42 protein-coding genes, 3 pseudogenes and 2 CRISPR repeat arrays (1 of these 47 only partly in view) are annotated in these 57,671 nt (G+C 40.2%); of the genes and pseudogenes, 17 read left to right on the top strand and 28 right to left on the bottom strand.

The window, feature by feature from the left end:
* On the bottom strand, positions 1 to 790 hold the 5' portion of the coding sequence (locus tag N1I87_RS14590) for an RNA-guided endonuclease InsQ/TnpB family protein (RefSeq protein WP_003353586.1). The gene continues 323 nt to the left of window position 1, outside the view; the window shows 790 of its 1,113 coding nt (coding positions 1-790); it begins with the start codon at positions 788 to 790; its stop codon lies beyond the left edge, outside the window.
* A gap of 11 nt (positions 791 to 801) precedes the next feature.
* Positions 802 to 1,200 carry an IS200/IS605 family transposase gene (gene tnpA / locus N1I87_RS14595; RefSeq protein ID WP_003352529.1) on the bottom strand — a complete coding sequence of 133 codons (399 nt, stop codon included), beginning with the start codon at positions 1,198 to 1,200 and terminating at the stop codon, positions 802 to 804.
* A 174-nt stretch (positions 1,201 to 1,374) separates the two neighbouring features.
* Between tnpA (N1I87_RS14595) and N1I87_RS14600 the strand changes: the two genes are divergently transcribed.
* The 3 genes and pseudogenes from N1I87_RS14600 to N1I87_RS14610 form a co-directional block, all read left to right on the top strand.
* Positions 1,375 to 3,327 carry a BglG family transcription antiterminator gene (locus N1I87_RS14600; RefSeq protein WP_341102513.1) on the top strand — a complete coding sequence of 651 codons (1,953 nt, stop codon included), beginning with the start codon at positions 1,375 to 1,377 and terminating at the stop codon, positions 3,325 to 3,327.
* 13 nt (positions 3,328 to 3,340) lie between these two features.
* The gene (locus N1I87_RS14605) at positions 3,341 to 3,607 is read left to right on the top strand and encodes a PTS sugar transporter subunit IIB (protein ID WP_003352540.1); all 267 of its coding nucleotides are present in this window, start codon (positions 3,341 to 3,343) and stop codon (positions 3,605 to 3,607) included.
* Positions 3,608 to 3,619: 12 nt separating this feature from the next.
* Positions 3,620 to 4,135: pseudogene (locus N1I87_RS14610) on the top strand (PTS transporter subunit IIC); the annotation flags it as partial.
* Between the two features lie 143 nt (positions 4,136 to 4,278).
* On the opposite strand, the gene N1I87_RS14615 reads toward N1I87_RS14610, so the two are convergent.
* Positions 4,279 to 5,448: an IS256 family transposase gene (locus tag N1I87_RS14615; protein ID WP_341100451.1), complete on the bottom strand. Its 1,170-nt coding sequence runs from the start codon at positions 5,446 to 5,448 to the stop codon at positions 4,279 to 4,281.
* A 102-nt stretch (positions 5,449 to 5,550) separates the two neighbouring features.
* On the opposite strand from N1I87_RS14615, the pseudogene N1I87_RS14620 reads away from it, so the two are divergent.
* The 3 genes and pseudogenes from N1I87_RS14620 to N1I87_RS14630 form a co-directional block, all read left to right on the top strand.
* Positions 5,551 to 6,324 (top strand): annotated as a pseudogene (locus tag N1I87_RS14620) (PTS ascorbate transporter subunit IIC); the annotation flags it as partial.
* 270 nt (positions 6,325 to 6,594) lie between these two features.
* Positions 6,595 to 6,921 (top strand): YnfA family protein, encoded by a 327-nt coding sequence (locus N1I87_RS14625; RefSeq protein WP_003352538.1) that lies wholly within the window; start codon positions 6,595 to 6,597, stop codon positions 6,919 to 6,921.
* A gap of 107 nt (positions 6,922 to 7,028) precedes the next feature.
* The gene (locus tag N1I87_RS14630) at positions 7,029 to 7,361 is read left to right on the top strand and encodes an LD-carboxypeptidase (RefSeq protein ID WP_341102517.1); all 333 of its coding nucleotides are present in this window, start codon (positions 7,029 to 7,031) and stop codon (positions 7,359 to 7,361) included.
* A 59-nt stretch (positions 7,362 to 7,420) separates the two neighbouring features.
* Here N1I87_RS14630 and N1I87_RS14635 read toward each other — a convergent pair.
* A pseudogene (locus N1I87_RS14635) lies at positions 7,421 to 7,564 on the bottom strand (zinc ribbon domain-containing protein); the annotation flags it as partial.
* Positions 7,565 to 7,671: 107 nt separating this feature from the next.
* On the opposite strand from N1I87_RS14635, the gene N1I87_RS14640 reads away from it, so the two are divergent.
* The 3 genes from N1I87_RS14640 to N1I87_RS14650 all read left to right on the top strand — a co-directional run bounded on the left by N1I87_RS14640 (position 7,672) and on the right by N1I87_RS14650 (position 11,180).
* Positions 7,672 to 8,382 (top strand): LD-carboxypeptidase, encoded by a 711-nt coding sequence (locus N1I87_RS14640; RefSeq protein ID WP_341102519.1) that lies wholly within the window; start codon positions 7,672 to 7,674, stop codon positions 8,380 to 8,382.
* A 202-nt stretch (positions 8,383 to 8,584) separates the two neighbouring features.
* Positions 8,585 to 9,760 carry a M20 family metallopeptidase gene (locus N1I87_RS14645; protein WP_445285698.1) on the top strand — a complete coding sequence of 392 codons (1,176 nt, stop codon included), beginning with the start codon at positions 8,585 to 8,587 and terminating at the stop codon, positions 9,758 to 9,760.
* A 271-nt stretch (positions 9,761 to 10,031) separates the two neighbouring features.
* Positions 10,032 to 11,180, top strand: a complete 1,149-nt coding sequence (locus N1I87_RS14650; RefSeq protein WP_327797071.1) for a saccharopine dehydrogenase family protein — start codon at positions 10,032 to 10,034, stop codon at positions 11,178 to 11,180.
* A 161-nt stretch (positions 11,181 to 11,341) separates the two neighbouring features.
* On the opposite strand, the gene N1I87_RS14655 is transcribed toward N1I87_RS14650, so the two are convergent.
* Positions 11,342 to 12,757 (bottom strand): LysM peptidoglycan-binding domain-containing protein, encoded by a 1,416-nt coding sequence (locus N1I87_RS14655; RefSeq protein WP_327805503.1) that lies wholly within the window; start codon positions 12,755 to 12,757, stop codon positions 11,342 to 11,344.
* A gap of 353 nt (positions 12,758 to 13,110) precedes the next feature.
* Between N1I87_RS14655 and N1I87_RS14660 the strand changes: the two genes are divergently transcribed.
* A complete protein-coding gene (locus tag N1I87_RS14660) occupies positions 13,111 to 13,419 on the top strand; it encodes a S1 RNA-binding domain-containing protein (protein WP_341102525.1) in 309 nt (102 codons plus the stop codon).
* A 3-nt stretch (positions 13,420 to 13,422) separates the two neighbouring features.
* Here the strand turns inward: N1I87_RS14660 and N1I87_RS14665 are convergent, their stop codons facing one another.
* Positions 13,423 to 14,301, bottom strand: a complete 879-nt coding sequence (locus tag N1I87_RS14665) for an IS982-like element ISGsp1 family transposase (protein ID WP_011231214.1) — start codon at positions 14,299 to 14,301, stop codon at positions 13,423 to 13,425.
* A 19-nt stretch (positions 14,302 to 14,320) separates the two neighbouring features.
* Here N1I87_RS14665 and N1I87_RS14670 point away from each other — a divergent pair, with 19 nt between their 5' ends.
* Genes N1I87_RS14670 through N1I87_RS14680 form a run of 3 tightly spaced genes read left to right on the top strand, consistent with a single transcriptional unit; the run spans position 14,321 to position 16,639 of the window.
* Positions 14,321 to 15,064: a CvfB family protein gene (locus N1I87_RS14670; protein ID WP_341102528.1), complete on the top strand. Its 744-nt coding sequence runs from the start codon at positions 14,321 to 14,323 to the stop codon at positions 15,062 to 15,064.
* 52 nt (positions 15,065 to 15,116) lie between these two features.
* Positions 15,117 to 15,515 (top strand): IS200/IS605 family transposase, encoded by a 399-nt coding sequence (gene tnpA / locus N1I87_RS14675; RefSeq protein ID WP_003352529.1) that lies wholly within the window; start codon positions 15,117 to 15,119, stop codon positions 15,513 to 15,515.
* 11 nt (positions 15,516 to 15,526) lie between these two features.
* The gene (locus N1I87_RS14680) at positions 15,527 to 16,639 is read left to right on the top strand and encodes an RNA-guided endonuclease InsQ/TnpB family protein (protein ID WP_003353586.1); all 1,113 of its coding nucleotides are present in this window, start codon (positions 15,527 to 15,529) and stop codon (positions 16,637 to 16,639) included.
* A gap of 60 nt (positions 16,640 to 16,699) precedes the next feature.
* Here the strand turns inward: N1I87_RS14680 and N1I87_RS14685 are convergent, their stop codons facing one another.
* The 5 genes from N1I87_RS14685 to N1I87_RS14705 form a co-directional block, all read right to left on the bottom strand.
* Positions 16,700 to 16,846, bottom strand: a complete 147-nt coding sequence (locus N1I87_RS14685; protein ID WP_341102532.1) for a hypothetical protein — start codon at positions 16,844 to 16,846, stop codon at positions 16,700 to 16,702.
* A gap of 211 nt (positions 16,847 to 17,057) precedes the next feature.
* Entirely contained in the window at positions 17,058 to 17,876 is an 819-nt protein-coding gene (locus N1I87_RS14690; RefSeq protein ID WP_341102534.1) for an ABC transporter substrate-binding protein, read from the bottom strand.
* 153 nt (positions 17,877 to 18,029) lie between these two features.
* A complete protein-coding gene (locus tag N1I87_RS14695) occupies positions 18,030 to 19,052 on the bottom strand; it encodes an AI-2E family transporter (protein ID WP_003352547.1) in 1,023 nt (340 codons plus the stop codon).
* 501 nt (positions 19,053 to 19,553) lie between these two features.
* Entirely contained in the window at positions 19,554 to 20,372 is an 819-nt protein-coding gene (locus tag N1I87_RS14700; RefSeq protein WP_341102537.1) for an alpha/beta hydrolase family protein, read from the bottom strand.
* A 512-nt stretch (positions 20,373 to 20,884) separates the two neighbouring features.
* Complete coding sequence (locus N1I87_RS14705) at positions 20,885 to 23,581, bottom strand: efflux RND transporter permease subunit (RefSeq protein WP_341102540.1); 2,697 nt, start codon at positions 23,579 to 23,581, stop codon at positions 20,885 to 20,887.
* 80 nt (positions 23,582 to 23,661) lie between these two features.
* On the opposite strand from N1I87_RS14705, the gene N1I87_RS14710 reads away from it, so the two are divergent.
* On the top strand, positions 23,662 to 25,035 hold the full coding sequence (locus tag N1I87_RS14710; protein ID WP_044899598.1) for an IS1380-like element ISGsp2 family transposase: 1,374 nt from the start codon (positions 23,662 to 23,664) through the stop codon (positions 25,033 to 25,035).
* A gap of 186 nt (positions 25,036 to 25,221) precedes the next feature.
* Here the strand turns inward: N1I87_RS14710 and N1I87_RS14715 are convergent, their stop codons facing one another.
* The 7 genes from N1I87_RS14715 to N1I87_RS14745 form a co-directional block, all read right to left on the bottom strand.
* The gene (locus N1I87_RS14715; RefSeq protein ID WP_341102543.1) at positions 25,222 to 25,674 is read right to left on the bottom strand and encodes an efflux RND transporter permease subunit; all 453 of its coding nucleotides are present in this window, start codon (positions 25,672 to 25,674) and stop codon (positions 25,222 to 25,224) included.
* A 56-nt stretch (positions 25,675 to 25,730) separates the two neighbouring features.
* Positions 25,731 to 28,106: a glutaminyl-peptide cyclotransferase gene (locus tag N1I87_RS14720; protein WP_341102546.1), complete on the bottom strand. Its 2,376-nt coding sequence runs from the start codon at positions 28,104 to 28,106 to the stop codon at positions 25,731 to 25,733.
* A gap of 679 nt (positions 28,107 to 28,785) precedes the next feature.
* Positions 28,786 to 29,331: a signal peptidase I gene (lepB, locus tag N1I87_RS14725; protein ID WP_341102549.1), complete on the bottom strand. Its 546-nt coding sequence runs from the start codon at positions 29,329 to 29,331 to the stop codon at positions 28,786 to 28,788.
* 166 nt (positions 29,332 to 29,497) lie between these two features.
* On the bottom strand, positions 29,498 to 30,220 hold the full coding sequence (locus tag N1I87_RS14730; RefSeq protein ID WP_341102554.1) for an amino acid ABC transporter ATP-binding protein: 723 nt from the start codon (positions 30,218 to 30,220) through the stop codon (positions 29,498 to 29,500).
* Positions 30,217 to 30,873, bottom strand: a complete 657-nt coding sequence (locus N1I87_RS14735; RefSeq protein ID WP_003352551.1) for an amino acid ABC transporter permease — start codon at positions 30,871 to 30,873, stop codon at positions 30,217 to 30,219. The genes N1I87_RS14730 and N1I87_RS14735 overlap by 4 nt, the downstream gene beginning before the upstream one ends.
* Positions 30,874 to 30,974: 101 nt before the next feature.
* A complete protein-coding gene (locus tag N1I87_RS14740; RefSeq protein WP_341102557.1) occupies positions 30,975 to 31,790 on the bottom strand; it encodes a basic amino acid ABC transporter substrate-binding protein in 816 nt (271 codons plus the stop codon).
* 236 nt (positions 31,791 to 32,026) lie between these two features.
* Positions 32,027 to 33,331 carry an acetamidase/formamidase family protein gene (locus tag N1I87_RS14745; RefSeq protein ID WP_341102560.1) on the bottom strand — a complete coding sequence of 435 codons (1,305 nt, stop codon included), beginning with the start codon at positions 33,329 to 33,331 and terminating at the stop codon, positions 32,027 to 32,029.
* Between the two features lie 301 nt (positions 33,332 to 33,632).
* Here N1I87_RS14745 and N1I87_RS14750 point away from each other — a divergent pair, with 301 nt between their 5' ends.
* Entirely contained in the window at positions 33,633 to 34,202 is a 570-nt protein-coding gene (locus N1I87_RS14750; protein WP_341102563.1) for a sigma-70 family RNA polymerase sigma factor, read from the top strand.
* A 163-nt stretch (positions 34,203 to 34,365) separates the two neighbouring features.
* Here N1I87_RS14750 and N1I87_RS14755 read toward each other — a convergent pair whose 3' ends face one another.
* The 10 genes from N1I87_RS14755 to N1I87_RS14800 form a co-directional block, all read right to left on the bottom strand.
* Positions 34,366 to 34,779, bottom strand: a complete 414-nt coding sequence (locus N1I87_RS14755; RefSeq protein ID WP_341102564.1) for a FixH family protein — start codon at positions 34,777 to 34,779, stop codon at positions 34,366 to 34,368.
* 223 nt (positions 34,780 to 35,002) lie between these two features.
* Positions 35,003 to 41,732: direct repeats of the CRISPR family, unit length 30 nt; unit sequence GTTTCAATTCCTCATAGGTAAGATCTAAAC.
* 229 nt (positions 41,733 to 41,961) lie between these two features.
* Positions 41,962 to 42,225: a CRISPR-associated endonuclease Cas2 gene (gene cas2 / locus N1I87_RS14760; protein ID WP_341102566.1), complete on the bottom strand. Its 264-nt coding sequence runs from the start codon at positions 42,223 to 42,225 to the stop codon at positions 41,962 to 41,964.
* An 8-nt stretch (positions 42,226 to 42,233) separates the two neighbouring features.
* A complete protein-coding gene (cas1b, locus tag N1I87_RS14765) occupies positions 42,234 to 43,241 on the bottom strand; it encodes a type I-B CRISPR-associated endonuclease Cas1b (protein WP_341102569.1) in 1,008 nt (335 codons plus the stop codon).
* 5 nt (positions 43,242 to 43,246) lie between these two features.
* Positions 43,247 to 43,744 (bottom strand): CRISPR-associated protein Cas4, encoded by a 498-nt coding sequence (cas4, locus tag N1I87_RS14770; RefSeq protein ID WP_341103432.1) that lies wholly within the window; start codon positions 43,742 to 43,744, stop codon positions 43,247 to 43,249.
* Between the two features lie 24 nt (positions 43,745 to 43,768).
* Positions 43,769 to 46,096: a CRISPR-associated helicase Cas3' gene (cas3, locus tag N1I87_RS14775; protein ID WP_341102571.1), complete on the bottom strand. Its 2,328-nt coding sequence runs from the start codon at positions 46,094 to 46,096 to the stop codon at positions 43,769 to 43,771.
* Complete coding sequence (gene cas5 / locus N1I87_RS14780) at positions 46,084 to 46,764, bottom strand: CRISPR-associated protein Cas5 (protein ID WP_341102573.1); 681 nt, start codon at positions 46,762 to 46,764, stop codon at positions 46,084 to 46,086. The genes cas3 and cas5 overlap by 13 nt, the downstream gene beginning before the upstream one ends.
* Positions 46,765 to 46,775: 11 nt before the next feature.
* Positions 46,776 to 47,735: a type I CRISPR-associated protein Cas7 gene (locus N1I87_RS14785; protein WP_341102575.1), complete on the bottom strand. Its 960-nt coding sequence runs from the start codon at positions 47,733 to 47,735 to the stop codon at positions 46,776 to 46,778.
* Positions 47,736 to 47,738: 3 nt separating this feature from the next.
* Positions 47,739 to 49,721, bottom strand: a complete 1,983-nt coding sequence (locus tag N1I87_RS14790) for a hypothetical protein (RefSeq protein ID WP_341102577.1) — start codon at positions 49,719 to 49,721, stop codon at positions 47,739 to 47,741.
* 577 nt (positions 49,722 to 50,298) lie between these two features.
* Entirely contained in the window at positions 50,299 to 51,054 is a 756-nt protein-coding gene (gene cas6 / locus N1I87_RS14795; RefSeq protein WP_341102579.1) for a CRISPR-associated endoribonuclease Cas6, read from the bottom strand.
* A 304-nt stretch (positions 51,055 to 51,358) separates the two neighbouring features.
* Positions 51,359 to 53,769: a CRISPR direct-repeat array (repeat unit 30 nt; unit sequence GTTTCAATTCCTCATAGGTAAGATCTAAAC).
* Positions 53,770 to 54,101: 332 nt separating this feature from the next.
* Positions 54,102 to 56,477: a glycoside hydrolase family 31 protein gene (locus N1I87_RS14800; RefSeq protein ID WP_341102582.1), complete on the bottom strand. Its 2,376-nt coding sequence runs from the start codon at positions 56,475 to 56,477 to the stop codon at positions 54,102 to 54,104.
* 224 nt (positions 56,478 to 56,701) lie between these two features.
* Here N1I87_RS14800 and N1I87_RS14805 point away from each other — a divergent pair, with 224 nt between their 5' ends.
* Complete coding sequence (locus tag N1I87_RS14805; protein WP_341102585.1) at positions 56,702 to 57,148, top strand: C40 family peptidase; 447 nt, start codon at positions 56,702 to 56,704, stop codon at positions 57,146 to 57,148.
* Between the two features lie 262 nt (positions 57,149 to 57,410).
* Positions 57,411 to 57,578, top strand: a complete 168-nt coding sequence (locus N1I87_RS14810) for a hypothetical protein (protein ID WP_327797099.1) — start codon at positions 57,411 to 57,413, stop codon at positions 57,576 to 57,578.
* The last annotated feature ends 93 nt before the right edge of the window (positions 57,579 to 57,671 follow it).

Genomic DNA, 57,671 nt, shown 5'->3' on the forward strand with positions numbered 1-57,671 from the left:
ATTCTTTTGATTTATGGTGAAGAAAATTCTTGCGTTGATTGGCAATTTTCTCTTGTAACTTTGCTACTTTCAAACGTTGTTTTTCCCAACGTGCAGAACCTTTTTTTCTGCGAGAAAGAATTCGTTGTGCTTTTGCCAGTTTGTCTAATGCTTGTCGATAGTACCGTGGGTAATTGGCTTTCTCACCCTGTTCACTCTCGACATATAGACCGTCCATAGCAAAATCTAAGCCAACTACTTTTTGAATCTTTACTGACTGAATATCTTTCTCGTATTCTGTCAAAATCGAAATATAATATTTACCTGTCTTTGTTTTAGAAATAGTACAAGATTTGATTTTATAATCAGCAGGTATTTCTCTATGTCGGTTCATTTTCATTGGCTTTTTGATTTTTGGTAGTTTGATATGACCATTTTCTAGCTTAATATTGCCGTTGACCATATTGGTTGTGTAAGATTGTTTATTTTTCTTGCTTTTGAATTTAGGAAACTCCGCACGACCTTCAAAAAAGTTCTTATAAGCATTTTGCAAATTGATCTGTGCGTTTGCTAAAGCTAAAGAATCCACTTCTTTTAGGAATGGAAATTCATCTTTGTATTTCGCTGGTGTCGGGAATGCTTGTTGTTTAAGCGTTTCTTTATCGTTTTTGAATTTCTCATACGTTTCCTTACGTTCTTCCAGCATCTTATTGTAGACAAAGCGAACACAACCAAATGTTTTGGCTAATTGGATTTTCTGTTCTTTATTCGGATACAAACGAAATTTGAAGGCTTTGTTTTGTTTGGCCATATCAAATCACCTCACTTCTGACCTTGATTTTCAATGTATTTTTTTATGACTTCTATTGGTGCACCGCCTGTTGTAAGCAGGCAAAAGCTTCTTGACCAAAACATCTCTTTCCATAGTCTTTTTCGGATATGAGGAAAGTTTTTCTTTATCAGTCGAGAACTTGCACTCTTATAAGTATTGATGAACTTCGATAATTCAGAATTAGGATGTGCTTTGAATAGGATGTGGATATGATCCTTATCATGATTCCACTCTGTCAAAGTAATGTTGTATTTTTTTCCGATCTCAATGAACATATCTTTTGCAAAATCAGATATTTTATCGGTGAACACTTCTCTGCGATACTTTACAACTAATACAAGATGATAATGTAATAGGAACACTGAATGATTATTACTATCCAATTTCATTGATATATCAATCCTTTTTTATATATAAGACTGATTATATCAAAACCTTTGGCTAAAGCCAACCGAAATTCATCTCCCACCTACTCATTGGGCTACGCCCTGCACATTCCTTGAGGATGGGAGACTTCTTTCGGAAATCCGTTAAATGTTTCAAAGCGAACAGTTTACTATGATATGAAAAAGATCAACTATTGGTTGGAAAAACAAAAACTTCCTTCCGTTCAGTACGTTCGCTCTCAAGGTTTCTACTTGGAAGAAAAATCAAAACGAGAGATTCCGAAGAAAATACCCTTTGTCTATCGGCATTATGAATATTCGCCGAAAGAACGAAAAGCCAAAATGATGGTTTCGCTTCTGATGAAGGAGCGCCCCGTCTTTCTAGCAGATTTATTGAAGATGGTGGATGTCAGTCGGAATACGGTGATAGAAGATATCAAAGGGTTGAAAGAAGAATGCAAAAAGTTTCATGTACAAATCGTTTCCACTAAAAAGAAAGGGTATATCCTCTTTGGGAAAGAACTGGATTTAAGGAATGCCCTTGTTTACTTCTTGTCCCAGCATAGTGGCAATAAAGAATGGATGAATGGATTCTTTCCCGTTTTACATGAAATTACAACTGAACATTTAAACTTGATTTACAAGATGATTTCCGAAAGCGAAAGTATGTTAAATCTTCACTTTACGGATGAAGATGTTCAAACGTTAAGTTTGCGTGTTTATCTTTTTTCGAAAAGAATCAAGCAAGGGTATTTTGTGGAAATGGATCCGGTTGAAAAAGACATTCTCCGTTCTACAAAAGAATATTTGGCCGCTCAACATATCGGCAAGCAGTTGGAGCGTTGTTTCAAGCTGGAGATACCGGAAGACGAGATCTATTTTTTGACAACTCACTTACTCAGTTCTAAAGTTATCCATTCTCAAAATCTGGATGCGAGGAATTCTGACGTTGCTGCTCTGCAAGAAGTATGTCAAAAAATGGTGGGCGATTTTCAAAAATACTCTTGTGTGTTCTTTCGAGATCGAAAAGCGGTGGAGAATCATCTGCTATTACATTTGAAACCCGCTTTTTATCGGCTGAAATACGGGATCAAAGTGAACAATCCTCTCTTTGACTCCATTAAAACCAATTATGCGGACGTATTTGCCTTAACCAAAAAGGTGATTAATCATTTTCAAAAGCTGGTGGGAAAGCCTATTCCTGACGACGAAACAGCTTTGCTGGCCGTCCACTTCGGGGGATGGCTCAATCGTGAAGAGGCAGAAGGGCATCAACGTAAAAAAGCGGTGATCGTATGTGCGAATGGAGTAGGAACGTCTTTGATTATGCATAGACAGCTTAAAGAGCTGTTGCCAAACGTCGAGATTGTAGATAGCTTGACGAAAAGACAATATGATTCTGCAAACCTTGATGTCGATTTTGTGGTATCTACTGTACCGCTTCAAGATCGCGGCATTCCTGTATTTTTGACAAATCCGATTATGAATGAAGCAGAAAAAAACAAGTTGCTGAAATGGACGAACCACTTTACAAATGACAGAGAAAATCTTTCCGTCCAAGCATTCATGAATATGATTGAAAAGTATGCAGATATCCACGACTATGAAGGTCTTGCACGAAAGGTAAAGGAATTTTTGTCCGTTCCTTCCCCGACGATGAAGGAGGTATACAAACCGATGCTAAATGAATTGATTGATGAAGACCACATTGTGTTAAAAGAGGAGGAGAATAGCTGGGAAGATGCCATAAAAACGGCGGCGGAGCCACTGCTGAAAACGGGTGCGGTCACGGAAGGATATGTCGATGCCATGATTGAAAGCGTCCATGAGTTGGGACCGTATATCGTCATTGCACCAAAAGTAGCGATTCCTCATGCAAGGCCTGAAAAAGGAGTCAATCGGCTGGGAATGACATTGCTGCGCTTAAAAAAAGGAGTACCCTTTGCAGAGGATGGTTCACGCAATGTTCATTTGGTTATTGTCTTGGCAGCCGTGGACAATGAAACGCACTTAAAAGCGTTGTCTCAATTATCTAATTTGCTGTCAGATTCTCAAAATATCGAGCAATTAATTAAGGCGGACACAAAAAAAGAGATTCTCGATTTAATCAATCAATATTCAAAAGAATAAGGAGAGATGGAATATGAAAAAGATTTTAGTCGTTTGCGGAAACGGATTAGGAAGCAGTTTAATTGTGGAAATGAATGTAAAAAAAATCTTGAAAGAAATGGGCGTAGAAGCGGAGGTCAGTCATACGGATCTGGCAACAAGCAAATCGGAACAAGCGGATATTTATCTTGGCTCTAAAGAGATTGTAGAAAACTTGGAGGATGGAAAAAGAACGGTTGTCGCATTGAAAAACATTCTCGATCAAAATGAAATCAGAAGAGAGCTTGAAAAATACTTTTAGGAGGAAAAAGCCATGCTGGACTTTTTAATGAAGGACATCTTAGGGACTCCCGCCATTTTAGTCGGCATATTTGCGCTTGTCGGTTTGCTGCTGCAAAAGAAAAATGCGGCAGAAACGGTGTCTGGAACGTTAAAGACGATTATGGGATTTGTGATTTTAAGCGGCGGAGCGAATATTCTCGTAGGCGCCCTTGATATTTTTAGTAAAATGTTTCAACATGCCTTTCGCATTCAAGGCGTTATTCCCAACAATGAAGCGATAGTGGCCATCGCCCAAAAAACATTTGGTAGTGAAACGGCATTAATAATGGTATTTGGTATGATCGTGAATATTATTTTGGCTAGGATTACCCCTTTTAAATACATTTTTTTAACCGGACATCATACTTTATTCATGGCATGTTTAATTTCTGCCGTTCTGGCAACGGGCGGAATAACCGGAGTACCCCTTGTTATTATTGGATCGATCATTCTCGGATTATTAATGATAATTTCTCCTGCGATTCTGCAGCCGGTACCGTCAAGAATTTTGTGTAATGTAAATGGGGTAGGGTTTCTCTGAAATGGATTTGAATTGATAGGGGACTGATTTTCTCCACACAAGAGACTGAATATTCAGTCTCTTGCGTGGAAAGGGAGAATCCCCTTATTTTGTTTATTTACAATATTTGGTTAACAATAACGTTCTTCAAACATTCGTTGAAGAGCTTCATGCGCTTCGGCAAATCCTCGTAACTTTCTTCCTGCCCATTTCTCGTTAAAATCTTGAATCGTCAAATACACGATTTTTTCAGCGGCTTCTAAACTACTCAAACTGTTCATCGGCTTTAGACGTTTCCGAATCTCTTTGATCGTTCGTTCAATGGCATTGGTCGTGTAAATCACACTTCGAATACTGCTTGGATAATCCATAAATGTAAGGAGGACATCCAACTCATTGGCCCAAGATTGAACTTCTCTCGGATACTTGTTCGACCATTTCGACTCAAACTGTTGAAACATCTGTAACGCCATCTCCTTATTCGGTGCGCGATAAATCAGTTTGAGATCCTCTGCCACTTCAAATTGATCTTTTTTCCGAACACGATTTAGGGTGTTGCGGACTTTGTGCACGACACAGCGCTGCACATCGGCTTTCGGATACACCGCCTTAAAGGCTTCCTCCAGCCCCGGAAGGCCATCGAAGACGCCAAGAAGCACTTCCTTGACGCCTCTTTGGTAGAGGTGTTGAAGAATTTCCTGCCATACATAGGCGCTTTCTTGTCCTCCCACAAAGAAATCAAGAATTTCGCGATATCCTTCTTCGTTCACCCCTAACACCACATAAACCACTTCTTTCTCCACGGTATCGCGACGAAGTTTTACATACAAGCCGTCTAAATATAAGACAGAATAACGTTTGTGCAGGGGACGTTTGTGCCATTTCTCAATGTCTTCTTTCACGATATCGGTCATACGACTGATCGTTGAAGGAGAATAGGCCTTGCCTAAAATTCGTTCAATAAACTTGCCAATTTCACGCGTACTCATACCACTTTGATACATCTTGATGATGGCTTCCTCGAGCCAGCCCGTATGGCGTTGGTAAGGAGCGAACAATTGGGTTTGAAATTCTCCGTTTCGGTCTCTAGGGACCAAAAGACCTTCAATCCGGCCATATTGCGTATCTAGATTTCGTTGATAGTAGCCGTTTCTCATATTCGATGTTCCGGCCTGCTCTATTTCGAGGAAATTCTTGATTTCTTCCCGCATGATCAGTTCTAATTTTTCCTTTACAAACTGACGAATGACACTTTCCAGTTGATTTGCCCAGTCGACATTCGGTATACTTCTTTTAGACATAGGTAGGGTACTCCTTTCTCTAAGATTTTTGGTCCAATCAGAGAATACCCTACCTTTTTTCTTTTGATCTAGTAAAATGCTTTACACAAAATTTTATACATCATCCTGCAGCCGTTCGTACGCCAAATTACGGGTTCGGATGATATCGCCGTAGGACACTTTGGTTCCTTTGGCTACTTTGTGGCCGGATTTTTGGGCAAAGTATTCGGAAACAAGGAACGTACAACGGAAGAAATAAAAGTCCCGAAATCACTGGGATTTTTGCGGGATACTTCAGTAGCCGTATCGTTGACAATGTGCATCTTGTTCTTCATCGTTGCCGGTTTCGCCGGTCCTGCATTTATCGAAAAGGAGCTAAGCGGCGGAACGAATTTCTTAGTCTTTTCTTTTATGCAATCGATTACCTTTGCCGCCGGAGTGTATATCATTTTATCGGGCGTTCGTTTGATCATCGCAGAAATTGTTCCTGCGTTTAAAGGGATAGCCGATAAGTTTGTAAAAGATGCGAAACCTGCGCTGGATTGCCCAACTGTTTTTCCTTTTGCGCCAAATGCCGTTATTATCGGATTTTTAACTAGTTTTGTGGCCGGGCTGGTTTCGATGTTTTTGCTTCCTTTGTTCCACTTAAAAGTCATTGTGCCCGGTCTTGTTCCTCACTTTTTCACAGGAGCAGCGGCGGGTGTATTCGGAAATGCAACCGGTGGCCGAAGAGGCGCCGTGATCGGCTCATTCGCAAACGGACTGCTGATTTCGTTCTTGCCGGCTATTCTCCTTCCGGTCCTCGGATCGCTTGGTTTCGAAGGAACAACGTTCGGTGACGCTGACTTTGGCATTGTCGGTATTCTTCTTGGCTATTTGATGAAATTGTTTTCTTAATGAAAAGCCAATCTCTTCTAAAGTGAATCCCTTTTGTACAGACAGTTTTGAAAAAGCTCATCCTGTCTCACAGGAGGGATTTTTCATGGTTTTCGACTGTCTGGTGATAGGGTGTCCGCTCTGGGGAACGAGTGATCAATCTAAATGACAAAATGACCTAGAGAGATGACCATTGCATTTATCTTCTTTCTTGCTGCCATCCTATTCTGACAAACCTATTTTTCTAGTTTATAATAAAACGAGGAAGATGAAATTTTTGGGGTGTGAGCAATGGGAAGAGCGGCGGCTTTGTTTTTGCTGGCGGGATTGGCGGAAATCGGCGGCGGTTATTTGATTTGGCTGTGGATTCGTGAACAATATTCATTCTGGTACGGGGTTATTGGAGCGATTGTACTTGTCCTGTATGGTATCATTCCAACGTTACAAAGCTATCCGGCATTCGGGCGAGTTTATGCCGCTTATGGCGGTGTCTTTATTTTTCTTTCTGTCCTGTGGGGATGGGGAGTCGATAGAAAAACGCCCGATTTATATGATTGGCTCGGTGCTTTGATTTGTTTAGTGGGAGTTGGCGTGATTCTTTGGGCGCCGAGGCATTAGGTTTTGTGATAGTAAAATAATAGATTTGTCACGCTGTTCGAATGAGCTTCTTGAGAACGGTCCTTGTTTGCAGAAAAATACAACATCGATAGATAGGAGGAAAAGGCATGTTTCCAGCAAGATTGGAACCGGGGGATGAAATCCGTGTCATCGCTCCTTCGACCAGTATGGCGCTTGTCAAAGGAGAGCAGCTGCAATTAGCCAAAGAACGATTAGAGAAATTGGGCTTTCATGTTACATTTGGCCAACATGTCGAGGAGCATGATGAGTTTTTTTCTACTTCGGTTGAACACCGTCTAGAAGATTTGCACGAAGCTTTTCAAGATAAACGAGTAAAAGCGATATTAACGGCGGTCGGAGGCTATAACAGCAACCAGCTTGTGAACTACCCTCCACTTACCACCCTTTCGGGTTGCTTGAAGTGGGGGCTTCTCGGGTAATCCTGTCTCATGACAGGAAATTGACCGAGCTAACCCTCCTGTTCCGGGAGTTTGTATTTTCATGCTAATTCTAACAAGCGCAATCCTTCATTTTTGATATTGATTGCTGAATTGTGATCACGATCTAATACAATGCCGCAAGTACATTTATATACACGTTCAGATAATGGCATTTCTTTTTCGTTCCCACAACGGGAACATTTTGATTATACCAAAATCTTTGGCTAACGCCAACCGAAATTCATCTCCCCACTTATCGTTGGGCTATCGCCCTTCACACGCTTGAAGTGGGAGACTTCTTTCGGAAATAATGTTAAAAGAAATGGATTACGACTTGATCAAAGAACACCCTAAAATTTTGTGCGGATGCGGCGATATTACCGCTCTTCAACTGGCGATTTACCGGAAAACCGGCCTTATTACGTACTACGGACCTCATTTTTCAACATTGGGCATGAAAGTGCCATCCGATTATACGATGCAATGTTTTTTGGAGGCGCTCACAAATGATGCTCCTTTCGACATTGAACCTTCTAAGCAGTGGAGCGATGACAAATGGCATGTGGAGAAAGAGGACCGAATCTATTATCCGCAATCCGATTACGACATCCTTCAAGAAGGTGAAGGAGAAGGCACTCTTGTCGGCGGACATTTATCGACTGTAAATTTGCTGCAAGGGACGGAATTTATGCCTTCATTAAAGGACGCTGTGCTTTTTCTTGAGGACGATGAAGAATGCCATCCATTCGCGTTTGACCGACAGCTTCAATCTTTGCTGCATCTTCCGGACGCTGAAGGGATCAAAGCCATCATCATCGGCCGTTTTCAAAAAAATTCAAACATGACACTCGAAGCATTAAAGAAAATGATTCTTAGCAAGAAAGAATTAAAAGGAGTGCCGGTTATTGCGAATGTCAACTTTGGGCATACCGATCCAATCGCCACCATTCCGATTGGCGGACAAGCTTCCATTCATGCTGAAAATGGCGAAGTCTCCATTTCGGTGTATCCGAACAGCTAAAAAAGAAAGCCATCTTTTCATATCCCCTTTCTTGAACGCGATTTGGAAGGGGATACAAGCTGATCTGTTGTATGAATGGACAGGAATTCCGCCTTTTTTGTTGAAAACATTCTCATATACAGTTTTGTACATTCCGAAGTACAGTACTCTTTAATTAGAAATTTTCAGCATATAATTGAAAAAGTAGAAAGGAGGAGGCGGCGTGATTGAGAAAGTGTTCAGCGAGCTGGATGCGATTTTTCCGGAAACGGTCTCATTAAGAAGATTTTTTCATCAATATCCAGAACTTTCTTTTCAAGAGGAAAAAACACCGGCTAAAATTTCGGAATATTTAAATGATTTAGGGATTAAAACGAGAACGATGGTAGGCGGAAGAGGTGTAGTCGGCATCATTCAAGGAGAACAGCCAGGAAAAACAGTGGCGATTCGGGCTGATTTTGATGCACTGCCTATACAAGATGAAAAACAAGTTCCTTACCGTTCGAAAGTACCTGGCGTCATGCATGCCTGCGGACATGATGCCCATACGGCCCTGCTTTTGTCGGTCGCAAAAGCGTTTCAAACCTATCGTGGTCATATAAAAGGAAACATTGTCCTCATTCATCAGTTTGCTGAGGAAGTGCCTCCCGGCGGTGCTCTTCCGATGATTGAGGATGGCTGTCTGGACGGAGTGGATGCCATATTTGGCACCCATCTTTGGACACCGATTCCCGTTGGAAAAATAGCCATTCGAAAAGGACCGATCATGGCGGCAGCTGACAATTTTACAGCGGTGATCAAAGGAAAAGGAGGACATGGCGGCCAGCCGCATGAAACGATCGATCCCATCTTAATAGCAGCTAATTATCTTCAACTGCTTCAACAAATCCCTTCACGAACGATTAATCCAGTGGAGTCCGCTGTTATTTCCGTTGGTTCTTTTCATGCGGGAGAAACATTTAATGTGATTCCGGATCAAGCGGTGATCAAAGGGACGGTTCGAACGTTCAAGCCGGAAATTCAGAATTTGATCATAGAACAGATGGAAACACTTTTGCGAACTCTTTGCCTGGCGAAAAAAGCGGATTATGAATTCCATTATGAAAAAGGCTATCCACCGGTGGTAAATCATTCAAAAGAAACCGAATTAGCAGCTGCATGTGCGAAAAAAGTGGTGGGAATCGAAAATGTTTTCGAAACAGACCCTTTAATGGTAGGCGAAGATTTCTCCTATTATTTACAAAAAGTACCGGGGACGTTTTTCTTAACCGGAGCCGGAAACCATGAAAAGCTCGCTTCTTTCCCTCATCATCATGCAAAATTCGACATTGATGAACGTGCCATGCTTTATGCAGCCAAGGTGCTGGCAGCAGCGGCCATCCAATATTTGCAAAATTGAATGAAATAGTAGGGCCTCGAAATCGTTGGAGGCCCAATTTTTTTTGAAGAAAAAGGAACGCTGGACAATCGCCCTTGAATACACATAAAAAGAATGGATTGATTGGGATAACAGAAAATAGGAAATGGATTCCATTTGGCGAACCTCTAATAGTCATCTTTAAATGTAGAATAGTATGGGAATAAAGGTCGGGACGGTGGCAGAAAACAGAAGATGTCGTATCCATGATGCCAACATTTTTTCACCTTCAATAGAATAGGAGGTTGATAACATGAAAGCTTTAGTGTTAGGAGCAGGTCTTATGGGGAAAGAGGCGGCCCGGGATTTAGTGAATAGCGATGGGGTGGAGTTCGTAACGTTGGCTGATGTAGATACCGAAAAAGCTAAGCTGGCATGCGCCGATCTGCACTCGCCAAAGATTCATCCCGTTTTTGTAGATGCGGGCGACGAAACCCAACTGGTGCAATTGATGCGAAAGCATGATATTGTATTAAATGCATTGTTCTATTCTTTTAATTATGCGGTTGCGAAGGCGGCGATTGCTGCCGGCGTCCATTCGGTCGATCTTGGCGGGCATATCGGCCATGTGACCGATCGTGTTTTGGAACTGAACAAAGCGGCGGAGGGTGCCGGCGTTACTTTAATTCCTGATTTGGGGGTAGCGCCAGGTATGATTAATATTTTGTCCGGATATGGGGCGAGTCAATTAGACGAAGTAAAAGAAATCAAAATTTATGTTGGCGGCATCCCCGTTAAGCCTGATCCTCCCCTTGAATACAATCATGTATTTTCAATGGAAGGTGTGTTTGACCATTATACGGATCCTTCGCTGATCATCCGCAACGGACGAAAAGTGGAAGTTCCCTCATTGTCAGAAATAGAGCCAATTTATTTCGAAAAGTTTGGCCCCCTTGAAGCCTTTCATACGGCAGGAGGAACCTCTACTCTTTCCCGCACTTTTCCCCATCTCGATGTTTTAGAGTATAAAACCATCCGCTATCCGGGCCATGCGCAAAAATTCCAATTGCTCGTCGATTTGAATTTAACGAGGAAAGATTATGAAGTTGAAGTGAATGGACAAAAAATCAAGCCTCGGGATGTTTTTTTGAAAGTGATCGACCCGATTGTCGATTTAAAAGGCAAAGATGATGTCGTATTGTTGCGGGTTATCACTGTAGGAAGAAAGTATGGGAGAAGATCGGTTCATACATTTGAAATGACGACTTATAACGATCGAATTCATAAAGTGACTGCCATGGCGAGATCGACGGCTTACACTCTTTCCGTTGTTGCTCAAATGATCGGAACGGGTACGATTCAAAAGCGTGGGGTGCACCCGCCGGAGACAATCGTTCCCGGCAAGGAATACATCAAGGAAATGGCCAAAAGAGGGGTATTAATTAAGGAAAAAGTGCATTAAAGAGGAATTGGAGTTTAATAGGATACGGATAATAAGTATGAAAACTGCGAAACATGGCTAACGGATGAAAATAGTGGGAATGATGGATATAGATGGAGCATTTTTAGACATAACTCATGGAAAGCCGGTCCTCTGTAATTAGTTGCCGAGGACCGGCTTTTTTACATTCTTTTTCTTGGTTGAAAGTTGCGGCTTTGAATGGCCCAGTTTTGAGGAAACGGGTTGCCAAGAACCCAATAACTGATTCCGCGCAATCCGTATTGTTTAATGATATCCATTTTTGCCTGCATGCTGCGGGCATCTTCAAACCATACTTCATGCCGCTGGCCGGTTTCATCAGTGTAATGAAAGAACGGGGCCTGGTATGCCTCGCTATATTCGATGCTTGTTCGATAGCGAACGGCCAACTGAATGGCTTCCTGCGGACTGATGGTGCGTGCAATGGTCCCTTCCATCCATGGAATTCTCCAATCGCGGCCGTATAACGGTGCACCCATCATAATTTTTCTTCTAGGAATGGCGGTAACGGCGTAATCTAAAACTTGTTTGATTTTATTGATCGGTGCGATGGCCCATGGTCTTCCCCCGGCCCATCCCCACTCGTACGTCATTAAGATGACAAAATCGACGATTTCACCGTGAGCCCGGTAATCATGTGCTTCATATAATAAACCGGGCTGGTTTTCTCTTTCTTTAGGGGCGAGAGCCGTGGATACCGATATCCCTAATGGCCTGAGCCGGCTTACGACCCTCCGCAAAAATGCATTATAATTTTCTCTATCTTGAGGATAGATATATTCAAAATCAAAATTGACCCCTCTGTATCCTTTGGAACGTACTGCCGATAAAATATTGGTGATCAATGTTTCTTGCAGAGAGGGATTTCGCAAAATGGCAGCGGCTCTGTCCGAGTTGAAACTGCCGTTCACAAAATTGGTCAACACCAGCAAAGTCTCTGTTCGATTGGCTGTTGCTGCCTGAAGGAGTCTATCGTCGTTTAATGGTGAAAGGGTTCCATCTTCGCGTATGGAATGGCTGAAGGGGCTTAAATACGTAAAATATTTTCCAAGCCTCAACACCTCTTGCCGGCTGCTTTCGTCTGTACTAGCGGAATAGGCGTTCACTTCAATGACGGGCCTTCTCGCGGCTGGAACGATGAGTCGTTGACCTGGTGAAAGCACATTCGGATTTGAAAGGGAGTTGGCTGAAAGAAGCTGTTGTACAGTGACTCCAAAGCGTGCAGCGATTCTACTAAGATTATCTCCTGGACGAACGGTGTAGATCGAGTAGGGAAAAAACAGAATTTGCCCGGCAAAAATAAGCGCCGGATTGGCAATTTGATTGTAATCTGCAAGCGCCTGTTCAGAAATGCCGAACCTGTCAGCGATTTGCCGGAGCTGATCTCCCTGTTTTACTACATATTCCCGTCCGGGGCTGTGAATAACTAGCGCTTGCCCGATCACAAGCTGATTTGGATTCGCCAATTGATTGGCAAGTGAAATATCTTCTACGGAAACTCCGTATCGACGTGCGAGGGTGAATAAGTTTTCACCGCGCTGAATGACATGAATGTGCAATATGCTCAGCTCCTATACTTGGATAAATTCCGTTTTTACCTGAGACGGAAAACACTTTCTTTGCTTTATTCTGAAAAGCAGATTTGATAAGGACTGTCCGGTAAAATATACGTTTGATACCCATTATATTCAGGAAGGGGCTGGTCATATGTATGACCTTTCGGGTGAAAATCAGAAGAATGATTTGAATTTATAGAGGCGTTTTTTTTGTGAGCAGCTGAATTCCTTTGCGGTCCAGTTCTTTTTTTGGTACCCTTAAGCAAGGTCTATTGGAAAACATCATTATAGCGAGGATTTTTCGGCTCATTGAAAAAAATAGAAAAATAAGATCTTCTAGGAAAGGAAATGATGGAATGGCTGCTCTGCAAGCAGGAACGGTGGTAACGTTAAAACCGGATAAAGAGATGCCATACGGCTGGTTTTTAACGAATGGGAAAGATAGAGTGCTTTTACATAAAAGCGGCATAACGGACGGTTTTCGTCCTGATGAACAAGTTGACGTATTTATCTTTCAAGATCGACAAGGAAGATTAGCGGCCACTATGATCATCCCGGAGATTCAAATCGGTCGCTACGGCTGGGCTGAAGTGGCGGATGTCCATCGTGAACTGGGCGTATTTATTTCTATTGGCATTCATAAAGATACCCGTGGTGCTAGTTGAGTGTCAGCGCTCAACCAGCCCTAGTGTGACCAAGGAATAAGCCAACAAGATGCCATCGAGTGCCACTTCAAACCCGGCAATGGAATTCGCTCGAATGTCGGTGATCCGGTATTGGTCTACGAGAATCGAAAACACCGTCTCGATGACTTTGCGTTTTTTCCTGATCCATTCTTCCCATGCCTTGGATGGGCCGTGCTTTTGATTGTGTCGAGACGGTGTCCAGAACGCGGCTTGGTGTTCTTCGTACAGCTTTTCTCGAAGAGCGTGGCTGATGTACCCTTTGTCCCCAAAGTTGTAGGGATGAGGGATTTGAGTCATCACCGTTTCAGCGGCTTTGACGTCGTGGCAGGACGCTTCCGTCACGACATAGCCCATGGCCAGCCCTTGATTGGTCACTTGAAGATGCAGCTTGAAACCGTAGTACCATTGCTTTTTGGAAGCACAATACCCCATATCCGCGATCCCTCGAAACCGCTTGACGCGCTGCATTCTTGCGGGATGGCACAACGGAAGAGGCAAGCTGTCGACGACCGCATAAGCATGGTGTTGGCCACGTTTCGCCAGCTCATGACGGATCCATTTGATGGCGAAACCAAGCGCTCGGCAGCGGCGGTTGTATCGGGAGCGTTCAAGAAACGAGCCGTTTGTGAACAAATTTCCCGTGACAAAACGATGCCAGGCTCGTTCGGAAGAAAAGCCCAGCAGCTTCCCCAAAAGGTGAACCGCCATGACCACTTCGTCTTCTTGCTTGACCAAGTGACGGTTGCGGCGATGAAGATACATTTGAATCAACGACAGTTGGGCAGAAACAAAACAGAAAATAGCGGCATATTGTTTTTGAAGTTTGGCTGGATCTGTAGTAAAATGAAAGTGCTCTTGCATGGGGGATCTCTCCTTTCGAATGTTGGGTGACACTTTCATTCTACTGGAGATCCGCCAGCAAGGGCTATTTTTATGCTTGTCTGAGTTTTATCTAGCACCACGGGTTCATAAAGATATTTTGATCGCGAAAGGAGACCTTCCACCGCTCATGAACGTGTGGCCGAAAAAAGGAGGACGTCTCTATTGCACCTTGAAAACGGACCGGAACGGGCTTCTTTATGCCAAACTGGCAACGGAAGAAGTGATGAAAAATTTATTTGTAGAAGCATCGGCGAAGGATTTCAATAAAGATGTAACCGGCGTCGTATATCGTACGTTAAAGTCAGGAACCTTTGTTTTAACAGAGGAAGGGTACCGCGGATTTATTCACGAATCGCAGAGGATGGAAGAACCCGGCCTCGGCGAAACGGTCCACGCCAGAATTATCGATGTGAAACCAGACGGATCGGTCAATCTCTCCCTTCTGAAAAGAACTCATGAAGCGATTGAAGAAGACGCCGCTGCCATATTGGCTTATTTGCAAACGCGTGGCGGCTCGATGCCTTATAGCGACAAAAGCCACCCCGAAGATATCCAAGCTCGCTTCCGTATGAGCAAAGGGGCTTTTAAACGAGCAATGGGCCGACTGATGAAAGAGGGAAAAATTTATCAAGAAGAAGGATGGACCTATTTAACGGATTTCCGAAAGAAGTCTCCCATCCTCAAGGAATGTGCAGGGCGTAGCCCAATGAGTAGGTGGGAGATGAATTTCGGTTGGCTTTAGCCAAAGGTTTTGATATAATCAGTCTTATATATAAAAAAGGATTGATATATCAATGAAATTGGATAGTAATAATCATTCAGTGTTCCTATTACATTATCATCTTGTATTAGTTGTAAAGTATCGCAGAGAAGTGTTCACCGATAAAATATCTGATTTTGCAAAAGATATGTTCATTGAGATCGGAAAAAAATACAACATTACTTTGACAGAGTGGAATCATGATAAGGATCATATCCACATCCTATTCAAAGCACATCCTAATTCTGAATTATCGAAGTTCATCAATACTTATAAGAGTGCAAGTTCTCGACTGATAAAGAAAAACTTTCCTCATATCCGAAAAAGACTATGGAAAGAGATGTTTTGGTCAAGAAGCTTTTGCCTGCTTACAACAGGCGGTGCACCAATAGAAGTCATAAAAAAATACATTGAAAATCAAGGTCAGAAGTGAGGTGATTTGATATGGCCAAACAAAACAAAGCCTTCAAATTTCGTTTGTATCCGAATAAAGAACAGAAAATCCAATTAGCCAAAACATTTGGTTGTGTTCGCTTTGTCTACAATAAGATGCTGGAAGAACGTAAGGAAACGTATGAGAAATTCAAAAACGATAAAGAAACGCTTAAACAACAAGCATTCCCGACACCAGCGAAATACAAAGATGAATTTCCATTCCTAAAAGAAGTGGATTCTTTAGCTTTAGCAAACGCACAGATCAATTTGCAAAATGCTTATAAGAACTTTTTTGAAGGTCGTGCGGAGTTTCCTAAATTCAAAAGCAAGAAAAATAAACAATCTTACACAACCAATATGGTCAACGGCAATATTAAGCTAGAAAATGGTCATATCAAACTACCAAAAATCAAAAAGCCAATGAAAATGAACCGACATAGAGAAATACCTGCTGATTATAAAATCAAATCTTGTACTATTTCTAAAACAAAGACAGGTAAATATTATATTTCGATTTTGACAGAATACGAGAAAGATATTCAGTCAGTAAAGATTCAAAAAGTAGTTGGCTTAGATTTTGCTATGGACGGTCTATATGTCGAGAGTGAACAGGGTGAGAAAGCCAATTACCCACGGTACTATCGACAAGCATTAGACAAACTGGCAAAAGCACAACGAATTCTTTCTCGCAGAAAAAAAGGTTCTGCACGTTGGGAAAAACAACGTTTGAAAGTAGCAAAGTTACAAGAGAAAATTGCCAATCAACGCAAGAATTTTCTTCACCATAAATCAAAAGAATTAGCATCAACCTATGACGCAGTTATCATTGAGGACTTAGACATGAAAGGAATGTCTCAAGCCCTCAATTTTGGAAAAAGTGTTCATGATAATGGCTGGGGTATGTTCACTACTTTCTTAGAATACAAGCTAAAAGAACAAGGGAAACAACTTGTAAAAATCGATAAGTGGTTCCCTTCTACTAAGAAATGTTCTTGTTGTGGCAAGGAAAAAGAAATGCCATTATCTAAACGTGTATATGAATGTTCTTGCGGTTTTGTATTAGATCGTGATCACAATTCAGCAATCAATATCAAAAATGAAGGATTACGCATATTAGCATAAAGAATAATAACTTTCGGAACGAGAGGGTAAGCTCGGTCAATTTCTTATCGTTAGATAGGATTACCCGAGAAGCCCCCACTTCAAGCGACCCGCAAGGGTGGTAAGTGGAGGGTAGTTCACACTTTCCGTTAATTCTTGAACGGTGACAAAAGAAGGAGATCGAACCAATTTCGTTAACACGGCCATGGAGCGGTAGTCAAGCGTCATGATTCCTCCCTCCTGATTTTTGTAATCGCTTTCTAACATGCGTAAAACAGGCTGTTTTTTCTATCTGTTTTCACTATATTACAGAAAAATAGGAAAAAACAGTCCAAATATAGTATCGTTTTTTGTGCAAAATTGGACGAATCAAAGGGCTCTCTAAATTATAAGAAAATCCAAAAAAACTGGACCATTTTTAGTCCAGCTCTAAAATGCATTATTGTTGTTTAATCCATTTTTTCTTGATTCGATCATACTCTCCGCTTTCCTTCAGTTCTTTTAGGAAAGAATTGATGTATTTCGTGAATTTCTCATCGCCTTTTCGAACGGCAATGCCGTATGGCTCATTCGTAAATGTTCCGCCAACCACTTCATAGTTAGGATCTTGTGCCGCCATACCATAAAGGATCGAATTATCCGTTGTCAAGGCATCCCCTTTTCCCGATTTTAATGCGGTAAACGCTTCGGCGTAATTTTCAAATTCCAACACTTGCGTATCTGGAGCTTTAGCTCTCACATTATCTCCAGACGTTGCACCTTTTACGGCCAATACTTTCGTTCCCTTTTTCAAATCTTTTACACTTTTAATCGGACTGCCCTTTTTCACAAGCAGAGATTGTCCCGCATCAAAATACACATCGGAAAAATTTACTTGTTTCTTGCGTTCATCCGTAATCGTCATCGTCGCAATAATGGCATCAATTTGGCCGTTTTGCAGCATCGGAATTCGCGTTTTGGACGTTACTTCTACAAGCTTGACTTTCTTCTCATCGCCGAAAATTTTCTTGGCAAGCGCTTTGGCAATATCGACATCAAAGCCTTCTACTTTACCGGTTTTCGGATCCTTATAGCCGAATAAATACGTATCATATTTAACGCCGACCACTAATTCCCCTCGCTTTTTAATCTTATCCAATGTGCTTTTTTCTGTTGTGCCCGTTTCTTTCGATTTGCCGCATCCGGCGAATAAAGCCGCTGCCAGTATAAATACCAGCCCCATCAGCAGCCATTTCTTTTTGTGCTTCACATCTCCCATCTCCTTCCCTACAGGTTCTATAGCTGGTCCATTCTGCTTTTCCATACCAATCTATGAAGAAGGAGGAGAGATTATACCGAACTTGGGAAGCACATATAATAGTCATTCTACAAAAAAATCCTGCATCTTTTTTTGAGATGCAGGCTTTCCATTTTATTCTTTTTCTTTGTTGTCGGATGAATCGGTGACTTCTAAAACATCCAGTAAAAACACAAAAATCGGAATCCCTAAGATCAAACCCCAAACACCGAAAAATTGTTCTGAAAAAATGAGAACCATAAATGTGTAAAAAACAGGCAAATTCGTTTTAGAAGACATGAGTTTCGGGTTCAGCAAATAGGCTTCGACCGCATGAACCACAGCGATCATAATCAATACATACAATACTTTTATATACCCGCCGATGCTGTATGCGATAATGGAAAGCGGAATAAGCGAAATAATCATTCCGGCAACCGGTATAAAGCCGAGAAAAAGAATCATGATCGCCAAGCCAAACAATTGGGGAAACCCCATAATCCAAAGTCCGGCGATCGACAAAATCGTATTGACGATCGCAATAACGACTTGGGCCTCAATCACCTTGCCAAACGTTCTTACAAACTTCCGGCCGAAAAACTCAATTTCGTCATAAAACATGGACAATTTGCTGTGCTTAAATTTACGGGTAAATCGAATAAGCCGCTCTTTTTCCAGCAAAAAAAACAGACTTAAAATAATGGCAAGCAAAACTTGAAGTACGATTTTGCTGATATCCGTAAAATACTTCAGCAAGAAGGTAACGCCTTGCTGCAAATAACTGGATATTTGCTTTTCTTTTAAGAAGTCCACCAAATAATTCAAGATGACATTATGCTGCGGCCGCGTGTAAAACTCAGTGATTTGTTTCACCAACTGGGTAATTTCCGTAACAATCACCGGCAAATACCTGACAATTCCATACAAAAGCAAACCAACCACGATGGTATATAAAAGGATGACGGTGATTTTTCGATTGATTCGAATGAATCCGGATACCATTTTTTCCAATCGATCCATCAAAAAGGTAAAAATAAATGTAAGCAAAATAACATTCATCATGCTTCTTACTATATAGAGAAAAAAGACAATAATGGCCAGAATCACAATTCTTCGCCATGTTTTCGAATTGGCAAATCGTTTCACGTAGTCTTCCATCGACTCATTCTTTTCCCCCTTTTTAGGTCTCTTGAGTTGCTATTAAATCGTAAAGGGAAAATGGGGCAAGCCGCTTGTCCACTGTTCAATAAACAACGCCACGCCGATGGATTCCTAAACAGCGTCCCGTTTTCCTTTCAGCTTTTTTAACATGATATGGGCTTTCGATTGTCCATTTTCCTTATTTTTCTAAAAGAATTCAATCAAATAGCCAAAATGTTTCACAATCTATTGCTCAAAGGAGCCATTACGATTATTTTAACATACCTTCTGGCCCTTTATGATGAGAAAAATTTTGATTTTTCCTTTTTGGAAAAAAATAAAACAGGCCAGCTCTCCCTATTAGAACTAGCCATTCAATATCTGTCAGTAGTCGTCCTTACTCGATATAAGATCATGCGTACATAAAGATTTCATGAGAGGAATTGTCCCGAGAAGCCAATCATTTCATTTCCATTTGGAAAGATGAATGTTAAAGTCATGTCCATTTTTTCACACCTGTTAGACTACTTTTTTTCTTGTCTCCCCTTTCATCACAGCAGCAAGCCAACGTCTTGTTTCCGAAAACAGCTCTTTTTGGCCGCTGCATGAGGAAAAAGTATGATTTGCCCCGGCAATAAGACGTTTTTCGCACGTTCCCTTTTCTCTTGTTTGAAATACAGAATCATAACGCAAACAATAGTCGGCAGGAATGTCTTCATCATTCGTTCCGTGGAGAATGATCACATCTCCTTGAAATCGGGAAGCCTCCTCAAGAGGATGGTACAAAGACAATGAATGAAAAAAGCGGGCGGTCAACTGATAACCCATATAATCAATAAACGTCTCCTGCTTCAGTTTTTCCACTTCTTTTTCGCCAACAATGGAGACAATATCTTTATACGGCAGACCTACAGGGGCCCAGAGGATTAATTTTTTCACTCTCGGATCATTCGCGGCAATCCATGATGCGACCGCTCCGCCTAGACTATGTCCGAGAAGAACTAATTGGCCAGGGTCCACTCCGTTCAATTTTAACCCAAAATCAATCACATGATTCGTTTGATCGATGAAATCACCCAAACCTGTCTGCCCATAGTCTCCATCACTTTCACCACATCCGGCATAATCGAACCTAATCACAACATACCGGTCTTCCGCCAGTTCTTGTGCCGCTTTGTAAAATAGCCGATTCACTCCCACCCTGCTTCCAATAAAACCGTGACAAATCACCACTAACGGATAGCGCGCATCTTTTTCCTGATCGGTCCATTCTGCAGGATAGTGAATCGTCGCTGCCAAATGATGGACTTTCCATTGAATTCTTACATGTTTTTGCATCTAGGCACCTCCTATATGTTAATTCTTATAATTCTTATTAAATTAGTATGTTTTATACGTATAGAAAAACCTCTTCTTCAAAAGAAAAGGTGTGGTCTTACCGAAAAAACAGACAATATTCGCCAAATTTGCAGCCCGTTCGATTGGCATTATGGAAAAGTCACCGATTTGCCGTCGTTACAGCTTGCCCTCTTTCATTTTAAATTTTCAAGTTCTCTTATTCTATTTAAGAATAAACGGCTTCTTCTACATTGTCAACGATCATGAGAATTTTCTTTTCCAAAACATTGGCCCGTTCCAGAATTTGATGCACCATTCTCCTTATAACAAAAATTCTTGTTGTTTTCTTCCTATTGCAGCCATAAAAAACGGACGTCAACCGTACATTTGGATAAACAGTCAGCGTGCACACTCTTTGTCAAACAAATATCCATAAAAAGTAAATTCATAGTAAAAAAAGGCTGACTTCGAATTGATCATTTTTTCATGACCTTTTAAGTCAGCCTCTCGATTTATCCTTCGTATAACATTTGTTCAGATTTTGCCGCTATTTTCTGTTTTGCATTAGCTCTCTTCATAAATAACCAATAGTAAATAGTAGGAATGACAATCAGACTGGTTAAAGTAGCTGTGATCAGTCCTCCTACAACGACAAGGCCAAGAGAACGCGAAATGAGCAAATCCGATTGCCGGGAAAGAGACAGCGGCAAAAGCGTCAAAATGGTTGCAGAAGCCGTCATGAGAACGGGTCGCACACGGCTTGCCGTCCCTTCCACTATCACCGTATGCAAATCCACGCCTTTTCTTCTTAGCTTTTCCATTCTGTCCACCAAAACAATCCCGTTGGTAGCTACAATTCCGATCAGCATCACCAATCCCACTAATGCTCCTATGTTCCATGATTGCCTGAATACAAATAAGCAAACGATAGAACCAATCAATGCAAACGGCAATGAGGATAGTACAGCTAGAGGAGCGCGAATTCCTTTAAAAATACTTGTGATAATCAGCAAAACAAGCAAAACGGAGAGAAAACCGGCCAAAACAATAGACGCAATCATTTGTTTCACTTGTTGTGGGATGCCCCCATACTCCACATGAATCTCTTTTGGTACATGACTATTTTTTAACGTTTGTTCAATCTGCTTTGTTACACCGCCAATATCCGGTGTTAAAATATTCCCCGATATGACTGCAATAGGACTTCCATTTCTTTCGCTAATGATGGACTGATTCTTTATCTCCAATTTGGCGATTTCCTGCAAAGATACAGACGTACCATTTTTGGATGCAAACGTAAGACGTCCTAATTTTAATAAAAATTCTTGAGTTGGATCCGTACCTTGTGCATAGGAAATGGATAAATCAGACGGCTTATGCAGCTCAACTGGAACGGTAAATCCATTCCCGTCTATTGAAACCTCTTCTTGTTGATCCATAAAAGAATCAATCCGTTTGAAAATCTCGTTTTGATCAAGGCCTAACTGTCTTACCTTTTCCTCGTTTAACCGAACCGTAAAACGCGCCTGGCCGCTTTGATCTCCCTCTCCGTATATTTGCAGCCCTTTAATCATCTGAAGCTTGCTTTTCAAAAGAGCAGCTGTTTTGACAAGCTCATCTCGTTCAGCACCCGAGAGTACGATGTTCACTCTTGAGTCATCCCCTGCAATTTGCTGGCTGGAAATATTGTATACTGCTTCAGGAGATAACTGCTTCAGATCGCCATTCAGTTTCGCAATAAGCGCATCTACTTTTACTCCTTTTCGAGGGGTGACATAGACATTGGCAATATTCGGTTGTTGAATCCATCCCCCTCCCTGATCAAACACATCATCAAAGACAGGTGTAAAGGATGATCCTGATGTGGAAGCAAAAGATTGAATTTCCTTATGTTGACGCAATAAAGACTCTAATTCTCTTACAACAGAGTTCACTTGAGAAAGTGTGTAGCCCTCGGGACATTCAATTTGAATATTAATATCCTTTGCATGTGACCGGGGTAATACATTTACGGGAATAAAAAAGGCACCTGCTACAGATAAAATCAAAGCAACGCAAAAGCTAGCGAACCAAACTTTCCTTTTCTTTAAGAATGCCTCCAGTATCGATTTAGACCGTTGTTCCATATGAGGGGCACGCATGATAAAACGACGCTTCCATGTAGTGGCCGTATATGGAGGAATCAAGCATATGGAAACAGCAAGCGAGCATAGTAAAGCAATCGTTACAGCCCATGCAAAACCTGCAAAAGCATGCCCTACCATTGTGCCTGTTAACGCTAGAGGCATATATACGGCAATCGTTGTCAATGTAGAAGCCACAACCGCCGGAATCATTTCTTTCACTCCCTCGGCCAACACAGAGAAAGAGAACGCACCGTGACGTTCAAGTTTTCGATACATGTTATCCAAAATGACAATGGAATCATCCACCACTCTTCCCATGGCCACAATTAACCCAGAAATGGTTAATAGATTCAGCGTAAAGCCCATCATATGAAGGACACCTATCGTTGCAAGAAAGCAAATAGGCAATGTAAAAAGAACCGCAATAGTAGATGGTCCTTGACGGAAAAAGATGAAAACACACAAAATAGAAAACAAGCAGCCAAGCAGACCTTCTCTCCATAAACCCTTAATGGATTGAGACACATCTTCTCCATGATTAAAAAGAACGGTTGTTTGAATTGTTTTTTTATGATCTTTTTGTAAATCATGAATTTTTTCCAGTACTTCTTGACTTACTTTTGTTATATCCGCTGAAGGCGTCTTATATAGATTGAGAAGAACACTTGGTCTTCCATTTGTTCGGGAGATCGTCTGTACATGGACAGTCCCTTTTTGAATGGACGCAACATCTTTTAATAAAATAGGATGGCCTTTTTCTTCTCCTACCACTACATTTTCCAATGTTTTTTTGCTAATAGAATCTCCCTCTACATTGAGCAGCAAATTCATATTTTTCGTTTGAACTTTACCGTCCGGCCAAGACACATTACGATTTTGAAGAGCTGCTTTCACATTTTCAAAATCTAGGTCATGAGAATGTAAACTCTGATTATGTAACGTTACGATATAACCTTCTTGTCCATCCCCAGTGGCTTGTATTTTCTCAATACCCGGTAATTGTTCAAGTTCCTTTTGAATGTTTTTCGTTTGTTCTGGTTGCAGTACATCACTTGAATTGGATGTAACCTGAATCCGTGACAAAACATCTTTACAATGGTCGCAAACCGTTGATACGATAAGGAAAAACGACGTTGACGATTCTTCATCAAGTAGGTGATGTGATGAAAGATTTCCCGATTCGGTTTGTATTGACAGATGAAGCGATTACCCCAAGTGCTGGGCTTGCTCTCGTTGGCTACTTACTCCATCGAACGAAACTGGATAAACGGGTAAACGCACTTCGGCTTCCAACGGTTCGTCGAGAAGTGCACATTTCCCATAGCGATGTCATTCGCTCGATGATTGGCTTGCTTGCCACAGGAAAAACGGATTTCGATCATATCGAAGCGTATCGTCAGGACGATATCTTTTCGGCATCGATGGGGATTCAGCACGTGCCTTCCTCTCCAACCTTGCGACAACGACTCGATCAGCTCGCTTGTCTTCCGATGACCGAAACGATTCTTTGGGAGGAGTCCATACGTCTGTTGATTCAACGACATGCCACTTTGTCCCCTTGTTGGACCAAAGGAAAGACGACATGGCTTCCCCTTGATATAGATGGTTCCCCATTTGACAACTCCGATACGAAAAAAGAAGGAGTCAGTCGAACGTATAAAGGATTTGACGGTTTTACACCGTTGTTTGCGTATGCAGGGAAGGAAGGGTATCTCGTTCATGCCGAGTTGCGTCCAGGGAAACAACATGTGCAAGACAACATGCCCTCGTTTTTAGTCACCGCTATCCGTCGAGCTCGTCAACTGACTTCATCTCGTCTGCTTGTTCGCATGGATGCAGGAAACGATGCAGAAGCGAATGTGCACGTATGCCTAAAGGAAGACGTGGACTTTGTCATCAAGCGAAACTTACGCCGAGAATCGAAAGCGCTTTGGTTCCAGATCGCTTCGCAAAAGGGCAAACGTGTCGATGATGGACAAAGCGAAGGAGTACAAACCTATGAGCTATGCCTTCCACAGAAGGCAGCGATCGATGGAAACACGTATACGTACGTTCAAGTCACCCAAGTAACGGAACGGACGATGGAACGCAATGGACAGCTGATGCTCGTTCCTGATTATGAAGTGGAAAGCTATTGGGTGCGGCTCAAAGGATACGAGCATGTTCGAATGAGCGATGTGCTCGCGTTGTATCATGACCATGCGACATGCGAACAGTTTCATAGCGAACTGAAGAGCGACTTAGATTTAGAGCGGCTTCCATCTGGGAAGATGAAAACGAATGCGCTCGTGTTGGTCATGGGAGCCTTCGTTTACAATCTTCTTCGTCTGATTGGACAAGATCTATTAAGCGATCCGAGACATCCGTTGCACCACAAAGTGAAACGCCGCCGCATCAAGACGATTATTCAGACGGTGATCACGATGGCAGGGCGACTCGTCCGTCGATCACGACAGATCTGGATGAAACTGACGCGAAGGAGTGGTTATAGCGAGCCCCTACTGAACGTCTATCAGAAATGGAGAGAGGCAAGATAACGAACGAATGTTCGGTCGCTGATGTCCAACGTCACTCCCTGTGCTTTTTTGTCTCTTTTTTTGGTTCGTATACCTAAAAAAGAGATTGGTTCCATTTTCGGAAATAGAGATGACATAGGTCATAAGCATAAAAAGGGTTTTATGGATTATCAATCCATCAAAATTACAACAAAATCAAAGTCGATTTCAATTCATCACGGATTCAGGTGTAAGACTAATTTCCATAAACGGAAATGAATCAGAACTAATTCTCGTTATTTCGGGACGATCTACTCCATCTGGAAAAGCAATCAATTGCAAGGAAGACTTTACATCTTCTTCTGCTTTCTTCATATCTGCATTTTCAGGAAAAGTCAGACTTAAAAATAATCCTTTCGGGTATACAGTGGATTCGATCGATTGTAAATGTTCAACGCTTTTTATTGCTGAAGTGATTTGATTGGAAAGCTCTACCGCTTGTTTTTGTCCATTCGCATCATCACGAGTTTTTAAGGTGATCATCAGTACAGGGTTATGAATCTGCGGCATATATTCTTTTTTCATTTCCAACGCTGAATAAATGCCCCATGCAAATAGTAAGAGGATCATGACAAAAATAAAAAGCAACCGTTGAGAAAAGGATTGAATCCATTTTTCCATTTGTTCTTCCCCTTTGATTCATATTGGCAGAGCCCCCGCATCCGGAGGCTCTCATTTCATTCCTTTTCTTTGTGAGAGTGATTGTGTTTCTTGCCTTTCATCGTCGCTTCCCATAAAACACGATTCAACTCTTCTTCATCAATATGATCTGCCACTGAAAAATCCATTTTGCTGGAGATGGCTGCTCCTGGTGAACTAGCCCCATTTCGTTTGTCTAAAGGATAACGAGGTTCTTCCGCTTCATAAGGCTGAAAATTGGGTTTGGAAGTAAAAGCACGAAACATTGGAATGCTAGCCGCATCAAATTGTGACATTGGTTTCATGCCAAGAATCAATTCCATCGTACGAATCATCGATGTGGTATCATAAAACGTACTGTCCACTTTCCCTGTTTGTGTATACGGGCTGATCACCAACGATTCGGTGCGGTGAGCGTCTACATGGTCCCAACCGTTTTGAGCATCATCTTCCGTAATGAAAATAGCGGTATCTTTCCAGTATTTCGAGTGGCTGACGGCATCGACAAGTTTTCCGACTGCATAGTCATTTTGTGCAACCATCGCTTGAGGAGTTAACTTTCCTGGCTTCGTTCCAGCTGTATGGTCATTCCCAAAACGAACAATTTCGAGTTGAGGCAAATTTCCGTTTTTCACAAATTCCTGGAACTCTTTCTCCCATTCAGCCTCGCGGGTTAAATCAGAAATATCCAAATTCCAGCCCGGAAACTCTGGATCAAATCGGTTGCCAATGCTAGGATCAGTCGCCACCCATTGTTTTTTCACCGGGTCAAAATTCACAAACTCTCCATAATCTCTAAAGCTGACTCCGGAACGTTGAGCGTTGTTCCATAAAAATCCAGCTTTAGGATAGGAAGCCGGGTTATCCCCTTCAAAATCATAGGCACGATTCCTGCTTGAATAGTTCGCCATCCAGTTCTTTTCTGTATAGTCGTTTGCTTTTGCCGCAGTAGACCAGTTATGTCCTTGGGCGCTGATTTCCGCCGCCGCATAAAAGTTATCAAAAGTGACAAATTGCTTAGCCAATTTATGAAGGTTCGGGGTAATTTCCTCTCCGAACGCCGTTAATTCAGGATCTCCATTTCCTTTGCCTAAGTCGCCAAATACTTGGTCATACGTTCTGTTTTCTTTAATAATATAGATCACATGTTTAATAGGAGAATGGCCTTTTTCATTTTTCGGAATAGGGAACGATGGATCTTTTTCATGATGTTCATTTTCAACCGTGTTATTTTCTTTCACTTGATGTGTGTACCTTTTTAGTTCCCCTTGAGTCGGAACATGCAAGATAGAGAGCGTACCCTCCATCATATTCCCAATATATTGACCTTCCGTATTAGGTCCGGCGCCCAGACCTTTCGCATTGGTAATCATCAGCTCGTTCGTTCGATCATTTACATAAACGCCTGTTGGATACCAAGCAGTAGGAATGAGTCCTTTCACTGCCGCTTTCTTTTTCGTGACATCAACGACGGCAATATCATTATTGCCAGCATTGGCTACATATAGTGTTTTTCCATCTTTGGATACGGTTAAGGCATCTGGCTGGCTGCCTGTTGGAGCATCTTTAAAAGGTTTTAAGGAAATGGTTTGGATCACACGATTTCTTTTCGGATCTATCATCGATATGGTGTCGCTGTCGGAATTGGCAATATAGATCTCGCCGCTTTTTGGATTTTCCGCAATGGCATTCGGATGCAAGTCTGTTTGAATCGTTTTCTTGACTGTCATCGTTTCGGGGTCAAGAACAGATACGCTGCTTTCTCCCCAATTGCTGACATACAGCGAACGGCCGTCTTTCGTTAAATAAGCTGTATATGGATTTTTGCCAACCGGCACTGTTTTGATCAATTTTCTTTCTTTCAAACTAATTTTGGAAACGGAGTGGTCGAGGTTGTTCGCAACATAGAGGTATTCTCCATCGGAAGAGACAGAAAAGCCTGCAGGATAAAAATTGGTATTTTGATTGTCTTTTAATGGAATAGCATCTTGTTCAGAGAGCTTTCCATTCGCAAAATCATAAACTCGTATTTTATTATTTCCCCCTGCCGAAGCATAAACTCGCTTTCCATCAGGACTGAAAGCGACGCCAAGGTATAAAGCTTCAGGTTTTTGGTATGGAATGGTTTGGACGACTTGATTGGTTTTCGTATCTACTACTTGCAATGATTGAGTACCTTGTCCGTCATTCGATACAATAAAATATCGGCCGTCAGGACTTAATGCTCCTCCCATAGGAAAGTCTCCTAACGTGACTTGTTTCCCTGCCGGTGTCAAAGTCCAGTTTTGAGTGGTCACTCCTTTGTTATCGCCTTGTGGTCCAGCCACACGCTGGTAGACGTTCGCAGCATAGACAGAACTAGTTGTAATCGTTAGGGCAGCAACCGTGGCGGCTATGACATGTTTCCGTTTCATATCAACACTCCCTATTTTGTGATCAATTTCATTTCAATAGGAAGTATACGACTGTAATATAAAGGTTTTATTTCAATCATGAAAAGAAACTCAAAAGAAATTCGCGAAAGGAGTCTTATGACTTAATGACCATTTTTTGTTCATTTCGGAATTTTATGAATAAAAATAGTCTATCTATCATATTTATTTTTCTTCTACATTATGATAAAGGAGGGGGATTTTCTATTAAGATTACGTAAATTTTTTTAAGAATGTATAGAAAAAAGGTCTATAAGGGAGTCATTTAAAGCGGAAATTAGAAAATTTTCCGCTATAAGAGAGGCCGTTCAAAAGAGTGAAATTCATAACTGATAAATGCTTTTTTGAAGAAAAAAAATGAGATGATCGGGGGAATGTTTCAAGAAAATGGACAGATTAAGGCGTAAAAATAAAATCCATGTGCGATGAGAATAGACTGTTACCACCAATTTTCGTTCAATATTTGTCAGAAAATGCGATTGAATAAGTTCATCATTGTTCACATTGATTGGTCTTAATGGATGGAAAGCCGGCGGTATAGTGAAACATGGCGGAAAAAACTTTAGCGGCTCTTTAAGCATTTTAAAGATTTCATTGCAAAACGAGTGGAATTTCCGCTGGATAATAGTGCTTCTAACTGCAAGGAGATTCGATTTCCAGACTAATTCATCACGCCGATTTTTTGGATGGGCCAAGCCCGAAAAACAGCAGAACCAATAATATCTTTTTCTTGAATAAATCCGAATCTTCTGCTGTCATTGCTTCTTAGCCGATTATCGCCTAGAACAAATACCGCACCGTCAGGCACCTTTTCTTTTCCTGTGATTTCCTTTAGTGTGAAATCTCCAGTAAAACGGTTTAAAAATGAATATTGTTTTTTCAGCTTGTTTAAATACGGCTCTTTATACGCCACTCCGTTAATATACAGAACATCATTTTTCATTTCGACTGTATCGCCTGGCAGTCCGATCACGCGTTTCACATATACCTCATCGGAATCTGGTGCATGGAACACCACTATGTCAAATCTTTTCACATTCTTCATCTTGTTTACAATCAACTTATTTCCTTCTTCCAAAGTAGGAGACATCGATTCCCCCTTTACTTCATAAGGCGAAAAAAGAAACGTATGAACGATAAATGAAACGATCAATGCAAACAAGATCGATTTTACCCAAGAAAGCCATTCTGATTTCGGATTTGACATTTCATTCTCCCTTATCCATAAAATTTTTCTAACTGTACACTTTCATCATAGAGGACAGATTGCAAAAAGTAAATACAGAATTTTCGTCCAGCACTGTCAAGGACAAGCTTCTGGAATCGACCCCTCCTCTCTCCAGCATAAAAAAAGAAACAGCTGTCTGCTGCTTCTACAATACTTTGCTTAAAAACGATTTTGTCCTTTCATGTTGCGGATGATCGAACAATTCTTGCGGAGTATTTTCTTCCACAATATAGCCTCCATCCATAAACACAACCCTGTCCCCTACTTCACGAGCGAATCCCATTTCGTGGGTAACGACCACCATGGTCATTCCCTCTTGAGCAAGCTGTTTCATCACTTCCAACACTTCCCCGACCATTTCCGGATCCAAAGCTGATGTCGGTTCATCAAACAACATGACTTTCGGTTCCATCGCAAGAGCTCTGGCAATCGCAACACGCTGTTTTTGCCCTCCGGACAACGAATGAGGATATACGTTCGCTTTATCGGAAAGACCTACTTTCTCAAGCAGCTCCATCGCTTTTTTTTCTGCTTTCTCTTTGCTCCATTTTCTTACGATGATAGGAGATAAGGTAATATTCTCCAGAACGGTTTTATGCGGAAACAAATTAAATTGTTGAAACACCATGCCTACTTCGGTGCGAACTTTGTTAATATCCATTTTCTTATCTGCCAAGTCCATGCCATCAATAATCACATGTCCTCCAGAAATGGTTTCCAACATGTTCAAGCATCTCAAAAAGGTGGATTTTCCTGAACCGGAAGGACCAATCACGACTACCACTTCTTTTGGATGGATGTCAATGGAAATATCTTTTAAGACTTCTGTATCGCCATAGGATTTTTTGAGTCCTTTTACCGAGATCATTCTTTTTCCAACCTTCTCTCTATATAATTTAGCAAGTATGTTAACGAAAGAGTGAGAATTAAGTAGATGACTGCCACTGTAATATACGGCTCCCAAACACGGTAATATTGCCCTTGAGCAGCCCGTCCCCAATACATTAATTCCGGTGCGGCTATAATGGCAGCTAAAGAAGAATCCTTCAATAACGTGATAAATTCGTTTCCAAGCGGCGGAATCATTCGTCTAAACGCTTGCGGCAAAATAATGTGCCACATCGCTTGAACATGCGTCATTCCTAATGAACGAGCCGCTTCCATTTGCCCTTTATCGATCGATTGAATACCGGCCCGAAAAATCTCCGCAACGTATGCGGACGAATTTAAAGATAAAGCCACAATCCCTGAGACAATCGGATTGACAGGAGACATAAAGAGCGGCATGACCCCGAAATGAATCAGCAAAATTTGCAAAAACAATGGAGTTCCTCTGTAAAAGTTAATGTGCCAAATAAAAGGAAGCCGCACCCATTTGTTGGACGCCATTTTTCCAAGTCCAATCAACAGCCCGAGAATCAGGCCGATCAGCACGGCAATCAAGGACATTCCGATCGTTAATAATGTACCTTTTGCAAAATACGGCAAATATTCTCGGATGATATCAAACTGAAAATCCATCATTCTTCTCCTTTTCTTCCCGTGTTTTCATAAAGCAAAAATCGGCTGCGCCCAAAATGAGGCGGCAGCCTTGTTCTTTTGCCACATTCGCATGCTGAAAGTTATGATTTCGCTTTTTTTAGAACTTCCATATCCGGCTCTTTTCCAAACCATTTTTTATAAAGTTTTTCATAGGTGCCGTTTTCCATCACTTTGTCAAGCGCTTGATCAAATTTCGGCGTCAACTCGCTGCCTTTAGGAAATGCGATGCCGTAAAATTCGGATTCAAAGTTTTTGCGGTCCGTAATGACCTTTAAATTCTCTTTTGGATGGTTTTTTACATATTCATTGGCAACGACATTATCGATGACCACTGCATCCACTTCTTTATTTTTCAAAGCCATAAAGGCTACCGTTACATCCTCGTATTTTTTCACATTCTGACTGTTTTTCCCTAATATTTTTTCAGCAGCATCTTGTCCAGTCGTTCCATTTTGAACACCCACTTTTTTTCCTTTTAAGTCCAAAGCATTTTTAACATTGCTTCCTTTTTTCACCACAATGACATTGGCTGCTTCAAAATACGGGTGGGAGAAATCATACGTCTTTTTGCGGTCGTCATTAATCGTAATACCCGAAATAGCAAGATCGGATTGTTTGTTTTGCAAATTGGCCAGCATCGAATCCCAGCCTTCATGCTGCACATCAACTTGATATCCTGCTTCTTTCGCTACCGCATGAATCAAATCCACATCAAAACCAGTCACTTTCCCTTTGTCCATATATTCAAATGGAGCAAAAGCAGCATTTGTTCCTACCTTTAGCGTTTTTATCTTTCCATCAGAACTGCTGTTTCCTTGGTTTGATCCGCATGCAGCTAGCAAAAACACGAAGCAAACCGCAAAAAGCAGTGAAAACTTAGCTTTTATTTTATTCATAATTATGCAAACTCCTTTATTTTTATTTATATCAATTTATTAAAATAATAAACCGAAACCCGTATTTTTTCAATGTTTTTTTCTTTATTTTCATTATACAGTATTTTCTAAACGTAATGATTATGTACGAATACCTACATTCCTATGTATACCACTTTTTCACGGAGAAGTTCTCCCTCCCCCGATTCGTTCTATATCGAAAGGAGAGAAACTTCTCCTATTTATCTATGAATCATTTACTCTAATATGGAAAGATATTGATCCTTGACCAATGAAGTTAATCCGACTCGATCCAAATAATGGACAGGTGCCAGAAACGTTACTGTTACCGTTCCCGGATGTCTTCCTATTTCAATCGAACCGGTGATCGTCGCGCGGTTCATTACTTCAGGTACAGAAATGCCGAACAAATCGGCCGCTCTTTTCAAACCATTGTCAGTTGCCTCGTTTAAATTAGCTCCTGTTCCTATGAACGAAATAGGCAGAGATTCTTCCAGCCGGCCGACTCCCCATTGTTCCGCCAAATCATAAGCTGCTTCTTTTTCTTTTCTGGTAAACGGACGGGCCAAAAAGGGAAGATCCTCCGCTGTTGGCAGTAAAATCGGGCCTTCCAGCTTCAAACCTTTAATGACTTTGACTTGGAGATGAGCAATACCGGCAACATCGGCTGTATGTCCCGCAATTTCACCGTTTCCTTGCATCGCATGCATATCACCGAGATAGACGCCGCCGCCAGGCACTTTCACAGGACAAATTAGAACAGCTCCCTCTCGTACACGGTTAATGTCTAAATGCCCATCCGTCCGATCTTCCAGCTGTTCTTTCGTCATTCCATACTCATGAGGTGCATCCACTAATGCTTGCCCAAAATCACCAGCATTGTGGGAATCCGGAAACGGACGAGCAGGCGTTGTTCCTAATTGGCCTAAAAACGGGCGCAGTCTAGCCACGGTTCCTACTAAATCATGAGGAGCAAATGTAACAATCGGATTTTGAACGGAATTTTCAGGCGTCGCCATATACTCACGTCCATTTTTGGCAATTTCTTCAGCCGCTTCTCGATTTACTGTTACCCCTACTTTTCGATTAGAATCAAACACCATCGTATAAGCGTTTGTAAAAACGAAAGGAGTGACATCTGCCCCGCATTGAACACAGCGGATCGCTTCCGGGCCGATGCCCTCCACTTTCGTTTCCGGATACATCGTGCCGCAGTTCGGGCATTTTGCCGCCACAAATGGATCCCCTAAAAAACGCCCTTCCATTGGCTGATCGTTTCCAGAAGAGGTCGCCCGGGAAGTGACGCGGAGCGATTGAATCCGAATGGCAATCGCATCACCAATCTCCGCTCCTTCTACATATACTGGCTTTGTCACTTCATGACCACCGCGAATGCGGGGAGTAATCATCGGCCCCCAACATCCAGGTGCCGTGTTGGCTACTATATGACCCCCATCTTTTACAGGTCCCAACATCGGCTGATTGGGATCCAATATTCCATTTGTGAATTCGTTTACAAAAACGGTTTGCCTAGATGTCAAAATAATCACCCTTTCCGTAATATCATAATTATTATACTATTATCACAATTGACAAAAAAACACCTTGCTTTGTCATATACGTCGAATTTTCTAACTTTTTGTCTATAGCGGCGAGTCCTTTTTTATAGAAGGAGACTTTGTAATAAAGAATCGACATAAAATATGGACCGCTATAAATAAAGCCAAAAGTTTTTTATTTTTGCTAATTTCAAAAGAATACAAATGAAAAAATTGATTTTCTCTTTACCATTTTCCGATTTTTTTCATTTTTCCCTTTTCGAAAAGGAGCCAAATTCCCGTTATGGTGAAAATACCCGGGAATACGCGAAAAGCGCGCTTTTCAGAAAGAGAAGGGAAAATGGAACCATTTGAACAGCTGTCGGAAAAGTATTCACCTATGATCCACTCTATTATGAATCAATTGCATATTTATAAAAACAAACATGAGTTTTATCAAATAGGATTAATTGCCCTCTGGGAAGCGCAAAGAAATTTCCAGCCTGAGAAAGGAGCTTTTGCCAGCTACGCCTATTCATTCATGAAAGGACGAATGCTGACCAAACTTGCCAATGCCAAGAGGTGGGAAGAGGCAACGGCCGCTTTTTTAGAGGAAACAAACGCCGGCTTTTTGGAATCTCCCGCAAACGACGAGCCGCTTGAAAAAGAAATCCTGCTATCGTATTGTAAAACACTCACATCTAAACAGAAGTTTTGGGTCGTCGCTGCTTTTTATGAAGGGTTGACAACAAAAGAAATTGCCGCTAAAGCCAACGTATCCGAAAGCGCGGTAAAAAAATGGAAAAAAGGGGCGTTGGAAAAACTAAAACAGCAGTTGAACCACGAAGCAAAAACGGAAATAAAGGATCGTTGAGGGAAGCGGCTATATATAATAGAGAGGACCGAATCTAGCAGACTCGAAATGGTTTAAGGATGAATGAGTTTTTCTCGAATGTTCTAAAGGTGATTGAAATCCAATAAGCGAGGAAGGGGCTGACTGTCCACGGAAAAAGCCGGCTTTTTTAGGCCGGCCTTTTTCATTTTGATTGTCCTACCAAAAATTCTTTCTCTGGCATATTATGTATCCCTCGTGCCGTCACATGGGATACAACAACATACGTCCCTTTCTCGGCAAAAGCCGTCTGAACCGAATACACTCCATCTTTCTCATGTTTTCCCGTCAACATCTTATGTTTTTCTTGTCCTTTTTTCCAAATTTCAAACTTTACCTCTTCCGCGTCGTCCACCTTTTCTCGGCCTTGTGTCACCACCGCCTCCACTTTTACTTCTTGATTCGGCTGAATCGTTTTCGGCAGCCGAATGGCCACATCAAGTGGAACAGAAACGCCGCTCGCCTCACTCTTCCCCGTTTCCTCCTTGTTATTACCCGAACAAGCCGCGACAACCAGCCCAAACACAACCGCAAACAAAAGCAAAACCCATTTCCTCATCTCGCCCCAATCCCTTCGCTTCCAAAACGGATATTTTTATCGTCTCTAATATAATACTGAAAATTCAGAATAAAAAACAAATAACTAGCCTAGTTCTTAGATTTCATTCTTTCATCCCTGAAACATACCAACAAACATGATTCATTTGATAGATCAATTTTGATGTTCTCCTCATAGATAAGATAACAACGAGCATCATTTCTTAATGATAATTTGACACCAGGTTTTAATCCCTTATAGGTAAGATCTAAACCTTCTCCCTTAAATCCAAAACTGATGGAAGCGTGGAAGTTTCAATCCCTCATAGGTAAGATCTAAACGTTAGAAGATGCTATAGATCAAGTTCAAACATATTGCAAGTTTCAATTCCTCATAGGTAAGATCTAAACCGCGATACTTTTAAATGGCATTACGAGCGTTTTAACTTGTTTCAATTCCTCATAGGTAAGATCTAAACGATTGTGTTGCGGGACGACGGAAAATATGTTGTCCGGTTTCAATTCCTCATAGGTAAGATCTAAACTTAATTCGTGCGGCTTTACCCAACTTGATCACCTAAGTTTCAATTCCTCATAGGTAAGATCTAAACCTCGAAAAAATGTTGGGAACAGTTTGCGTTTAGACAAGTTTCAATTCCTCATAGGTAAGATCTAAACAAGATTCAGCCAACACTTAAAAAACCACAATACTTGTTTCAATTCCTCATAGGTAAGATCTAAACTTAGCCAATCTAAAACATCGAGATTACTGTAGAGGTTTTCAATTCCTCATAGGTAAGATCTAAACAGTCTTATTGCCGATTGTTTAATAAAAGAATCTTATGTTTCAATTCCTCATAGGTAAGATCTAAACAATATCGAAAGTTTATATATTTCTTTTGACAACAATGTTTCAATTCCTCATAGGTAAGATCTAAACACTTTTGAAGAAGATGATGTAAAAGGCTACACTGTGTTTCAATTCCTCATAGGTAAGATCTAAACGGTATCTTTCGATAATCTTCTTGGAAAACAGGCTAATGTTTCAATTCCTCATAGGTAAGATCTAAACGCAAATTTTCGCAACGTCAAGAGTTTGGCAAGGTCTGTTTCAATTCCTCATAGGTAAGATCTAAACGCGCTTTGCTGGATCAATTTGCCAATCCCGAGAATGTTTCAATTCCTCATAGGTAAGATCTAAACCTGGTTTGATCGGGTCCGCTAAAACCGTTGTCACGAGTTTCAATTCCTCATAGGTAAGATCTAAACGGCAAGCCTTGTTCGCGATTGTGGTGGCTTACGTCGAGTTTCAATTCCTCATAGGTAAGATCTAAACGGGTTTAGATTGAACGATGTTAGTACTTGGTTGAGGTTTCAATTCCTCATAGGTAAGATCTAAACCCTTCCGTTTGATTTCGTTCGTTTTGTACCATGCAAGTTTCAATTCCTCATAGGTAAGATCTAAACTCTCCGCCGGATTCTTTTGCATCGAATGCTTTTAGAGGTTTCAATTCCTCATAGGTAAGATCTAAACTTGCTTTTGCTTTAAGCGTATCCCAATTTCGGTACAAGTTTCAATTCCTCATAGGTAAGATCTAAACGGGGCTAGCGTTTTCTTTTGGATTCAGCGCATACGCAGTTTCAATTCCTCATAGGTAAGATCTAAACACGGGCGAGCCACTCGCGAATGTCGAGGGCGTTTTCGAGGTTTCAATTCCTCATAGGTAAGATCTAAACGCTTCCATGATCGAAGGGACCCAATGAAAAATGAGAGTTTCAATTCCTCATAGGTAAGATCTAAACGGGGGAAAAGCTCCCCCAAGCCTCCCCCCAACCCGCGTTTCAATTCCTCATAGGTAAGATCTAAACGGAGGACGACCAACAGAACGCTTTTCCTTGATTTCTGTGTTTCAATTCCTCATAGGTAAGATCTAAACCAAAATCAGGCTGATTTTAAAACTGATTTCGGTAACTTGTTTCAATTCCTCATAGGTAAGATCTAAACTACTTACGCCACCTCTACTCCGCTGATATACACGTGTTTCAATTCCTCATAGGTAAGATCTAAACGCAGGAATATATACAGTGGATCAAGTACCACAATTAAGGTTTCAATTCCTCATAGGTAAGATCTAAACATTTGCTGACTTCCACTTTTATTACAAGGAATGAAGGTTTCAATTCCTCATAGGTAAGATCTAAACAAGCATCCTTTCATCTTGAACGACCAGTATCACATCAGTTTCAATTCCTCATAGGTAAGATCTAAACTCCATCCCATCACTAACCAAATTTTATCTACTTTTGTTTCAATTCCTCATAGGTAAGATCTAAACTTCCAGGCTCTTTACCAGGTTCTTTACCAGGCGCAGGGTTTCAATTCCTCATAGGTAAGATCTAAACTTGTTTTAAGTCCATCCTTACCAACATGAACAGGAGAGTTTCAATTCCTCATAGGTAAGATCTAAACCAAATCCACGCCTGTCTTAGCCACTTCATGTGGAGGTTTCAATTCCTCATAGGTAAGATCTAAACACTTTAATCCAAATACACCGTTTTGGTTTGGACCGGGTTTCAATTCCTCATAGGTAAGATCTAAACATAATGCCCAAAAGGGATTGCCACTTTCCTTCTATGTTTCAATTCCTCATAGGTAAGATCTAAACTCCTTGTAATTTAGGTAACTTAAATATATAATTTAAGGTTTCAATTCCTCATAGGTAAGATCTAAACGAAAAAGAAATTTCAAAAGAAACATGAAAATATGTGTTTCAATTCCTCATAGGTAAGATCTAAACCGGCACGAACCATCTTTTCCATATGGCTTGTTACAGGTTTCAATTCCTCATAGGTAAGATCTAAACCCAAACTCTTGACGTTGCGAAAATTTGCCAAGGCAGGTTTCAATTCCTCATAGGTAAGATCTAAACGCTTGCACTGCGATTGTTTCCCCTACACTCATCACGTTTCAATTCCTCATAGGTAAGATCTAAACGGCTAGCTTTTTCTTTTGCAGTCAGCACTCATGCGCAAGTTTCAATTCCTCATAGGTAAGATCTAAACCAACCATTCCATGGTCAAAGTGGTCCTTGAGTTTGCGTTTCAATTCCTCATAGGTAAGATCTAAACGTTTCAACTTCTGTGATGCGGTTCGCTAAACTTCCAGGTTTCAATTCCTCATAGGTAAGATCTAAACGCTGACAGCGGAACACTTCGAGGTAGCAGGGCTGACTAGGTTTCAATTCCTCATAGGTAAGATCTAAACGCTGACAGCGGAACACTTCGAGGTAGCAGGGCTGACTAGGTTTCAATTCCTCATAGGTAAGATCTAAACGAAAACCAAATTGAGAGTTAGAGAGATAATAGAAACAAGTTTCAATTCCTCATAGGTAAGATCTAAACCGTTTTTCTTGTGTTTATCTGTATTTTTTATTTTGGGTTTCAATTCCTCATAGGTAAGATCTAAACGGGTTGGTCGATAGCTTCTTAGTCACCTGGAAGAATGTTTCAATTCCTCATAGGTAAGATCTAAACCCCCAATAGATCGCTTCGCTATCAATCTCTTGCGGAAGTTTCAATTCCTCATAGGTAAGATCTAAACGTAAATTAACGACCAATCCAAGCGTAGTCACCGGTGTTTCAATTCCTCATAGGTAAGATCTAAACAAGAAAAAGCTAGCCCCAATGAAAGGACTAGCGCTGGTTTCAATTCCTCATAGGTAAGATCTAAACAAAGATAAAGAAAAAATTGCGGTTTATGAGGTAGAGTTTCAATTCCTCATAGGTAAGATCTAAACTTAAGGGGTGGAAAGTATGAATTTTGTCTTTACGGGTTTCAATTCCTCATAGGTAAGATCTAAACTATCACATCACCGGTCTCCTCGTCTATTTCGGTTTCAGTTTCAATTCCTCATAGGTAAGATCTAAACGAAAGAGTTTACGGAATGAGGTTTACGACGGCAGAAGTTTCAATTCCTCATAGGTAAGATCTAAACATTTATAGTTGTTTTTGTAAATTTGGATGTATCAGGTTTCAATTCCTCATAGGTAAGATCTAAACGTTGGCATCAAAATAGCCATAGCCACTCATGCCGAGTTTCAATTCCTCATAGGTAAGATCTAAACATTCCGCGTCGGTTTTTATACAGGCGAAAAATATTATGGTTTCAATTCCTCATAGGTAAGATCTAAACGGTCGTTTTTCATGATAGTTTGCGATTGGTTCCCGGGTTTCAATTCCTCATAGGTAAGATCTAAACGAAACCCTTGCCCCATTGGATATGAAAATCGAATATGTTTCAATTCCTCATAGGTAAGATCTAAACCATAGTCACCGAAAAAGATTTCGAGTTTTATATCGAGTTTCAATTCCTCATAGGTAAGATCTAAACATATGCATCTTGTGACGTATCGTCAATCGGGATTTTGTTTCAATTCCTCATAGGTAAGATCTAAACTGTTTGGCGTTCTTTGCTTCTTCTTCTTTGACATCTGTTTCAATTCCTCATAGGTAAGATCTAAACATTCCTGTTAGTTGTAATGATGACAATGATACGGATTAGTTTCAATTCCTCATAGGTAAGATCTAAACCCAACTCTGTTCAAAGCATCCAAAGGTGCTTTTTTCAGTTTCAATTCCTCATAGGTAAGATCTAAACTGCTAGTCTTTCAGCTGTTTCCAGATTGACTTGTGGGTTTCAATTCCTCATAGGTAAGATCTAAACGTGGTTCCTTCTGCATTATTTATGTTTCGCCAATCTTGTTTCAATTCCTCATAGGTAAGATCTAAACATCCACATAGGTGTCACGAACACGCAGCTGAACATGTTTCAATTCCTCATAGGTAAGATCTAAACAAGTTGGATTTTTAATATCATTTCTAGATTTTGTTGTTTCAATTCCTCATAGGTAAGATCTAAACGAATGCGTTTATATAGTCATCCGACTTCCCGTCGCCTTGTTTCAATTCCTCATAGGTAAGATCTAAACAAAAATAGAAGATAATTCTGTATTATCTCCCGTTTTTTGTTTCAATTCCTCATAGGTAAGATCTAAACGATCCCGAACATCCTCGCAGAATATTTCTGCTCTGAGAGTTTCAATTCCTCATAGGTAAGATCTAAACGGACAGTTGGCCAAAAAAAGATCCCTGACGTCAGTGTTTCAATTCCTCATAGGTAAGATCTAAACGATTCGGAGACATTTCCTTGATTTTTTCGGGAGGGAGTTTCAATTCCTCATAGGTAAGATCTAAACCATTCGGTCATTATGCTTATGGCTGTTTTGTATCTATGTTTCAATTCCTCATAGGTAAGATCTAAACTACATACATGAAGTCTGGACTATATGTACTTCCATGTTTCAATTCCTCATAGGTAAGATCTAAACTCAAGCTGTACCCATGTAAGTAGACGATATTACCAGTTTCAATTCCTCATAGGTAAGATCTAAACGGGTTCTTGTGATTCTGATAGAACCATCAGGATCTGGTTTCAATTCCTCATAGGTAAGATCTAAACTAAACACCCAACCCTAATATCATCTTGGCAATGCTTGTTTCAATTCCTCATAGGTAAGATCTAAACCAAAACATTACACCTCCTTCTTTAGACCTATTTCGAGTTTCAATTCCTCATAGGTAAGATCTAAACGTTATTATGGCCAATTTAAAAATGACATCGGAAATGAGTTTCAATTCCTCATAGGTAAGATCTAAACCGTCACTCACACTCCGAGCCATTTTCCCTCGGATCAGTTTCAATTCCTCATAGGTAAGATCTAAACTGGCAGCCATTTACGAGGCGCCTTGGCAAAAAGAAGTTTCAATTCCTCATAGGTAAGATCTAAACGCAGTCTTTCACGACCGTTTCCAAATTATTCTCGATGTTTCAATTCCTCATAGGTAAGATCTAAACATTCTTCCATTTCATATACATCTTGAATGCTTTCATGTTTCAATTCCTCATAGGTAAGATCTAAACTCGTAATATCATCAATCCCGTTAACCTGGGATGCTGGTTTCAATTCCTCATAGGTAAGATCTAAACAAGAGGATGTTTTCCATGCATTGAAATATTTCTTTTGTTTCAATTCCTCATAGGTAAGATCTAAACATGCCGCCTCAGTTCCCACCATCGCAGAAAGGTTCGCGTTTCAATTCCTCATAGGTAAGATCTAAACTTCCATCCCATTCATCCAGATCAACATATGATTCAGGTTTCAATTCCTCATAGGTAAGATCTAAACCTGTCGGTCCCTCCGATTTTACCAACAATGCAGTCTTTGTTTCAATTCCTCATAGGTAAGATCTAAACGCGATTCCGTATTCTTTGGCCAATTCGGCACGATTAGGTTTCAATTCCTCATAGGTAAGATCTAAACATAAATGTTAATGGCATTTGCAGTACCTGACTGCACGGGTTTCAATTCCTCATAGGTAAGATCTAAACAATCCACCCGTTTATAGCCCAAATTATGCATTTGCTGTTTCAATTCCTCATAGGTAAGATCTAAACCCAGTTGGCTTCGCTTTTAGCCTGGTCATTGCTTTGTTTCAATTCCTCATAGGTAAGATCTAAACATTAAGAAAACGGATTTGATGTATGAATATACGAAGTTTCAATTCCTCATAGGTAAGATCTAAACTCCTCCCTATGTTGTGCATTGGCAAAAAGATTTTTGTTTCAATTCCTCATAGGTAAGATCTAAACAAGGTCGTTTGCTTTTACTTGTTCTGCGTCACTGCTGTTTCAATTCCTCATAGGTAAGATCTAAACCCGGTAAATTCCGTTTGATGACCGGTACGTTTAAGAAGTTTCAATTCCTCATAGGTAAGATCTAAACTGTTGTGGACAAGCCGTGGTTGGCTGCCTACCCTGTGTTTCAATTCCTCATAGGTAAGATCTAAACTAAAAGGGCTCGGAATTCCTGTCTAGTCAAATTCCAGTTTCAATTCCTCATAGGTAAGATCTAAACCCCAAAAAATATTGCAGTTAAGGTAATTTTAACTAATATGCTTTTTTACAAACAACTTTTTTTAGTTAGATGAATAATCAAAATTCTTATGGTTTTCTTTCTTTTTCTTTCATTTTCTCTGTTTTTCTTACAAATATAAAATGTCGTCGATCCCCCGGGGTTTTTACATCTTAAAAGGTCGACGACAAATTTTAAAGGTTCTGTAAAAAAAGAGGAGACGAGTCCTCATTTATAAAATGAATTCGTCTCCTCCTTTTTTTAGTCCCATTTCTTCTCTTTTTGAATATTTTTGAGTTTGAAAAGAGTAAAAAATGACTGAATCTTCGTCCGGATCCATTAAAAGTTCCAATTCTTTTTTCAACTTTATATAGTTAGCCTTTGAAATTTCTCCTTCAAACACTGAGTTTTGAACCCAGTTCAAGTACTTTCTGCAAATTTTTAGCGCTTTTGCCACTCGATTCACTGAAAAATCGTACACTAAAATAACAAACATAGAGACACCTACCAAAGAGAATGATATGGTTCGTATTCCTTTTCTCCTAAAACGTGTTTTTGAATTTTATATAGTTCAAGTCGGATTAGCCTGCGGTAGGATACGGATTTACCAAGATGTCGGTGATTTACAGTCGTTCTCATTCTTTTATCCATTTCTTCGATAAACTTTTTTCGTCCTCTTTCAGACAATGTAATTTCATTTGTATGTTTGTCAAAATCGTTTTTAGTTAGCATCTTTTTATTTAGTAAAGTAAATATCAAACGATCAACCATTATAGGCTTGAAAATTTCAGCGACATCAAGATTTAAGCTGAAACGCCGAAAATTTGTTGAATGCAAATAGCCAATGCGAGGATCTAAATATGTTTTGTATATTTCGCTTAATACAGTTGTATAGCAAATCGAATTGCCAAAACTGATAAGCGCGTTCAACCTATTTTCGGGTGGACGCTTTGTCCTTTTTTCAAATACAAAGTCAGGATTTCCAATTATATAATCAAAAGCATGATAATACCGTTCCCTTGCATGACCCTCCACTGCCATTAATTCCTCTATACTACTTTTCCCAGAGAAAAGTTGTTGCTTGTCTTCTGTTAATTCCTGTATAAGCTCTATTAGATCCTCTTTTCTATCTTTTAAACGAGTTCGGTAATATTTTAAAACCTGTAACATTTGATCAATAGAACCATTAATAAAAATCCTTGCCAATCTCAATCTCTTTTCATAGTCTATATAGTGTTCAACTTGTTTTACGATGACATGACCAGCATTGTAGTGTTCTCTTGGATAAAACGTACCAATATAATATCCGAAATGATTAAAGTAATGGATGCAAATCTCCTTTTTAGCAGCAAATTCAAGAAAACGTTTAGAGACATCTACTTCACCAAAAATATAAATGTCATTAGTGTTTTCAACCGGAATATACTTTCTTCGCTCTTCAGACTCAAAATATAAACTATTGTCTTTTCTTCTCAATTCCCCATTTTGAAAAATATAAAGAGTTTTTTTCATATTGATTATCCCTCTGCCCAACAATATTCACGATAAGCACAGTTTCGACAATATGGTATTTTTTCTGGCTGTGGCGGAACAGGAAGTCTTGCAATTCTTCGTATGTCTTGTATGGCGTTCTCAATATTTTGAATTGCATTCTCGGTCAACTCTAATTCTTCTTTTTTCTTTTCTTCAGGAAAAAGCAGTTCTCCCTTAGCCTCAATTCCCATTTGTTTTAAAGTGTAAAGATAATAAAGCAGCTGGTTCCTTGAGCTCTCTAGAAACTTTGAAGACTTTTTCACTTCCTGTATGATAGTCTGTCCACCGCGTTTTTTTAATTTATCTATTTTAATGGAATCAACTTCAATTTCTTTCTTGTCTCTTTGATAACGATATTCGTGAATAAACCTTCCAATTTCTAAATTTTCATCTTCTTCATCTGGAGCAATTTGATGGATCATCAGCCACGTTTCTCTTTTACATATGAAATAGTACCAAATAAGGGTCCCTGTTACCGGCATTTCATAAATCACTTAGATCCCTCGCTAAATAATATTGTCAAATTCCTCAAACGGAACATGAAAACCAGTCCAGTCATCATATGATTCCGTATCCAACAATATCGGGACTTTTGCTTGAAGATAGTCCTCTTGGCTTGCTACTTTTAAAGCTTTTTCGACTGGTAGATTCAAAACATAATAATGAAATAAAATCATAAATTGTTTTCTTTCTTCAAAACTTAGATTCATCATAAACGATGTGTCTTGATATCTCTCATAGACAGCAAATGGATCATCAACTTGAAAATGTTCCATCAATTGCCGTACAGCCAAAGGAATCAAATCTACAAATTCAGAAGATTCCCACGGGATAAATATAGGTAGCCGTAAATAATCCTGCTGAAATGGGTGAAATACAGATAATTTTTTCCAATTACCTTCATAAGCATCTCTGATTACAGATAGAGCAGCTTCATATGTGTTTTGCTGAAACATTTTTTTGTAATATTCGTTGACAAGCGAGATAAGTTCGGACTCTTTCCATCTGTCTTTCTGTAGCAGTAACGAATCCGTAATTTGCTGAAGTGGTCTCGGATAAATCATTGACCGAGTATCTTTTTCACCTTCTCTGAAAAAAGGAAATACGGTAATTCGACCCAATTGTTCTTTCTCCAAATGCCGGTTTACACGACCAGCAGACTGGACAATAGATGGAAGGATGGGCAATGCTCTCGCTATATGCTGAAAACTGATATCGACACCAGCCTCCAATACTTGCGTAGAAATCACAAATAACGGGTCTGGATTTTCTTTTTTTAGGCTGTTTTGAATCATGTTCAACATGGCTTTTTTATGAACCGGTATCATCAACCCGTGTATGAAATAGGCTTGTGAATACTCTTCAAAATGTCGGTAAACGCGGAATGCATCTTCAATAGTATTCACGATAACAGCCTGGGTTGCATATTCCAAATTTTTGACCAGTTCAGCCACACTATTTTCGTCTTGTTCTTCCCTCTCAACGAACAGTTCGTATCGGTCATAGTCACCACTTCCCTTAATTTGAAGCGATATTGGCCGCTTTTCCATTCCTAAATGAAAAGGCGGCATCGTGGCAGACAAGAAAAAAACTTTTAAGTTTACTAGTTTTGCAAGAGCTTCGAGACTGCAAAGAAATAAATTCCAAACATCTGGGCTGAAAATTTGCGGTTCATCTATGATGACCACACTGCCTTTTATAAAAGAGCGCCTTAGAACATCTTGAGACCGGGCCGGTAGCAAGGCCTTCCAAAACTGCTGAAAGCTTGTACATACAATCGCGTGAGCCCAAGATTCCATGGCAAGTTGGCCATCACTTGCTCTCTGGACATCATTATTTAATACGGAGAGTGAATGATGTTCCAACGGCCTGATACCCATTGCATTTTCAATCACCTGGCTTGTCTGTTCCAAAATGGATAAATAGGGTGCAACATAGATCATTTTTCGGAAGCCTTGTTTTTCAATCAACCAACTTGCCGCTTTTAAAGCCGCCAATGTTTTTCCATATCCTGTCGGCATCTCGATCGTATAAAATGGTTGAGACGGATTTTGTTTGAGCTGCTCCATAATAGACTCTTGAGAGACTTTTCGAATTTTGGCTAATGGATGTTCGAAAAATTGTTGGCTGTATTGATCAATCTTCTTCAAAAAAGAATTCTCGAAACTAGAAAGAAACTGAGCAGAAACTGTTTTCACGTCAAAACGGTCGCTTGAAATCAAGCTTGTTGTGGTTTCCCGCCATTTCTGTAGCTGAATCATCAAAGCTAAGGGCTCCCAATAACTATATCCAATGTCAAGTGACTCTTCTGCCTCAACCAACCAATCTTCAGCCTCATTCAACCAGTCTTCCAGATGCTCCCTATCTATAGAAACGGTCTCAAGCTCTTGATACTGTTCGTGGAAAAATTTCTCAATCCCTTTTAAATCAAAGTGATCCCATTCATAAAGCTTCAACCACCTTTTATCATCAAGGGATTTTAAAGCACTATGATGGTCCGCTATATCCCTTATCAGCCATAGCCATTGGACCTTTAACTTTTCCCATTGATCCATTGAATGTATTAAGTGGAAACCTAAATACGAAAAAAAGAAGGCCCCGCAATCTGAGTGATTGGGGCCTTTCTTGATTTTCACATCCCGAATGTAGCTCTGCCACTCAGAGTGATTTTTGGCAACATCATGACATAAACCAGCCAAGCCGACTAATTTTACAAAATCAGCCTCTTCCCCTTCAAAAAACCGTTCAATGGAACTCCGCACATTCAGCAAATGATCGATTAACAAAGATTCCGGTCTGGCTAAGCTTTCTTGAAACGAAATTACACGAGGCACACCGATTCTCCTCCTACTATAGCTACTTTCATTTTATCAGCTATTTCTTCTTTCAATTGAAAAGCTATGCTTTGTCCATTTTTTTCATAAATATAAGAAAGAGATTTTTCGAAGTTCCGTTCTCCCAAGTAATCTTTCAAAAAACCTCCGGCACGGCTTAAATATCGATCCTCTTGAAAAATCAACTCTCCAATTAAATCAACCGGCACCACTGTTTTCGTCTCTACTTTTTCTCCAGGCGGAATTATGCTGACAGAATTTTCATAGAAAACAAATTTTGGAAAAGATAAAGCATAAGCTGTTCCCAAATAGGTAGGAAAAACGGATTGACCTTTTTCTAATTTATCTGCCAATTCTTCCACATATTCTTTCCCGACATAGTAAATCCGATAAGCAGGTTGAACAAGAAGTTCAATAGTAGTTGGGCGATTGAAAGCATTCCCACCATCTTTGATCATCGATAATTGCTGAGCAGAAGTCCGCACAGGGTTCAATAATTGAATGCCAACCTGATCGTTTGTCACAAAATCAGTAATCCCTAATATTGCTCCAACCATGCCTTTTGCTGCCGTTGGGGTAATAAAAGGATACGTTAAATGTGTCGCAGTTGTATCAGGCCTGCGAAAATGGGCAATAGTTCCTTTTACATCAAATACTACCGCTTTCATAGCAACACTTCCTACCATAAAGGCTGAAGAAAAGGTTGAATTTCTCCGTCCACTTGAAGAGAAGGATGAACCCAAATTCGACAGCGGGCTATTTTATCCTTGTACTTATCCAGTGTTTCCAGTAAATTTTGCACGTGCAATTGAATTTCCTTCACAGAAGAAGGTTGTTTTCCTTGGCTTATCCAAGCCTCTCCATCAGGACTTAAGGAAACTAAATCTTCTAAATAGCCAATTCGGAAGAAAGGATCATGGTATTCAACATGCAATAGAAAGAGTGGTTGCTGCTGTCCTCTGCCTCTTGCTTGACGATGCTGAGTTCCTTGCCATAGAGCCTTCAATAATAATTCTTGATCGTCTTGCGTCATCCCACTGATTTCCGAATTTTTTGCATTGATTACACCGGGCATAGCAAAAACCGCGAAGGGAACAATATAACTGGTCCAAATAGTCCCTTGTGTTTTTCCTTCCTCCCCATCTTTTACATCACTGCTTGGCATTACAACCGTTCCTTGCACATACTGACTATCAACGGGGTGCATGGAATGCGCCCAGCCAAATTGAACGGGACCAGTAAGGTTAAATTTTGGCTTTACTGAATAAACGATACCAAAAGTTCTGACATCAAAACTATGTTCAATTAAAACGGACTTCATGTCGTTTTTTGCTTCTTTTTCTTTTCCTACCGAGGAAGCAATGTATTCAGCAAGACTGCCCCGTCCTAACAACTTACCTTTCTCATTGATTCTTTCTTGAACAAAAATAAAATTCCTTTTGCTTTCTCCGCCTTCTGGCTCAGCATCCAAAACATAGTCACGAACATCCCGCTTAATGCTGACATCACTTAAAGAAATTCTGCCATCCTCTTCCGGAAAAATTCTTCTCACATCGCTGTCTTGCAAAGGATCCCGGTTTGGGATGCCATCTTTCACTGATTTTATAAATAGAAGTTCACCATTTCGAATTTCTCCCATCGGTTATTCCTCCTCTTTCTTTGGTTTTCTGTACATCAAAAATCCAGACCAAAAAGCTGTCATAAATAAATCCGTTTCTTTTTTTAGAAGCTGTTTTTGATCGGCATCAATGAAAGCTAACAAAGTTTTTGGCAGAACAGCAAAGAAATTACCTGCCAAATTCAATTCCCATTGTTCTTTTAATTCCTCGCAGCGCAGGAGTCCGTTTTTCCATACCATTGTCGGGGTCAGCTTGCTACCAAATTTCATTACTCGATGTTTCACAAATTCCCTACCTGTCTTCACTTGATATGAATTAGAAAATTGCTTCAGCAGCAATCCCGAAATGAAGCCAAGGTTCTCAATATTATGTACATCCTTAAGTTCGATCGTTCCCGACTGATATTGTTCGAGCAAATGATTCCAGTCGCTCACTGTTTTCACCTCTTTCTTTTCCTGTCTTATGGTTTCGCAATACCTTTTATAAAACTCAATAAACATATGGTGGAAAATGAGTTCATCCACCATCCCCCAATGGTCTTCTTTATTGGCTAATTCAGTTATTTTTTTGGCAGTCACCTTATACAAACGATCAAGCCTAATCGGCTCCCGATGAAAAACAGCCTGCATGCTACTCCAAATATAGCCCGGTCCATAGGCATTGGACAATAGAGAAGGTAGAGACTGGGTTCGATAAAAAGGTGTGTCCTGTTTTGTCTGGAACATTTTCCTAATCGTGACCAGTTCTTTTCTGTTCATATCATTTATAATTTCTTGGAGTTTTGAAGCCACAGAAGGAATAACATCCTCAATGACCATTCGTACATGCATATTTCCTCTAGAAAGATCGCCTGAATAATAAAGAAGCATAAGACGATGTTCGTTGCTTACTTTCGGAACTATTTTGGGAATGCCTGCTAAAATCTCCAGATGAAGATCGCTGTCTGTCAGACCTTCTTTTTTCAAGATTCGGCGATACTTTTCATAAAGTTGCTCTGAATCCCCATCTACTAGCGGCAAAACAAGAGGTACCCCAAAAATTGGCTCCAAACTTGTGACTCGCATATGCCTTTTCGCTTCTACGTTCATAATTGGGGCAAACATTTCTTTTAGAACGCTGTTTGTAATTGGTACAGTGATTTGCTTTAGAAACTGAGTGCCATACAAATAGGCTTCATAATTTTTCCTATCAATCTTGATTCCCCTAGTCCACTCATCTTTTTCCCAATAAATGGATCTTGGCATTTCCCAAGTGGGAGAAAGCCATAACCAAAAGCGATTATAAATAGACACTACTTCATCTTCTACTTGATTAGTAAAAGTAGAGACCGCATTTTTATCATAGCCGAGAGATTTGGCTTCAAGAAATTTGCTCTCCATAATTCCTTTTAATGCCTCATCTCCGTCCAAATACAACTGTTCTCCTGGAAACAGTTTGCTTTCGTCAATCCATAAGTATCGAGGGGATCTTTTTTGTTCTTTCATGGTAGTAAATGTATTCAATGAATGATCGTAAATATATAAAATGCCAAGCTGTTTTTGGTTGTTTACAAAATCAGCAAAATGTTTTGATAACTCATTAGCAACCAATTGAGAAACTTTTATAATTCTATCATCATCCATATCTTGATAAGGAACAGTTTTTTTCATGCGCGGGATGATGACTTCTTCAGCAAACGATTCAGGAGCATCCATATTTTTAATATGACGGTCATACATTAAATAGCAAGGAACCGGGTAAATCCCTTGCGCTAAAAGTGCATTACCGCCATTCGGATAGAAAATGGGAAAGGCACTATTTTGCCGAAGCCCAACATTTTCATTTCCCGTTAGCTGCAAAAAATGAAATGCCGTTTGTTCATCTTTGACTTCAACTAAAAAAATATGCTGAAAAAAATTTTTGCAATTTTCACTGTCAACATCCGTCAGCCAACGGATGCGCTGCTCATTTGGAAGATTACTTTCCGCAATCGGGCGACCTATCCGGATAATCGATTCAGCAAGCACTCTTCTCCCCCTTTTCTATAAAATTAGTTAATAATACCTAATAAGCCAAATTGCTTTTTAATTCTAAATAACAGAATAGTATAAATTTACCTAATTGTAAACGTTTATATAATAGATTTTTGTGACAAATTGAGCAACTTAACTGACTAGGCTCAATCAAATATTCGAACTTGGACGACATTGTGTAATGAAATTTAGTATTTACTGTTAATATATTAAGATTTCTTCACTGATCTCATTTGCTTAGGGAATTTCCCTTTTTTCCTTTGTTGTAGAACGATTCTATTTCGGGTGCAATTTCTTAAAAATGTGAGTAACGCAAAATAGACTCATTACGTCAACATTGTTTTGGTGAGGCCTCGTTTGTGAAAACGTCAAAAGCCATAAATGTGCTTGTTTTTGACTGTACACATTTTCCACTTTGGTCTTTTGACGTCAATATATTTCATTTTTTACTTCTGAAATAACCATTTTTTACCATTTGGTGATTAAGAGAATCGAATGATGCGTTCATCTTTTCCTTGCGAAAATGACGCCATGTCAGATGAAACAACAAGCCAAACTTCAAGGAGTTACGTTAATAAGAATGAAGGACTTGAAACATTCCAAATCCTTGGCTGTTTTTTGCTCCTAGCCCGACACTATACAAAAAGCGCAGCATGTCTGGGCTGGCCGATAATTCATATTCTCCGCTCCATGCAGTAATCAGTGTCTGCTTAAAACGTGTGACTACTTTATCACTCTCTTTGACACGAATCGGCCGAATGTTCACTTTTTTCTCTGCTTTTCCATCATTAAAAGCCTCGTATTTTTTGACGGAATTTTGGGATACAAGATGAGCAAATAGGAGATCTTCAGGACGAAAATAATGGGTAATCCGCTTTCCATCTTCCTTTTGATAGGTACTGTAAACTGTGATAGGAGAAATCATTTTTATACGAATACACGATTCCTCTATCGAACTCTCTTTTTCATAGTACAAATCTATTGTTTCCATTTTTTGACTACCAAACATCACTTCATCGTCAAACAAAAACCTTTGGCCAAGATATTGAATAAATTCGGGCAAAACGGATCCAATATACCAGGTCACCGGTCCGTGAAATTCGATTGTCCTATTATGTAAATGAATATTTTTACGACCAAACAAGCGACTAAACGTAAATAATTTAAACTGCCGCTTTTCATATTCATACCCTTCATCGTGAAGAAATGCTTGAAAATCCTTATCCCTGTTCAAAGAATGGTAAATAAATCCCTGCAAGATGGATTGGTAATGCAGCGGAAGCACTAATGTTCCATTCACAGGCGCCAATACTACTTTTATTCTCATTACTTTCTCTCCAATCCGGCTTTTCAAAAGACGAAATTACAAAATTCAAAAAAGCAACTCACTTATTTACTATAAATAAGCATAACAATATAAGCCTTCGCTATTTTTGCTATTTTAAAATTATTATAACAACATTCAACACTCACTTTAAAAATATTTTTATGACGAAACTATTAGTTAACCTCAATTGATTTTATAAATACTCTATTTGTAGTAGAAGATGTTTTTTACTTTTTGGATCGCCATTAACCCACAATAGACTAAAGCGCACAACAACATCCCGCATAGAATAGTTCCATTCCGATTTTCAATTCCTCGTAGGTAAGATCTAAACGGCAATCGCCAAATATACCTTGTCTCCGTTTGGCGGAATTTCAATTCCTCATAGGTAAGATCTAAACACAGTTAAACCTATACATGAATTGGCATACAGGAAAGGTTTCAATTCCTCATAGGTAAGATCTAAACGTTTCAAGAACAAAGATAACGGCCTTTTCTACCGGGTTTCAATTCCTCATAGGTAAGATCTAAACCAGTGGGTTGAGATTAAAAGAAGTTAATACTTGGTTGTTTCAATTCCTCATAGGTAAGATCTAAACTGAAATATTTGCACGTTTGTTTTGCTTTTGTTCCGGTTTCAATTCCTCATAGGTAAGATCTAAACCACAATGCACAAAAAGGTTTGCCTTTATCTTTTTATGTTTCAATTCCTCATAGGTAAGATCTAAACCTATTTTCACAGCGCCATCTCCTTTCGCAATTGTTTTGTTTCAATTCCTCATAGGTAAGATCTAAACGAAAAGGCGTGGGAAGCACGAAATAACGAAGAGGCGTTTCAATTCCTCATAGGTAAGATCTAAACTTTAGATACCAGCGAACCATTTGTTCACTCACTCTGTTTCAATTCCTCATAGGTAAGATCTAAACTTCTTCCATTGTGTTCAACGTATTATCGATATCAGTGTTTCAATTCCTCATAGGTAAGATCTAAACTTAGCTGCACCAGAACGGGTCATAACGTTATATCCAGTTTCAATTCCTCATAGGTAAGATCTAAACTGATGTATTCAGGCGAATGGGCTGCTACAAAGAGTGCGTTTCAATTCCTCATAGGTAAGATCTAAACACGATAACGTTCGACAAAAATATGACTAATGTACTAGTTTCAATTCCTCATAGGTAAGATCTAAACCTAGTTTTTCCATTTTTATTTCTCTATCAAACGTAAGTTTCAATTCCTCATAGGTAAGATCTAAACTTCAATTTCATCAAAGTGTAGATAATATTTTTCATTGTTTCAATTCCTCATAGGTAAGATCTAAACGTAAACGGTGTGTCGGGGTTTTCCAACGCTGCACTGTTTCAATTCCTCATAGGTAAGATCTAAACGGTATAAACAGTTGTGGAAGTTGTTTCTGCTGTACCTTGTTTCAATTCCTCATAGGTAAGATCTAAACGAAGCGTCCATTCCTTTTGACTTCATATAATCAATGTTTCAATTCCTCATAGGTAAGATCTAAACTAAATCCACCCGTTTATAGCCCAAATTATGCATTTGCTGTTTCAATTCCTCATAGGTAAGATCTAAACTAGGTTTACGAATGGTAAAGGCGCTTGGCAATGGTCGTTTCAATTCCTCATAGGTAAGATCTAAACCCGGTGATGTGATACGTGCTACGATCCGTTTCAGAGTTTCAATTCCTCATAGGTAAGATCTAAACCGCCTTCCGGTGTTTCCGCCCCCACATCTGCAGCAGGTTTCAATTCCTCATAGGTAAGATCTAAACTTCAAGTACGGATTTTAGAAGGCGATTTTTCCTTTGTTTCAATTCCTCATAGGTAAGATCTAAACTTTTTGCCCCTCCCGTTGGCGCGAATACTTTGTACTGTTTCAATTCCTCATAGGTAAGATCTAAACGGAGGCTTTTGACTTGGTTGCCAACCTTCATCTTTGTTTCAATTCCTCATAGGTAAGATCTAAACTTTTACACCCGATTTTTTGATTGTTTGATAAAAAGAGTTTCAATTCCTCATAGGTAAGATCTAAACCATTGGCAACGTTAACCGATGCAGCCGGATCCACAGTTTCAATTCCTCATAGGTAAGATCTAAACGGGGACCGGCGGCGGCCCTTCGTTTTCCACGCGGATGTTTCAATTCCTCATAGGTAAGATCTAAACAGGCCGATCCGATTCATAGAAAAGTTTTGTAAACCATGTTTCAATTCCTCATAGGTAAGATCTAAACTCAAAAGCCTCCAGCTGATTATTTCAACTGGTTTTTGTTTCAATTCCTCATAGGTAAGATCTAAACGGTTGATACCACATGGTATATCCACACACTCCACATTTGTTTCAATTCCTCATAGGTAAGATCTAAACACTATTCCCTCCTCAATCATTTTCGATTTCTGATTCATGTTTCAATTCCTCATAGGTAAGATCTAAACGGCTTGTTCCACTAACACTATCAAACAGTGCTGCAGGTTTCAATTCCTCATAGGTAAGATCTAAACCTTCAATTTCCCCTTTATCAATCAGAAATGCTTCATCAGTTTCAATTCCTCATAGGTAAGATCTAAACATTCTTCCATTTCATATACATCTTGAATGCTTTCATGTTTCAATTCCTCATAGGTAAGATCTAAACAAGCTAGGGAAAGTGTTCTTTTTCCTTGACTTGGAGGTTTCAATTCCTCATAGGTAAGATCTAAACCCCAATAAACATTGTGGTTAAGCCAATTGTAACAAATCGGTTTTGGATTGTAAATGTTCTCCTAAAGGAAAACAAAAAATGAAAAACCAAATACATTCTTAGTTTTTCTCTTTTTTTCTCTTGTTTTCTTTAAAATTCAGTTTGTCGTCGATCCCCCGGGTTTTGAGCAGCACTGAGGGTCGACGACAATGGTGTTTTTATTTTCTCTCTTTTTCTTTTTCCGTATTGATCCCATGTCCGTGCCCAACTTGGTTCATTTTTTAGTTCTACCCGGCTTGGTTCAATGTTGTAACCAAGAGGAAGAAAAAATTACCAAAAAACACACCTCTCTGCTATAATGAAAGCGGAACATTAACCGTCACTGCTCCATTTACGATGACAATAGAGGTATCTTCCGCTTTCTTTCCGTTTACCCAAATCTGTGTTGGTTCATCCGCTCCGTGGATTTTCAAAGTGAAGTTTTTCCAATGCGGCTTGTATCCTCCGTGGACTTCTTTCCAATCCACTTTGACGCTTTTTCCCTCTTTTTGCACACAAATGCTTTCTTCCCAATACTTTCCCTCTTGATACTGAAATGTTTCGCCGTCGTCTTCATAGATCGTTCCCGTAAAAGGCTCGGAATGAAGATAAATGTTTACTGTCAGCGTATCTGTTTTCTCGTAAGCTGATTTTTTTCCTTCTTCTTCCGGAATGATCGATCCCGCTTTCAAAAACAGCGGCAAAGTAGCAAGGTCCGCTTCCACCATTATATAAGTTCCGCCTTCGTATGTTTTGTTTGTCCAGTAGTCGTACCAAATCCCTTTTGGCAAATACACTACTCGGTGATACGTGCTTGGAAGCGTGATCGGAGCAACCAAAAGATGTTCTCCGACTAAAAATTGATCGAATAAATTCAACACATTCGGATCATCCGGATATTCCATCACCAATGGGCGCATCACCGGTACACCGGTCAAGTGAGCGTCGCGGAAAAGTGTGTAAAAGTAGGGAAACAGGCGATAACGAAGCTGAATATATGTTTTCACGATCAATTCGATTTCTTCTCCAAAAGCCCAAGGTTCTTGACGGACGGTATCAATATTGCTGTGGTTGCGGAAAAAAGGCATAAAGGCGCCAAGCTGAGTCCAGCGGGCTAACAGCTCTCCTGTTGCATCATGAGCAAAACCGCCGACATCCGAACCGGTCAAAGCTATCCCGGACATGCCAAGATTTAAGCACATCGGCATCGTCATTTGCAGATGCTCCCAAAAACTTCGGTTATCCCCTGTCCAAACGGCCGCATATCGTTGGATGCCCGAAAAACCGGCACGTGTAAGGACAAATGGGCGTTTGCCGTTTAACTGATTTTTCAATCCATTATACGTAGCTTCTCCCATAAATAAACCGTAGACGTTATGGAGTTCACGATGAGTTTTCGGGTTTCCGTCATTTTCATGGATGACTTTTAAGTCCATCGTCTTTGTTTCGTTGAAAACGGCCGGTTCGTTCATATCGTTCCAAATTCCTTCTATGCCGAGATCTGTGTAGAATGTTTGTTTTCTCCCCCACCACTTTCGCACTTTTTCTTGAGAAAAATCAGGAAATGCACTTTTTCCCGGCCACACATCGCCGAAATAAACATCGCCTTCTATATATTTACAAAATTGATCAAGGCGGATGCCTTCTTGGTATATCGGATATTCCGGATCTTCTTTCACCCCCGGGTCTACGATCGGCACGACTTGGATACCCGCTTTTTTCAAATCTTGAACCAGCTTTCTTGGGTTCGGAAAGCGCCTTTTGTCAAATGTGAATACGCGGTATTCGTCCATATAATGAATATCCAAATAGACAGCGTCAAGCGGAATTTCTTTCTCCCTAAAGGTATTGACGAGTTCACGAACTTCCGCTTCCGTTTTATAGCTGTAACGCGATTGATGGTAGCCAAGCGCCCATTTGGGAGGCAGTTCCATTCGTCCGGTCAAAGTGGTGTACTGGTCGAGCACATCTTTCGGGCTTGGTCCAGCCAGCAAGTAATAATCCAGTTCCCCGCCTTCTGCCCAAAAAGAATACTCGCTGCGGTTTGATTTCATATCAAAGACGGTTTTGAACGTATTATCGAAAAAAAGGCCATGCGCCTTTCCGTTGCGGATGGTCATAAAATAAGGAATCGACTGGTACATCGCATCAATTTCCGGATTGTGGGGAGCAAAAACATCCGTGTTCCACATCGTCATTTTTTCGCCGCGTTTATCCAAAAAACTTGTTTTTTCCCCAAAGCCGTAAAAATGATCGTTTTCTGCCATCTCTTTAAAACAAATGACCTCTCCTTTTACACCAAAGGCCATTCCTCGCCTGCCTTCCTTTACTAAAAAGCGGGAGTCGGAGCCATAAAAATGGATCCGTAAAGGATGGGGATGGACGGTAACAATTAGTTTACTGCTTCTTATAGTCACGATGCCTTCTCTTTCTTCCGCTTCCCATGATACCTTTTCCGGTGATTTCACGACCGCAAAACTTTGTTCCATTGTCGGTTCCTTCAGGGGATTCATCACTACTCGAGCGATATCGTCACGATAAAAACGGATATCGACAAAGCCGTTTTCACAATGAAATCGGACCGTTTCTCCGTCAGAGAACCATTTTTTCATCTTTCCAATATCGACAAATTCCTGCTTTTTGTCGTTTTTTTCATTTTCGGGATGAATCGCAAAGCTGGAATCTTCCATTTCCCATCCTCCTTCGACAACCTTCATGACTGTATAAAGATGATTTCTTTGTACTTTTATGATGAAAAAACCTTTTTATTCCTTTATTTTCCTCTTTTTATTGTTTTTCTTCCGTAATATAGCTGTAACGAAAAATAAACTAATCTGTAAATGGTTACAGCCTATTTTCTTGTTACAATGTCATCAAGAAAGAAAAAACGACAATATTTGACGGGGAGAAATCTATGAGGAAATACGCTATAATTTCAGTGGCACTTGCATTGATGTTGTCTGTTGGAAGTCTGTTTTCGGTAAAAGAAGCGGATGCTGCTTATTCGCCAACTGCCGTAGTGAGCATTGCCAAAAAATACATAGGTGTTCCTTACAAATATGGAGGCACGACACCAAGTGGATTCGATTGTTCGGGATTTATTTATTATACGCATAAGCGGGTCGGAAAAATTCTTCCTCGCACAGTGGCTCAATTGTACAAAAAGGGAAAATTTGTTTCCAAATCAAGTTTACGTCCAGGAGATCTAATCTTTTTCAGTACATATAAAAAAGGTCCTTCTCATGTTGCCCTTTACCTCGGAAAGCAACAATTCATTCATTCTGCCTCCAAAGGTGTGCGGATTGATCGATTAAGCAATCCTTATTGGAAGAAAGCTTATATCGCGGCAAAAAGATATTAATTTATCAAGCGGTCTCACCGCTTTTTTCTTTTGACTTTTTTCGTTGGTGAGATGAGAATTATTTTCCACAAAAACACGCTTTTCCAGAATTTTTCCGAATTTAAGGATGACAGCCAGGCAATCCCATTTAAAACGACTGAATACGTTCGAAATGAACATTTATTAACTTTTGAATGGAATTGAACCACCTCTCCCATACTCCGCATAATGTAGTTTGAATCGGGAATAATTTTGGTAAACCTTCTGAAAAGAGGTGAACCAATTGACGGATAAACGCTATACCGTTGCCGGTACCGATATTGAAGAAGTCAAAAGACTTAACGCTCAATCCGGCCTTACTTATAACGAGGCCAAACAGCTGTTAGCCGAAAAGATGAATCAATTGTCGACAGCCGATCAAAAGAACGAACTCTCTCATGAGAAAAAATAAACCTTCACTATATTTTATCTTCATTAAAAAGCATCTTCCCATTTCATTTTTGCCGGAAAACAGCAAGCAATGAGCTTGTCGGCTTTATGTCTC

This window comes from Bacillus sp. FSL W8-0102 (assembly GCF_038007225.1).
Classification (GTDB): Bacteria; Bacillota; Bacilli; order Bacillales; family DSM-4216; genus Bacillus_O; species Bacillus_O smithii.

Bases quoted from the DNA above. Each gene is read 5' to 3' on its own strand.
- tnpA (WP_003352529.1), bottom strand. From the start codon at position 1,200: ATGAAATTGGATAGTAATAATCATTCAGTGTTCCTATTACATTATCAT.
- N1I87_RS14600 (WP_341102513.1), top strand. From the start codon at position 1,375: ATGAAAAAGATCAACTATTGGTTGGAAAAACAAAAACTTCCTTCCGTT.
- N1I87_RS14605 (WP_003352540.1), top strand. From the start codon at position 3,341: ATGAAAAAGATTTTAGTCGTTTGCGGAAACGGATTAGGAAGCAGTTTA.
- N1I87_RS14615 (WP_341100451.1), bottom strand. From the start codon at position 5,448: ATGTCTAAAAGAAGTATACCGAATGTCGACTGGGCAAATCAACTGGAA.
- N1I87_RS14625 (WP_003352538.1), top strand. From the start codon at position 6,595: ATGGGAAGAGCGGCGGCTTTGTTTTTGCTGGCGGGATTGGCGGAAATC.
- N1I87_RS14630 (WP_341102517.1), top strand. From the start codon at position 7,029: ATGTTTCCAGCAAGATTGGAACCGGGGGATGAAATCCGTGTCATCGCT.
- N1I87_RS14640 (WP_341102519.1), top strand. From the start codon at position 7,672: ATGTTAAAAGAAATGGATTACGACTTGATCAAAGAACACCCTAAAATT.
- N1I87_RS14650 (WP_327797071.1), top strand. From the start codon at position 10,032: ATGAAAGCTTTAGTGTTAGGAGCAGGTCTTATGGGGAAAGAGGCGGCC.
- N1I87_RS14660 (WP_341102525.1), top strand. From the start codon at position 13,111: ATGGCTGCTCTGCAAGCAGGAACGGTGGTAACGTTAAAACCGGATAAA.
- N1I87_RS14665 (WP_011231214.1), bottom strand. From the start codon at position 14,301: ATGCAAGAGCACTTTCATTTTACTACAGATCCAGCCAAACTTCAAAAA.
- N1I87_RS14670 (WP_341102528.1), top strand. From the start codon at position 14,321: ATGTTGGGTGACACTTTCATTCTACTGGAGATCCGCCAGCAAGGGCTA.
- tnpA (WP_003352529.1), top strand. From the start codon at position 15,117: ATGAAATTGGATAGTAATAATCATTCAGTGTTCCTATTACATTATCAT.
- N1I87_RS14680 (WP_003353586.1), top strand. From the start codon at position 15,527: ATGGCCAAACAAAACAAAGCCTTCAAATTTCGTTTGTATCCGAATAAA.
- N1I87_RS14685 (WP_341102532.1), bottom strand. From the start codon at position 16,846: ATGACGCTTGACTACCGCTCCATGGCCGTGTTAACGAAATTGGTTCGA.
- N1I87_RS14690 (WP_341102534.1), bottom strand. From the start codon at position 17,876: ATGGGAGATGTGAAGCACAAAAAGAAATGGCTGCTGATGGGGCTGGTA.
- N1I87_RS14695 (WP_003352547.1), bottom strand. From the start codon at position 19,052: ATGGAAGACTACGTGAAACGATTTGCCAATTCGAAAACATGGCGAAGA.
- N1I87_RS14700 (WP_341102537.1), bottom strand. From the start codon at position 20,372: ATGCAAAAACATGTAAGAATTCAATGGAAAGTCCATCATTTGGCAGCG.
- N1I87_RS14710 (WP_044899598.1), top strand. From the start codon at position 23,662: ATGAAAGATTTCCCGATTCGGTTTGTATTGACAGATGAAGCGATTACC.
- N1I87_RS14715 (WP_341102543.1), bottom strand. From the start codon at position 25,674: ATGGAAAAATGGATTCAATCCTTTTCTCAACGGTTGCTTTTTATTTTT.
- N1I87_RS14720 (WP_341102546.1), bottom strand. From the start codon at position 28,106: ATGAAACGGAAACATGTCATAGCCGCCACGGTTGCTGCCCTAACGATT.
- lepB (WP_341102549.1), bottom strand. From the start codon at position 29,331: ATGTCAAATCCGAAATCAGAATGGCTTTCTTGGGTAAAATCGATCTTG.
- N1I87_RS14730 (WP_341102554.1), bottom strand. From the start codon at position 30,220: ATGATCTCGGTAAAAGGACTCAAAAAATCCTATGGCGATACAGAAGTC.
- N1I87_RS14735 (WP_003352551.1), bottom strand. From the start codon at position 30,873: ATGGATTTTCAGTTTGATATCATCCGAGAATATTTGCCGTATTTTGCA.
- N1I87_RS14740 (WP_341102557.1), bottom strand. From the start codon at position 31,790: ATGAATAAAATAAAAGCTAAGTTTTCACTGCTTTTTGCGGTTTGCTTC.
- N1I87_RS14750 (WP_341102563.1), top strand. From the start codon at position 33,633: ATGGTGAAAATACCCGGGAATACGCGAAAAGCGCGCTTTTCAGAAAGA.
- N1I87_RS14755 (WP_341102564.1), bottom strand. From the start codon at position 34,779: ATGAGGAAATGGGTTTTGCTTTTGTTTGCGGTTGTGTTTGGGCTGGTT.
- cas2 (WP_341102566.1), bottom strand. From the start codon at position 42,225: ATGTTTGTTATTTTAGTGTACGATTTTTCAGTGAATCGAGTGGCAAAA.
- cas1b (WP_341102569.1), bottom strand. From the start codon at position 43,241: ATGAAAAAAACTCTTTATATTTTTCAAAATGGGGAATTGAGAAGAAAA.
- cas4 (WP_341103432.1), bottom strand. From the start codon at position 43,744: ATGCCGGTAACAGGGACCCTTATTTGGTACTATTTCATATGTAAAAGA.
- cas5 (WP_341102573.1), bottom strand. From the start codon at position 46,764: ATGAAAGCGGTAGTATTTGATGTAAAAGGAACTATTGCCCATTTTCGC.
- N1I87_RS14785 (WP_341102575.1), bottom strand. From the start codon at position 47,735: ATGGGAGAAATTCGAAATGGTGAACTTCTATTTATAAAATCAGTGAAA.
- cas6 (WP_341102579.1), bottom strand. From the start codon at position 51,054: ATGAGAATAAAAGTAGTATTGGCGCCTGTGAATGGAACATTAGTGCTT.
- N1I87_RS14800 (WP_341102582.1), bottom strand. From the start codon at position 56,477: ATGGAAGATTCCAGCTTTGCGATTCATCCCGAAAATGAAAAAAACGAC.
- N1I87_RS14805 (WP_341102585.1), top strand. From the start codon at position 56,702: ATGAGGAAATACGCTATAATTTCAGTGGCACTTGCATTGATGTTGTCT.